The sequence below is a fragment of the Bosea sp. F3-2 genome (assembly GCF_008253865.1).
In the GTDB taxonomy this organism is placed as follows: domain Bacteria; phylum Pseudomonadota; class Alphaproteobacteria; order Rhizobiales; family Beijerinckiaceae; genus Allobosea.
The window spans coordinates 3,663,712-3,719,464 of the sequence record NZ_CP042331.1; the positions used below are offsets into that span (position 1 = coordinate 3,663,712).

Genomic DNA, 55,753 nt, shown 5'->3' on the forward strand with positions numbered 1-55,753 from the left:
TCTCGATCGCCGACCTGTTCACGGCCGGCATCGTGCCGGGCATCCTGCTCGCGGCCTCGCTGATGGCGACCGCCTGGTTCGTCGCGGCCAAGCGCGGCTATCCCGCCGGGGTCTTCCCGGGGCTTACGGGAGTGCTGCACCATTTCGTCGTTGCCATTCCCGGCCTGATGCTGATCGTCATCATCTTCGGCGGCGTGCGCTCGGGCATCTTCACCGCGACGGAGTCCTCCTGCATCGCCGTCTGCTACGCGCTGCTGATCACCGTGCTCGTCTATCGCCAGCTCGACTGGACCAATTTCGTGAACGCCTTGCTCGGCGCGGTCCGGACCACCTCGATGGTGCTGCTGATCATCGGCACCGCCGGCGCCTTCGGCTGGCTGATGGCCTTCCTGCAGGTTCCGCAGGCGACCATCAACGCGATGAAGGCGATCTCGGACAATCCGCTGATCATTCTGCTGCTGATCAACATCATCCTGCTGGTGCTCGGCACCTTCATGGACATGGCGCCGATGATCATCATCTGCACGCCGATGTTCCTACCCGTGGTGAAGGCGATCGGCATGGATCCGATCCATTTCGGCGTGGTATTGATCCTCAACGCTGGCATCGGCCTCAACACGCCGCCGGTCGGCTCGGTGCAGTTCGTCGCCTGCGCCGTCGGCAAGATCACCATCATGGAGTCGATGCGCTCAATCTGGCCCTTCTACGGTGCCAGCGTCGCCGTGCTCCTGCTCGTCACCTACATGCCCGGCCTGTCGCTCTGGCTGCCGCGCCTGTTCCACTGAAGGACCGATCATGACCATCGAGATTCGCCAGGTTTCACACCCTGAGGCCGTCAAGGGCTTCGATACGGCAGAGCTGCGGCGCCACTTCCTGATCGAGACGCTGTTCGTTCCCGGCGAGGTCAAGCTGACCTACAGCCACCTCGACCGCGTCATCGTCGGCGGCGCCATGCCGACCGGCAAACCCGTGGTGCTGCCGACGCCGAAGGCGGTCGGCACCGACGCCTTCCTGAAGCGGCGCGAGCTCGGCATCGTCAATGTCGGCGGCCCCGGCAAGGTCGCGGTCGGCGGCAAGGACCATGCGCTCGCCAAGCGCGATGCGCTCTATGTCGGCAAGGAAGCCGGCGAGGTCTCCTTCGCCAGCGACGATGCCGGCAACCCCGCCAAGTTCTACCTGCTCTCGACGCCGGCCCATGCCGTGCATCCGACCAGGCGGATCACCGCGGCCGACGCCAAGACCATCGCGCTCGGCGAGCAGGCGACCGCCAACAAGCGCGTCATCCGCCAGTACATCATCCCCGGCGTCTGCGACACCTGCCAGCTGGTGATGGGCGTGACCACGCTGGAAGAAGGCAGCATCTGGAACACCATGCCCTCCCACGTCCATGACCGGCGCTGCGAGATCTATCTCTATTTCGACCTGCCCGACGACGCCCGCGTCTTCCACCTGATGGGCGAGCCGCAGGAGACCCGCCACCTCGTCGTCGCCAATGAGCAGGCGATCCTCTCGCCCGGCTGGTCGATCCATTCCGGCGTGGGCACCCGCGCCTATTCCTTCATCTGGGGCATGGGTGGCGACAATGTCGACTACACCGACATGGACATGGTCGCGACCGGCGATCTGCGCTGATGCTTAAGGGCTTGCACTCATGATGGGCATCGTTCTGACGCAGGGCATTTTGATCGGCGGGCAGGAGCGTGGCCGCCGCAAGCCGCCCGGCTTGCAAGGCCGCGCGACACACCAGCCGATCAAAAGGCCCGCGCCCCAAAGGGGTCGGGCGAAAACGGCCGATAGCTGCGTCGGTCCCTTGCCCGATGCCAACAGGCATCGGGCGGCGGGCTCCTCCTTGCTCTCGGCCGTTTTGGCCCGATCAGAACGGTGTCCATCATGAGTGCAAGCCCTACAGCCTTCGATTTGAGCGGCCGGACCGCGATCGTCACCGGGGCCAATACGGGCCTCGGCCAGGCGATCGCGGTCGCGCTCGCCCATGCGGGCGCCGGCATCGTCGCGGTCGGCCGCTCGAGCATGGCCGAGACGAAAGCCCGCGTCGCCGAGACCGGCCGGCCCTTCCATGAGATCAGCGCCGACCTCGCCACGCTGGAGCCGATCGCACGGATCGTCGAGGAGGCCGAGGCTGCGGCGAAGACCGATGGCTCGCGCCTCGATATCCTCGTCAACAATGCCGGCATCATCCGCCGGGCCGACGCCATCGACTTCACCGAGGCCGATTGGGACGCCGTGATGGACGTCAACCTGAAGTCGACCTTCTTCCTGACGCAGGGCGTGGCGAAGCGCATGCTTGCCGACGGCAAGGGCGGCAAGGTGATCAACATCGCCTCGCTGCTCTCCTTTCAGGGCGGCATACGCATCCCCTCCTACACGGCGTCGAAGAGCGGGCTTGCGGGGCTGACGCGTCTGCTCGCCTGCGAATGGGCTCAGCATGGCATCAACGTCAACGCCATCGCGCCCGGCTATTTCGTCACCAACAACACGCAGGCCCTGCGCGCCGACCCGGAGCGCAACGCCGCGATCCTGGCCCGCATCCCGGCGGGGCATTGGGGCGAGCCGCAGGAGCTCGGCGGGGCCGCCGTGTTCCTCGCCTCGGACGCCGCCGCCTACATCCATGGCGTTGTGCTGCCGGTCGATGGTGGCTGGCTCGCGCGCTGAGGGAGACCCGACATGGATCGCAAGAACGAACCCTTCGCCCGCGACGCCGATCTCGGTTGGGAGCCGGCCGGCGAGGGCGTGACGCGCAAGATCCTGACCTATCGCGACGAGGTCATGATGGTCCGCGTGCGCTTCCAGGCCGGCGCGATCGGCCCCGCGCATAGCCATCCGCATATCCAGTGCTCGCTGGTCGAAAGCGGCGTCTTCGACATCACCATCTCCGGGCGCACCGAGCGCCTCAGGGCCGGCGACAGCTTCACCGTGCCGCCCGATGCGATCCACGGCGCCGTCAACGTGGAGGCCGGGACGCTCGTCGACGTCTTCACGCCGATGCGGCAGGACTTCGTTTCCTGACGACCACGCGCGTTCCGGAAACACAGTTCCGCTCAGGTTGACTCTTACATAACCCGTCAGTTATTGGTTTGACCTATAACTGACGGGTTATGTGTTTGATAGCGACCGATCACGACCAGCTCTTCAGGACCCTCGCCGACCCCACGCGGCGGGCGTTGTTCGAATGGTTGTGCCGGGACGGCGAGCAGACCGTGGGCGCCCTGACGATCCGCGCCGGAGTCTCGCAGCCCGCCGTCTCGAAGCACCTCGCCGTGCTGAAGCAGGCCGGGCTGGTGCGGGATCGACAGGAAGGCCGCCAGGCGCATTACAGCGCGCAGCCGAAGGCGCTGGCGCCGCTGATCGACTGGACCAGCCAAATGGGCGGGTTCTGGGAGAACCGGTTCGACGACCTCGAAGATCTGCTCAAAAGGATGGACCAGTGAACGAAGCATCCGCCGAAATCCACTCCGTCATCGTCGAGCGGGAGTTCCCGCATCCGCCGGAGAAGCTCTGGCGCGCCCTGACGCAGCCGCATCTGATCGCAGAGTGGCTGATGAAGAACGACTTCAAGCCGGTCGTCGGCCATCGCTTCGACTTCAGCGCCGAATGGGGCGCCGTCTCCTGCGAGGTGCTGGAGATCGAGCCGGCCAGAACCCTGTCCTATAGCTGGGGCGACCATGAGCTGAAGACGGTGGTGACCTGGACCTTGACCCCGGCCGGTGCGGGCACCGCGCTGCGCATGGAGCAGACGGGCTTCCGGGAGAACCAGCCACGTTATTTCCAGGGCGCCAGGGCCGGCTGGCCGCGCTTCCTCGCCGCACTGGAGGAATTGCTGGCGCGGATGGGCTGAGGAACACGCCAGAGGCGCGAACGCACAGAATATGGAGCAGGGAGAAGATGATGGCCCATACCGCAACCCACGCGGAAAAATCGCCATCCGAACTGATCGACGGGCGAATCAGGGAGCTTGGCGACTGGCGCGGCGAGATGCTTGCCCGGCTTCGTGCCCTGATCAAACAGACCGTTCCCGATGTCGTCGAGGAATGGAAATGGCGCGGCGTGCCGGTCTGGTATCGCGACGGCATGATCTGCACCGGCGAAACCTACAAGAGCGCGGTCAAGCTGACCTTCGCCAAGGGTGCGGCGCTGGAAGACCCGTCCGGCCTGTTCAATTCCAGCCTGGACGGCAATGTTCGCCGCGCCATCGATTTCCACGAGGGCGATGCGATCAACGAAAAGGCCCTGGCCGAACTGATCCGCGCCGCCGTTGCACTGAACGCGCCGAAAGCGAAACGAGCCGGCCGCTCGGGCTGAGCAGCCGGCCTTTTTTTAATTGGGTGCCTCACGGCCGAAGCCGCGGGCTCTGGCGCAGCGTCGTCTCGGCCCTTGGACTTCTTGCCCCCGGATTTGCCGCCGCCTCGCTCGAACACTCGGAATCCGGATACTATCGTCCCTTCTCGGGAGCAGCGTCATTCGCGAGCAAATCTCTGCTATTTTTAGCAAAATCATTCGAATAAACCATATAGATCCGCCTAAAATCTTCAATTCTACGTTCCCAAGGCAACCCTGAGCGCCAACACCCATCGACACGCAAAGCGAGTATTGCGACACCTCCAACAAGGCCGTAGCGCCTGCGCAAAAAAACGCTCAGTATCCGGCCTCGACCGGACGGCCGATCACGTGCAGGGCTCGTACAGTGACAAAAGACTGCGGGGGAAAGCGAATGCCTGTATTTTCGCTGCGCTCGAAGGGGCGGCTGCGCTCTGGACTTCTCTGCCTCGCAATGGCGACACTGGCCGCCGGCGCCGTCCTGAGCCCCGACAGTCGCACCTTCGCCCAGCAAGCTCAGCCGGCGAAGATTCCGGTGGGCACCGTTGCAGCCGAAAAGCGGGCCATCGAGAAGACCGCCGACTTCGTGGGTCGAATCGAAGCCGTCAATCGCGTTGATGTCCGGGCTCGCGTAACGGGCTATCTGGACGAAGTGCTGTTCCGGGACGGTGCAAACGTCAAGGAAGGCACGCCCCTCTTCCGCATCGAGCGGGCCCCGTTCGAGGCAGCCGTCGAGCAAGCCCAGGGCGCACTTGAGCGCGCACAGGGCACCCTGAAAAATGCCATCGTCCAGCGCCAGCGCGCCGAGGATCTCCTGCGCACCAGCGCCGGCTCCGAAGCCGTCCGCGATCAGCGCGTCGCCGACGAACAGGGTGCGCGGGGCGACCAGATCACCGCAGAAGCCAATCTGAAGACCGCGCAGATCAACCTCGGCTACACCGAGATCAGATCGCCGATCGCCGGCCGGATCGGCCGAACAAAGCTCACCAAAGGCAACGTCGTCGGCCCCGACAGCGGCGTGCTGGTGCAGATCGTCAGCAGCGACCCGATGTATGTCACCTTCCCCGTCAGCCAGCGCGAATTCCTCGGGCTGAAGACGAACAACGTCACGGAAGGGAAGGGCGCCCCATTCGTCAGTCTCAAATTCGCGGACGGCACGGCCTATGACCAGAAGGGCCGCGTCGACTTCGTCGACGTCTCGGTCGACCGTGCCACCGACACGGTCCTGGTGCGCGCCGAGATTCCGAACCCGGACAACAAGCTCATCGACGGCACGCTCGTGCGCGTCACCGTCCAGGCCGAGAAATCCGAAGAAAAGGTGCTGATCCCGCAATCGGCGCTGATCGCCGATCAGCAAGGCGGCTATGTCTTCGCGGTCGAGGACGGCAAGGCCGTGGTCAAGCGCGTCAAGATCGGTGCCGAAATCGGCGCCTATGTCACCGTCGAGCAGGGCCTCGTCGGCAACGAGCAGATCGTCGTCGAAGGGCTGCAGAACCTGCGGCCGGGATCTCCGGTCCTGGCTTCACCCGTCGCTCCGCCGGCCGGCCGGAGCTGAGCCATGTTCACCTCCGTCTTCGTCGACCGGCCGCGGCTGGCCATCGTCATCGCGCTTGTCACCACGATCGCAGGCCTGTTGTCGCTCTTCGCCATCCCCGTGGCGCAATACCCCGACATCGTGCCGCCGCAGGTTTCGGTGACGACCTCCTATCCCGGCGCCTCGGCGGCGGTGATCGAGCAGACCGTGGCCCAGCCGCTCGAAGCCCAGATCGTCGGCACCGACAAGATGCTCTACATGAAGAGCGTCAGCGGCAATGACGGCAGCTATTCGCTGCTCGTCTCCTTCGAGCTCGGAACGAACCCCGACATCAACAGCGTCAACGTCAACAATCGCGTGCAGGTCGCGCTGTCGAAGCTGCCCCAGGAGGTGCAGCGCAACGGCGTGACGGTGAAGAAGAAGTCCTCGGCCCTGCTCGGCGTCATCGCCGTCTACGCGCCGAAGAACGCCTACGACACGCTGTTCGTCTCGAACTACGTCACGATCAACCTGCTCGACTCGATCCGCTCGACGCCCGGCGTCGGCGACGCCGCGCTGTTCGGCGCGCAGGATTATGCGATGCGGGCCTGGGTCCGCACCGACAACCTGACCGGCCTCAATCTGACGACCGGCGACATCATCAGCGCCATCCAGTCCCAGAATACCCAGGCCGCCGTCGGGCGCATCGGCGCGCGTCCGATCTCGGACGATCAGCAATTGCAGCTCAACATCCAGACCAAGGGCCGACTGACCTCGCCGGAGGAGTTCGGCAAGATCGTGCTGCGCACCAATCCGGACGGCTCGATCCTGCGGCTATCCGATGTCGCGCGGCTTGAGCTCGGTGCCGCCAATCTCGACCGCGACACGCGGCTGAACGGCGGCCCCGCCGTGCTGATCGGCGTCTACCAATCGCCCGGCGCCAACGCGATCGCCGCGCTCGACGCCGTCAAGAAGACCGTCGGCGACCTGTCGAAATCCTTCCCGGAAGGTCTGGAATGGAAGGTCACCTACGATCCGACCGCCTTCGTCACGGCGACAATCCATGAAGTGCAGAAGACGCTGCTCGAGGCCTTCGCTCTCGTCGTCCTCGTCGTCTTCCTGTTCCTCGGGAACTTCCGCGCGACGCTGATCCCGACGGTCGCCGTTCCGGTCAGCCTGATCGGTGCCTTCATCGTCCTCAACGCCATCGGCTACTCCGCCAACACGGTGTCGCTGCTGGCCGTGGTCCTCGCGATCGGCATCGTCGTCGACGACGCGATCGTGGTGATCGAGAACGTCGAGCGCGTGATGGAGGAGCATCCAGATCTGACGCCGGCCCAGGCGACCAAGAAAGCGATGAGCGAGATCGTCGCCCCGATCATCGCGATCACGCTGGTCCTGCTCTCGGTCTTCGTGCCGGTCGCCTTCATCCCCGGCATCTCCGGCGAGCTGTTCCGACAGTTCGCGGTCACGGTCGCCGTGGCGATGGTGCTCTCCGCCATCAATGCGCTTTCGCTTTCACCGGCGCTCTGCGCCGTCCTGCTCAAGCGCCATGAGGGGCCACGGCGCGGGCTGATCGCGCGCGTCATGAACGGTATCGACTGGGTGCGTGACCGTTATGGCGTCGCCGTCGCGCGACTCGTGCGGGTCTCCGTCATCAGCCTCGTGCTGACGGCGGCCTTCGGCGCGGGCATCTACGGGATGAGCCGCATCACGCCGACGGGCTTCCTGCCCGACGACGATCAGGGCGCCTTCTTCATCGTCGCCCAGCTGCCCGACGGCGCCTCGATCGGCCGCACTTCCATCGCCATGGCCCAGGTCGAGAGCATCCTGAAGACCGAAAGCGCGATCGCGGATTATTCCACCGTCATCGGGCTCAACTTCCTCGACAACTATTCGCAGCCCAATGCCGGCTTCGTCATGGTCTCGCTGAAGCCCTTCGACCAGCGGACGAGCCGCGAGGATTCCGCCGAAGCCGTCATCGCCCGACTGTCGCAGAAACTCAGGGCGGTCCGTGAAGGCAATGTGGTGCCGATCGCCCCGCCGCCGATCATCGGCCTCGGCAATGGCGGCGGCTTCAGCTATGTCGTGATGGATATGGGGACGTCCGATCCCAAGGCGCTCGGCCGGGCGCTGCGCGGCCTCACCATCGCGGCCAACCAGGATCCGCAGCTGCGGCGCGTCTTCTCGACCTTCTCGGATTCGGCTCCGTCGATCTATCTCGACATCGACCGGGACAAGGTCCAGATCCTCGGCGTCGAGCTCAACAACGTCTTCCAGGCCCTGCAGGCATCGCTCGGCGGCTACTATGTCAACGACATGAACCTGTTCGGCCGAACCTGGCAGGTGCAGGTCCAGGCGGATGGGGCCGACCGCGCCTCGGTCGACGACATCTACCGCATCAATGTCCGCAGCCGCAGCGGCGACATGATCCCGCTGCGCAGCTTCGTCGAAGCCAGGGTCGTGGTCGGCCCGCAGGCGCTGATCCGCTACAACAACCGTCTCGCCGTGACCCTGCAGGGTTCGCCGGCACCGGGCGTCTCATCCGGCGCAGCGCTCGCCGCGATGGAGGCCGTATCCGCCAAGACCTTGCCGGCGAACTACCGCGGTGCCTGGACCGATGTGTCGTTCCAGGAGAAGCGGGCGGAGGGGCAGACCGGCATCATCCTCGCCTTCGCGCTGCTCTTCGCCTATCTCTTCCTCGTCGCGCTCTACGAGAGCTGGACGATCCCGGTCCCGGTCCTGCTCTCCGTGACGGTTGGCCTGCTCGGCGCCTTCGTCGCGATCGTGGTCGCCGGATTGACGCTCGATCTCTATGCCCAGATCGGCATCGTCGTGCTGATCGGCCTGGCGGCGAAGAACGGCATCCTGATCGTCGAGTTCGCCAAGGAGATGCGCGAGAAGGGCCACCCGTTGCTGCATGCGGCCACGGAAGGCGCGCGCCTGCGCTTCCGCCCGGTGATGATGACCTCCTTCGCCTTCATTCTCGGCCTGCTGCCGCTCGTCATCGCCGAGGGACCGGCGATGCTCGCGCGGCGCAATGTCAGCACGCCCGTCTTCGGCGGCATGCTGGCGGCGGCATGCATTGGCATCTTCGTCATCCCGGCGCTCTATGTGGTCTTCCAATCCCTGCGCGAGCGCCTGCGCCCGTCGACCCGCCCCGCGGAGAAGCCGCCGGAAGCAGCCGTATAGGGAAACGCCGGGCTGCGGCGCGAGCGAGAGGCCCGCGCTTGCTGCCAGGAGCCGCGGGCAGAAGATGGGGACGGCTGGCGGCGTGACAGGCGATCGCGATGGCCGCGCGCGACTCCCCTCCCCCTTGTGGGGAGGGGATGGGGGTGGGGGGCGGAAAGCAAGAGCGATCGATGGGAAAGTGTTTTCGGCGCTGCTGCACGGCACTGATCTGCAGCCGATCACCAAGTGGCGCCACCCCCACCCCTATCCCCTCCCCACAAGGGGGAGGGGAAGAGCCGCAATCGCCTCAACGCCAGAACGGTTGAAGCGCGATCAGCTCGCCATGAGCCTCGACGGCGGAGGCGAGCAGTTTCTGCTCCTTCGCCTCGATATCGGCCAAGGTCAGTCCCGCGGCAAACTGGACGGAACCAACAACATCCGAGCCGGCCACACGTTCAAGCAGTTGCTGCCCGGCAGCGATGTCATTGAGCGAGCCAAGGCTGCTCTGCAGTTTCGCAAGGACCAATGCAAAGGCCTTCTGGCGCTTGTGCTCCTTCTTGCCCTCATAGAGGCTGGCGAAGAATTCGGCGCCGTAGCGCAGCTTCTTGACGGCGATCCGGACCTGATGCCGCTCCTCGATGCTCAATGTCGCGAGGTCCCGGCCACGCTTCTTGACCTGCCGCCTGCGCTTGTCGAGCACCCCGGACGCAAAGGGACGCGCGGGCTGGTCGCACGCGACGCCGTCCTGCCCGGAGAGCCATCGCCCGGTGTTGATCCACGCGACCAGATCGATCAGGAACCGCCGCCACGCCTCCGAGCGTAGCGTCTCGACCACCACGCCATAGGCTTCGGCGCGCAGGCGTTGGAGATGCTTCTCCAAATTCAGAAGCTCGTCCTGATCGGGATGCCGGGAGATCTCCGCAGGCATCGTTTCCGATAGAAAGACATCGAGGTTCCGGGCCCGCCCCAGAGGCTCCGAGAGGCGCTTCAATTCCGCCTTGATGCTCTCGAACCGCTCGTCGGCCAGCAGATCCTTGAACAGGGACATGGCCGAGCGGAGCCTGCGGATCGCGACGCGCGCCTGATGCAAGGCGTCCATATCGTGGCGATCGAGCAGAACGTCCTCGTTCAACCGCAGCTGGCGCAGGCAGCCATGAGCGATGGCGCGGAATGCGTCGGCGGCCGACATGTCGTCCGACAAGTCGATCGGCTCGGCCTTGTGAACCCGGCCGCCTTCCCCATCGATCAAGTCGAACCCGCGCTCGGCCTTGCTCACGACGCCGAGACGCACGGGCACCCGCTCGCAGATTTCACGCGCAAGGGTGAAGAGGTCTTCGGCTGCTCCCTGTTTCAGCTCGAGCTCGATCTCGCTGATCGCCTCGGCGTCCGAGCCGCTCTCCGCGCAGGGATTCGTCACACGCCCTTGATCCAGCGCGATTTCGATCTGGGAACTGCCCTGGCTGATCAGGCAAGTCGCGCGTTCGACCGACACGGCGAACAACGCCGCGAACTTCGCCTTCTTGCCGACCAGCTTCGCCAGCGGTGTCTTGCGCAGAGCGTCGTGGTCTGGCTCGGGACCGCCGACCGGCTCCTCCCATTCGCGCCGCTCGATCAGGCCGTCACCACCAGCCTTCACGGTCTGGACGTAGCCGTCACCGGTTTGCCTCACCCGCAGGACGTAACCGCAGGCCTGCAGCAAGCGCTCGGAGGTGTCGAAGTAGATCGACTCCAATCGATCCGTGCGCCTCGCCTTAGCCCCAAGACGTGGCCATTCCCGCAACGCAGCCAGGTCCGAGGGATCGCAAACCAGCTTCAGCTCGATTTCCTTCGGATCGCTCATGCTTTGGCCCCGATGATCTCAGCCAAGACGAGGAAGGGAGAAGAAGCTTAGCGCGTCCGCAGGCCCGTGACGATGACGGAGGTCAAATCGTCGTAGGAGCCAAAATCTCCGACATGCTTACTCATTCGACGGCGCTGCCTCGGCAACGCCGCTATCGCCTACGGCATTTCGCATGCCCTGCCTGAGGGCCTGGACGCATCTGTTGAGCTCGATCATCTGCGGCACCTCGAAGCCGGAGTGGCGCAGCAGAGCATCCGTGAGGCATCCGGTCTGAGGATGGAGCTCCCTGCCCTTTTCGGTCAGATGCACTTCGACCAACCGCTCGTCGACGGCGCTGCGCCGGCGGCTGACGAAACCCGCCGCCTCCAGCCGCTTGACTGCCGGTGTGATCGTGCTCGGCTCCAACGCCAACCGCTCGGCGATGGCGCCGATGGTCAGCCCGTCACGCTCCCACAGCGTGCTCAGCGCCAGATACTGCGTGTAGGTCACGCCCAGCGCGTCGAGCATCGGCTTGTAGACCCGCTGGATCGCCAGCGAGGCGGAATAGATCGAAAAGCACAGCTGCGCGTCGAGCGGCAGCGTCGCAGCGTCAGCTGCCATGGGGACATCGGCATTGGGCGCGTCGGCCTTGGACGTATCGGTCATCGGGGCTCTCCGGAATCGGTGACAGGTCGATCTCGAGAAAAATGATATCGCGATAAAGAAAGTGCTTTACAAGTCCGAGGCGGGCCCGCATGAATATGCTTATCGCGATAATGAATATCGCGAACAAAACAACGAAAGGAACCCGCCATGACCAAGACCCTGATCGCCGCTGCTGCCCTCTCCCTCGCCGCCGCTGTCGCCGGCACCTCCGCCCAGGCCGCCCCCACCGTCAAGAACGTCGTTCTCGTCCATGGCGGCTTCGTCGACGGCTCCGGCTGGCAGGGCGTCTACAACGCCCTGAAGGCCAGGGGCTACACCGTTACTATCGTCCAGAACCCGACCACCTCGCTCGCCGACGACGTCGCCTTCACCAAGCGCGCCATCGCCCAGCAGGACGGGCCGGTCGTGCTCGTCGGCCACTCCTATGGCGGCGTCGTGGTCAGCGAAGCCGGCACCGATCCGAAGGTGAAGTCGGTGGTCTACATCGCCGCCTTCGCCCCTGATCAGGGCGAGTCCGTCTCCTCGCTGATCGCCAACCCGCCTCCGGGCGCCGCCGTCCCGCCGATCCTGCCCCCGGTCGACGGTTTCCTCACCCTCGACAAGGCCAAGTTCGCCGCCTCCTTCGCCGCCGATGTCGATGCGAAGACCGCTGCCTTCATGGCCGAATCCCAGGTGCCCTGGGGTGTCGCGGCGCTCACCGGCGCCGTCAGCAACCCTGCCTGGAAGGTCAAGCCGAGCTACTACCTTGTCGCAACCGACGACCGCATGATCCCGCCCCCGGCCCAGCGCAAGATGGCCCAGCGCGCCGGCGCCACCGTCGTCGAGACCAAGGGCAGCCACGCCGTCTATGTCTCCAAGCCGGCCGTCGTCGCCGAGATCATCGAAAAGGCCGCCAACGCGAAGTGAGGAAGGCCAAGCGGGGCGGAACCCAAGGTTTGCGTCTGAGCCGGCCTCCTCCCCATCCAACACGAAAGCGGGCCCGAAAGGGCCCGCCGCTTCTTTGGGGGTGCGGTTTTACACGGAACCACGCCGTCATCCCGGGCTTGACCCGGGATCCATGCCGGAGCGCTTCCCGACAAAGGTTCAGGCATGGATCCCGGCTCCCCGGCCGGGATGACCCGCGCTTCCATGAAAACGCAGCAAGCCCTAGGCCGCGTGACCGAGCCTCGGAATGAAAAACGTGACGCGCAGGCCGCCTTCCGGCCGGTTCTCCAATGCGATCGCCCCGTCATGCGACCGCGCGACGGCAAGGGCGATCGTCAGGCCGAGCCCCGAACCACCGGTCTGGCGACCGCGCGATTCCTCAAGCCGGACGAAGGGATGGAACACGCGCTCCATATCGGCCGGCGGAATGCCTGGACCTTCATCCTCGATCGCGACGACCAAAAGGCCGTCGGCTTCAGTGATCGTGACCTCGGCGGCGCCACCATATTTCAAGGCATTGCCGATGAGATTGGAGAAGGCGCGCTTCAGGGACAGGACGCGCCCCAGCACCGGGGCGGAGGCAAGTCCGGAAAAGCCGACGCGGTGCCCCTGATCGAGATGCTCGTCAATAATCGTCTCGATGACCGAGGCCAGATCGATCGGCCGCACCGCTTCGCCGGATGTGCCGCCGCGCAGATAGTCCAGTGTCGCGTCGATCATCTGCTCCATCTCGCCGAGATCGGCATCGATGAGACGGCGCGTCGCGTCGTCGTCGAGCAATTCGGAGCGGAGCCTGAGCCGGGTGATCGGAGTCCGGAGATCATGCGAGACCGCTGCCATGGCCTGCATGCGCTCTCCCACGAGGCGCTGGATGCGCTCTCGCATGGTGTTGAAGGCGTGCGCGGCGCGGCGCACCTCGACCGGGCCGCGCTCGGGAAGCGGGTGGGGCGCCTGATCGAGGCTGAAGCGCTCGGCCGCGATGGCGAGGTCCCGCAGCGGCCGCGTTGCCCAGCGCAACAGCAACAGCGCGACGACAACGATGCCGACGCCGAAGCAGATGGTCACCGCGATCACGCTCCAGTCGACATGCTGGGTCGCGCCGAGGGCGGAGGAGGAGAAGTTCACCCAGGACCCGTCATCCAGCCGCACCGACACCAGCATCATGTGCCGGTAGGCATCGGCATCGCCGGTCCCCAGGCCTCCGTCATCCGCGAAGCCGACCCTGAAGGACTCCGCCGCGAGGTCCGGTGCCAACTCCTTGAGACGGGCCTCCATCACGCGCGTCCGTTCCGTCACCGGCGCGGTTCCGAGAACGAGGCTGACCTTGCTCCAATGGACCTCAAGGCTGGCGCTCGACAGGTCATGCGCGACACGGTCCCGCTCAGGCGCGGCGGGAAGGCTCGCGATCGCCCGCTTGATGGAGACGATGTGCTCGGCGAGGCCACGGTCGCGCGCTGCGGTCGCCAGGCTCTCGACGCCAACGCGATAGGCCCAGTAGCCGAGCAGGTGGAAAGCCAGCAAGGCGGCGACCAGAATCAGGATGGCGCGGCTCGCGACCGTGTCGGGCCAGAGGCGTTCGACGAGAGCATGTCCGCGTTTCCCTGAATCGCGGACATGCTCTCGCTCGTTGTTTGGTCGCATTTTCTTCACGCGAACCGGTGTCCACTTCGCTCGAAAATACTCTAGTTTCCTCAAGCGGGCTGACCTTCCCGCCGGGCGATGCTGGAGGTGAAGATGTAGCCGGCGCCGCGGACCGTCTTGATGAGCTGTCCGCCGCTGGCGTCGGCCTCCAGCTTGCGGCGCAGGCGGCTGATCTGGACGTCGATCGTGCGATCGAAGGGGTCGTCGCTCGTCCGCGCCTTGGCAAACTGCAGCAAGGCCTCACGCGAGAGGACGCGGTTGGCGTGCTCGACGAAAGCGACGAGCAGGTCGAACTCGCCGGTCGAAAGATCAATCAGCATGCCACCGGGCGAGACCAGCTCGCGACGGCGCAGATCCATGCGCCAGCCATCGAAATTGATCGCCTCGACGCGCCGCGCCTCGACGGAGCCGCGGGCGGCACGCGAACGACGCAGCACGGCGCGCACCCGCGCCAGCAGTTCGCGCGGGCTGAAGGGCTTGGTGACATAATCGTCCGCCCCGCCCTCCAGACCCATGATGCGGTCGCTTTCCTCGTTGCGGGCCGTCAGCATCACGATCGGGATCTGGGATGTCACGCGCAGGTCGCGGCAGAGCTCGACGCCGGAACGGCCCGGCAGCATCAGGTCGAGCACGATCAGGTCGATGGCGGCGTGCGCCAGCACATCCATCATCACACGCCCGTCGGGGGCGCCGGTGACCTGATAGCCATACCGCTGGAGAAAGCGCGCGACGAGAAGCCTGATCTGCGGATCGTCATCCACCACCAGGATATGCCCGTGATCGTCGGGAGCCGGGTTCATCGCGCGCGTCGCTTCCAGTCCGCCATCCATGTCGCCCGGCCTCGCCGGAACTCATCACTGTCAATCCTGTATAGCGCGCCCGGGGCACAGCCGCGCTCGTCGGTTTGAAACAATTTGTAACGGACGCACGCAGAGCCGCGTTGCTACCCCTTCCTCAGCGAAGCAGGGAGCCGAATCGTGACGTTGGTGAAGGTGCCGTTCCTGGCGGCGATCGCATTGGCGCTCGGCGCCTGCACGATGTCCGCCGTTCCAGACCACCTGGCCAGGCCGGCCGACCCGAATGTCCGCGTTCCCGCCGTCGCATATCGCAGCGTGACCGCCGGCGCCGCCACGCTGCGCCCGGCCGACCCCAAGGACTGGCACGAGCTCAACCGTCAGGTCGGGCCGAAATCATGAGGCTGCCCGTCCACCCCCTCGCCTCCCGCTGCCACGCCGACCTCGAAAGGCCAGCCTTGACCGCCTCCCGCGCCCCGAATGTCCGCCGCCTGCTGCGCTGGGGGCTGCTTGCCGGAGCGGCCGCGATGCTCGGCGGCTGCGCGAGCTTTTCAGCCGATGGCGGCATGGGCCCGGTCCAGACGGCAGCTTACGCCGATATCGGCAAGGACGTGGTCAAGATCGGCGACGACCAGGCCGCGCTCACGGCGAAGGCGCGTGTCGATCAGCTCCTGCGCAAGCCGCTGACGGCAGACATCGCCGTGCAGGTCGCGCTGCTGAACAACCGTGGGCTCCAGGCCGCGTTCAACGAGCTCGGCATGGCCGAGGCCCAGATGGTCGCAGCCAGCCTGCCGCCCAACCCGCGGCTCGGCATCTCGAAACGCTCCGGCACCTTCGGGCTTGAGATCGAGCGGCAGATCGCCGGCAGCCTGCTGGCGCTTGCGACCCTGCCGGCCAGGGCCGAGATCGCCCGCGATCGTTTCCAGGCGGCGCAGCTCCGGACGGCTGAGGCGGTTCTCCGGCTCGCTGCCGACACGCGTCGCCAGTATTATCGCGCGGTCGCGGCCAATGCCCAGGTCGCCTTCTACCAGGAGGCGAAGGGCTCGGCCGACGCCGCGTCCGAACTGTTCAAGCGGCTCGGCGAGACCGGCGGCGTCAACAAGATCGACCAGGCGCGCGAATTCGCCTTCGAGGCCGAGCTGACCGTGCAGCTCGCCCAGGCCCGCCAGTTGCAGCGCCAGGAGCGCGAGCGGCTCGTCCGCCAGCTCGGCCTGTGGGGCGACGATCTGAAGTTCAGATTGCCGGAGACCTTGCCGCCGTTGCCGCGGCTGCAATCGGTCAAGGCGATCGAGGCCGAGGCCCTACGCAAGCGCGTCGATCTGCGGATCGCACGTACCGAGCTCGACACGCTGGCGAAGTCGCTGGGGCTCACCCAGGCGACGCGCTTCGTCAACGACGTCGATCTGCTGGGACGCCGCACCTACGATCGTGGGCGTGTCATCACGGAAGATGGCCATGTCGAGCGCGAGACCAGCCGCAGCCGGACGCTGGAACTGGAGATCGACATCCCGATCTACGATTTCGGCCAGTCGAAGGTCGCCCTCGCCGAACAGACCTACATGCAGGCTGCCAACAGGCTGGCGGAGAAGGCGGTCAATATCCGCTCGGAGGCACGCGAGGCTTACACCGCCTACCGCGCCAATTACGACATCACCCGCCAGTACCAGAACAACGTCCTGCCTTTGCGCAAGATCATCCTGGACCAGTCGCTGCTGCAGTACAGCGGCATGCTCACCGATGTGACGGATCTCATCACCGATGCCCGCAACCGCATCCTCTCGAATGTCGCGGCGATCAATGCCCGCCGCGACTTCTGGATCGCCCATACCGACTTCAAGCATGCCCTGATCGGCGGTGGCAGCGGGGGTGGCGGCCCGGCCACCGTCGCGGCGGCGAGCGGCGGCGACGCCGGCGGCGGGCACTGAAGGAGTTTCCCGACATGACATCCCTATCTCGCAGAGGCTTCATCGGTTCGTCCGGGCTCGTGCTGGCCGGGGCGGCGGCCGTCTCGGGGCGCGCCGCCTTCGCGGCTGTCCCCGAGGCGCCAACCATGAAGGAGGCGACGACGCAGGCGCCGCTCGTGCCGACCACGGGGCCGGACTACCAGCCGGTCGCGACCCTGAACGGCTGGTCCCTGCCCTGGCGGATGAACGGCGACTGGAAGGAGTTCCATCTCGTCGCCGAGCCGGTGGTGCGGGAGCTCGCGCCCGGCATGAAGGCCAATCTCTGGGGCTATAACGGCCAGTCTCCCGGCCCGACGATCGAAGCGGTCGAGGGCGACAAGGTCCGCATCTACGTCACCAACAAGCTGCCGGAGAACACCGCCGTCCACTGGCATGGCCAGCGCCTGCCCAACGGCATGGACGGCGTCGGCGGGCTGACGCAGCCGCATATCCCGCCCGGCAAGACCTTCGTCTACGAATTCCAGCTCCGGCGCTCCGGCACCTTCATGTACCACCCGCATTCGGACGAGATGGTCCAGATGGCGATGGGCATGATGGGTTTCTTCGTCGTCCATCCGAAGGACCCGGCCTTCCGCCGCGTCGACCGCGATTTCGTCTTCCTGCTCAACGCCTTCGACATCGAGGCCGGCTCCTATGTGCCGAAGGTCAACACCATGACCGATTTCAACCTGTGGTGCTGGAACAGCCGGGTGTTTCCGGGCATCGACCCCTTCGTCGTCGGCAAGAACGACAAGGTGCGGATCCGCTTCGGCAACCTGACCATGACCAACCACCCGATCCACATGCATGGCTACGAGTTCAAGGTGTCGTGCACCGATGGCGGCTGGGTCGATCCCGCAGCGGCCTGGGACGAGGTCTCGATCGACGTCGCCGTCGGTCAGATGCGCGCCTTCGATTTCGTCGCCGACGAGCCGGGCGACTGGGCGATCCATTGCCACAAATCGCACCACACCATGAATGCCATGGGGCATTCGGTGAAGACCTATATCGGCGTGAACAAGAAGGACCTCGCCAAGCGCATCGCCAAGATCGCACCCGGCTACATGCCGATGGGCTCGAACGGCATGGGCGAAATGGGCGCGATGGAAATGCCGCTACCGGACAATACCCTACCGATGATGACGGGCTTCGCCCAATTCGGCGCGGTCGAGATGGGCGGCATGTTCTCGGTGGTGAAGGTCCGCGAGGGGCTGGCGAAGAACGACTACAAGGACCCCGGCTGGTTCAAGCACCCCGAAGGCACCGTCGCCTACGAACTCAAGGGGCAGAAGCTCGGCGAGGCACCGCGGGCGACGCCGCCCGACAGCGGCGTCCAGTCGGCTGAATGGCGGGCCAAGGACCCGCGCAAGCCCAGCCTCGGACCGGACGGCAAGCCGCGCCCGGCTGCGAAGAGTTCCCATTCCAACCACTGAAATTGCGACAACCTAGAACCCACCTCTGGAGAGCTACATGAAGACAGCCACGTTCAAACTGGCCGCGATCGCGCTTCTGATGTCGGCCGGCGCCGCCCTGGCGGGTCCCGGCGGTGCCGGCCACGGCCACGGCCATGGCGACGAGACCGCCTATGGCAAGGCGGGCGACCCGAAGAAGCCCGCCCGCATCGTCCAGGTCGTGATGAGCGAGCGGGACGGCAAGATGGCCTTCATTCCGGACCGGATCGAGGTCCGGCGCGGCGAGCAGGTCCGCTTCCAGCTGCGCAACAACGGCGAGCTCGATCACGAACTGGTCCTGGCGACGTTGGAGGAGAACCTCAAGCACGCCGTCGAGATGCAGAAGAACCCCGACATGGAGCATGACGACCCGAACGCCAAGCGGCTCGCGCCGAAGAAGACCGGCGAGATCGTCTGGGCCTTCACCAAGGCGGGCGAGTTCGACTTCTCCTGCCTGATCCCCGGCCACCGCGAAGCCGGGATGACCGGCAAGATCATCGTCAAGTAAGCATCAAACTCAGCGAAAGGAGTGTTCCCATGCTGAAGACTGCCGCCACCCTGGCTTTCCTGACCGTCGCGCTGCCGGCCGCCGCGCAGTCGGTCAACGGCACCGTCACCAAGGTCGACGAGGCCCAGGGCAAGCTCACCATCAACCATGGCCCGATCAAGAACCTCGACATGGACGCCATGACCATGGTGTTCAAAGCCGGCGATGCCGCCATGCTGAAGGACCTCAAGGCGGGGACCAAGATCAAGTTCGACGCCGACCGCGTCAACGGCCAGCTCACCGTCACCAAGCTCGAGAAGGCTAAGTGACGCTTCCCGGCAAGGGCGGATCTCTCGGATCCGCCCTTCTTCGCCGGGGCTGCATTCCGGCGATCTTTATCCTGGCTGGTCCTTTCGCTGCCTCGGCCTCGGATGGAGACTTGCAACGCGTCCTGCTCGAACAGGGCTGCGTCGAGCCGCAGATCACCACCCTGCTGAAGCAAGAGGCGCTCGTGATCTATCGGGCCAACTGCCTCGGCACCTCGCATAAGGTGATCGATATCACCTGTACCGACCGGCACTGCATCGGCAGCCGCCTCTCCGGCAAGCCGGAGGGCTAGAGCATGCTGCTCTTAGGTTGAACCGCCACGCTGGCGATGCGCGCTCTTCCCCTCCCCCCTTGTGGGGAGGGGAGAGGGGTGGGGGTGGTGCCGCTTGGTGATCGGCCGGAAAATTCAGCGCCATAGCAGCACCGCCGAGCACACCTCCCGATCGATTGCTCTGCTTTCCGACCCCCACCCCTGCCCCTCCCCACAAGGGGGAGGGGTTCGCGTCGCGCTAGCCTGCGCCTCACGATTCCAGCTCAAAGCATAATGCTCCAGCTTCCCGGACGACACGCGGGTCCACGTACAAGCCTCACACCTGCTGCAACCCGCGATAGCGCGCGAACACCTGCTGCGCGCCAGCCGAAAACGCAATGACCTCATAATCCTGCGGCACCTGCCCGGGAACTTCCATGCCGGGTGAGCCGACCGGCATGCCCGCGACGGCAAGGCCTGTCACGCGCGGCCGCTCGATGAGCAGGCGCTTGATCGCCGCAGCCGGCACATGCCCCTCCACGACGTAGCCACCGATCTCCGCCGTGTGGCAGGAGGCAAGCGCATCGGGCACGCCGAGCCTGGCCTTGAGCGGGGCGACATCCGGGACCTCGACCACCTCCACAGTAAGGCCGGCGGCCCTTACATGCGCAACCCAGTTGCCGCAGCAACCGCAGTTCGGATCCCGGGTCACGATGATCTTGGGGAGCGTCTCGGCCGCGATCGAGGGACGCCACAGCGCGAGCGCAGCGGCTGCCTGCGCGGCGCCGATCACCAGCCCGCGGCGAGACGGGAAGAGTTTGCTTGCCATGATGGATCTCCTGCTCCGAATTCCGCGGCCACTGGCGATGCGAGCGCTCATCGTTCGAGTGAAACAGCGCGCAAGCGCAGCGCATTGCCGATCACACTGACCGACGACAGCGCCATCGCCGCAGCCGCGATGATCGGCGACAACAAGATCCCGAACAGCGGATAGAGCAGGCCTGCAGCCACCGGGACGCCGGCAGCGTTGTAGATAAAAGCGAAAAACAGGTTCTGCCGGATGTTGCCCATTGTCGCCCGGCTCAGTTGAAGCGCACGGACAATGCCTTGCAGATCGCCCTTGAGCAGGGTCACGCCGGCACTTTCGATCGCAACGTCGGTCCCGGGTCCCATGGCGATGCCGATATCGGCCGCCGCGAGGGCGGGCGCATCGTTCACCCCGTCGCCGGCCATGGCGACCACCTTGCCCTCAGCGCGCAGCTTGCTCACGACGGCGCTCTTGTCCTCCGGGAGCACCTCGGCCTCGACATCGTCGATGCCGAGCCGGCGCGCCACCGCCTGTGCCGTGGTCCTGTTGTCGCCGGTCAGCATGACCACGCGGATGCCGGCCTGCTTGAGAGCCTGGATCGCCGCCGGCGTGGTTTGCTTGACCGGGTCGGCGATGGCCAGCAGGCCGCCGACGCGACCATCCAGGGCGACGAAGATCACGGTTCCGCCTTCGGCCCTCAAGGCCTCCGCTTCCGCCGCCAGGGAAGAGACGTCGATGCCGGCATCGGCCATGATCCGGTGGCTGCCGATCACGATCGACCGGCCTTCGACCGTGCCGGTCACACCCTTGCCGACGGGGCTGTCGAAGTCCCGGGCCTCGGTCAAGACGAGGTCCCGCTCCTTCGCGGCATCGACGATCGCGGCGGCGAGCGGATGTTCGCTCGCGCGCTCCAGCGAGGCGGCGAGCCGCAGCAGTTCATTCTCGTCGAATCCGCTCACAGGCCGCAAGGCGATCAGCCGCGGCTTGCCTTCGGTCAGTGTGCCGGTCTTGTCGACGACCAGCGTATCGACCTTCTCGAAGCGCTCGAGCGCCTCGGCGTTCTTGATCAGGACGCCGAGACGCGCACCACGCCCGACCCCCACCATGATCGACATCGGCGTCGCCAGGCCAAGCGCGCAGGGACAGGCGATGATGAGCACCGCCACGGCCGCGACGAGCCCATGGGCGAAGCGCGGCTCCGGCCCGAACGCCATCCAGGCGCCGAAGGCGGCCAGGGCGATGACGATGACGAGCGGAACGAACCAGCCGGACACCGTGTCGGCAAGGCGTTGAATCGGCGCGCGGGAGCGCTGCGCCTGCGCGACCATGTCGACGATGCGGGCCAGCATGGTGTCGCTGCCGACCTTCCCGGCGCGCATGATGAAGCCGCCGGTGCGGTTCAGCGTGCCCCCGATCAGCGCAGCTCCAACCTCTTTGGTGACGGGCATCGATTCACCCGTCACCATCGACTCGTCGATCGAGCTGCGTCCTTCGATGAGCTCGCCGTCTACCGGCACGGTTTCGCCGGGCCTGACGCGCAGACGATCACCGACCGCGACGGCGTCGAGGCCGATATCCTCGTCGGAGCCGTCGTCCCGCACCCGCCTTGCGGTTTTTGGGACCAGGTCGAGCAGGGCGCGGATCGCGCCGCCGGTCTGCTCGCGCGCCCGCAATTCCAGGACCTGTCCGAGCAGCACCAGAACAGTGATCACCGCAGCGGCCTCGAAATAGATCGCGACCGAGCCGTCCACAGCCCGAAACACCTGCGGGAAAAGCCCCGGCGTCACCGTGGCGACCACGCTGTAGACCCAGGCGACTCCTGTTCCCATCGCGATCAAGGTGAACATGTTGAGGCTGCGATTGACGAGCGAGGCCCAGCCGCGCTGGAAAAACGGCCAGCCCGCCCAGAGAACGACAGGCGTCGCCAGCACGAGCTGAATCCAGTTCGCGGCCTGCTGGCCGATCCAGTGATGCAGATCGGCGAGATGGCCGCCCATCTCGAGCAGGAAGACCGGCACGACGAGCGCAAGCCCGATCCAGAATCTGCGGGTCATATCGACCAGCTCGGCGCTGGGACCTTGTTCCGCGCTCGCGATCTCCGGTTCCAGCGCCATGCCGCAGATCGGGCAGTTGCCCGGCGCCGGCCGGCGGATTTCGGGATGCATCGGGCAGGTATAGATCGTCCCCTTCGGCGCCTGCTTCGCCGGAAGCGCCTCGGCCTTCCCCACATAAACCGCCGGGTTCGCCTGGAACTTGTCGTGACAACCTTCGGAGCAGAAGAAGAAGGTCTGCCCGGCATGGGTGGCGCGATGCTCCGCCGTCGCTGGATCGACCGTCATTCCGCAAACCGGGTCCTTCACCTCCTGCTCCGGCACGGCCGGATGGCCACGGCCGTGGGCATGCTCATGGGAATGATGACCGGCATGGTGGTGATGGGTTGTCATGGAATGCTGTCTCGCTGTTCCGGACCCGCGAACCCCGATACCTGCGCAGCCGGCACCTTCTTGCCGGCCGCCTGTCTCTCAGCTGGCCCGTTCGGCGCCGGGTGTATAGCCCGAGGCGACCACTGCCGCCTTGATCGCCGTCAAGTCGGTACTGCCGCGCACCTCGACCAGCTTCAAAGCAGGGTCCGCGGTGACCACTGTACCGGGAATCCGGCCCCTCGATGGCTTGCTTGACCGTGCCGGCGCAATGGCCGCAGGTCATTCCTCGACGAGGAAGCTGATCGCTCCGCTCGAGGCTGTGGGCGCGACTGAGGCCGCATTCGAATGCTGGTGGCAAGAGCACATCGCTGCAATGTCCTGTGTTTGACGATTGCGGCAGACTGCGCCTTCCCACGATGGTAAGGTCAAGCGCTCTTTGATCATTCCGAAGTCGTAGCGGCGCGCCTGACAACTGCCAGGATGGCTCAGGTTGGCCGGCTCCCGAACTGGCCTGCCGACTAGCGGACAGAAGCGCGCGACGCGCTCTCCAACCGGGCCGCGACATCCAGCAGGTAGGCATCCTCATGCCAGCGGCCGACAAGCTGGAGACCGATCGGCAGCTTGTCGCGGCTGAAGCCGCACGGGAGCGACAGGGCCGGATGGCCCGTGAGGTTGAACGGGAAGGTGTAAGGATACCAAGCGCCGCGGATCGTGCCCACCGGCTTGCCTGCGATCTCGATCGGGCCGAGCGGATCGAGCCCGACCGGCAGGGCCGGCGCCGACAAGGTCGGAGAGGCGATCAGGTCGAAGCGCCCGAGGATGTCCTGCACCTTGGCGAAGCAATCTGTCCGGGCGAACTGAGCCTGGCAGAGTTCGGCGGCGCTGTAGCCGCGGCCGGACTCGATCGTGGCCAGCAGGGTCGGATCGAGCTTCTCCGGCGTCTTCTCGGCATGGCTGCCGAGGCGGGCCAGCAGCAGCGAGCGCAGGAAGACGAGGAAATGCGGCTCCAGCGAAACCAGATCGAGCTCGATCGGCTCGACGGCCCAGCCGAGCGCTTCCGCCTGCTTCATCGCGGCGACGACCGCGGCCTCCACGTCCGGATCGAGGATATTGCCGCAGCGCAGGAGGAAGCCGATGCGCGACTTTTCGCCTTCGGCGAGCCGGCGCTCCGGGAAAGCCGGCACCTGCCCATAGGGGTCGCGCCGGTCCGGGCCGTGCAGCACCTCGAACATCAGCCGGGTATCGGCGACATCCCGCGCCATCGGCCCGACGAAGGAGTTCGCGCCGAAGAGATCGGGCGCCTGCAGGTTGGGAATGGCGCCCAGCGTCGCCTTCAGGCCGACGACCCCGCAGCAGGCGGCGGGGATGCGGATCGAGCCACCGCCATCGCTGCCGAGCGCGAGCTGGCCCATGCCGGCCGCGACAGCAACCGCAGCGCCGCCCGACGAGCCGCCGCAGGTATGGGCGTGGCTGTGAGGGTTGAGCGTGCGGCCGAAGAAGGGGCCCTCGGTGAAGGGCTTGTGGCCGAATTCCGGCGTCGTGGTCTTGCCGATCAGGATGGCGCCGGCGGCGCGCGCGCGGGCGACAGCGACCGCATCGGCCTTCGGGACATTGCCGGCAAAGAGCGCCGAGCCCTGCGTGGTCGCGACGCCTTCGGTGTTGGTCAGGTCCTTGACCGAGAACGGGATGCCGTGGAGCGCGCCGAGCAGCTCGCCGCGCATCAGCTTTCCTTCGGCCTCCTTCGCCTCGGCGCGAGCCCGCTCGGCCGAGACGGCCATGAAGGCGTTGAGCTTGGCCTTCTCCGTGATGCGGGCGAGCGCGGCCTCGACCGCCTCGACGGGCGAAACGGTTCTCGCGCGGATCGCGGCAGCGAGATCGACGGCGGAGAGGTCGGCGATATCGGTCATGGCGGTCCTCAGATCATCCAGCGGCCGCCATCGATCAGCAGCGTCTGGCCGGTGACGTAGCGGGCGTCTTCGCTGGCGAGGAAGGCGACGCAGCCGGCGACGTCCTCCGGCTCGGCGATGAAGCCGGCCGGCGTCGTCGCCTTGATGCGCTCAATCACGGCCGGCGTCAGCCGGTCATGGGCGCGGGTGCGGACGGCGCCGGGCGCTACCGCATTGACGGTGACGCGATGCGGCGCGAGCTCACGCGCGAGCGAGCGTGTGAAGCCGATGATGCCCATCTTGGCGGCGGCGTAATCGGTGAGACCGGCATCGCCGACGAGGGCGGCATCGCTCGACATGTTGACGATGCGCCCGCCGCGCTCGCGCATCGCCGGCACGACGAGGCGGCTCATCCGCATCGCGGTGAAGAGCGAAACCTCCAGCACGAAGCGCCAGACTTCTTCCTGCGACTCGTGGAACTCAGCGGCGCGCTCGCGCCCGCTCTGGCCGACATTGTTGAAGAGGATGTCGACCGGGCCGAAGGCCGCGACGGTGCGGGCATGGAAATCGGCGAGCACCGCCGCATCGGTGCAGTCACCGACCATGGTCAGGAGGCGGTCGCCCGGCTGGCCAGCGAAGCTTTCCGCGAAGCCGTCGGCCTCGCGGTCGATCACGGCGACCTGCGCACCTTCGTCGAGGAAGCGGCGCGCCGTCGCTGCGCCGATGCCATGCGCCGCGCCGGTGATGGCGACAACCTTGCCGGTGAAGCGTCCGCTCGTCATGGCCGACTCCTGCTTGTCGCTAGTGGAAGGTCCGGCCGCCATCGACGGCGATGGCCGTGCCGGTGACATAGGAGGATTCCGCGCTGGTCAGCCACAGGATCGCCGCGGCGATCTCCTCCGGCGAGGCGACGCGCTGGAGCGCGTAGCGGGCGCGCACGGCCTCATAGGCCGCGACCGGATCAGGCGCGGTGTCGATGCTCGTGCGGAACAGCTCCGTCTCGACCGCGCCGGGGCAGATCGTGTTGACGCGGATGCCGAATTCCGCAGCCTCCATGGCGAGCGCCTTCGCCGCCATCTGCAAGCCGGCCTTGGAGGCGCAATAGGCGGTGCGATGCTTCAGCGGCGAGAGGCCGGCTCCGGACGAGACATTGACGATGGTACCGCCGCCCGCTGCCTTGAGATGGGGATAGGCGGCCTGCGCCACCAGCATCGGACCCGTCAGATTGACCGCGATGATGCGGTTCCAATCGGCGAGCGCCATGGCCTCGATATCGGCGATGAGGTCGATCCCCGCCGAGCTGACGACACCGTCGATCCCACCGAGCGTGGCGGCAGTGTCGGCAACGGTGGCGCTAACCGAAGCGAGGTCGGACACATCGACCTCGAAGGTGCAAAGCTTGTCCCCCTGGAAACGCCCGGCCAGCGCCGCCAGCGCCTTGGCATCGCGATCGAGCGCCGCAACCCGCGCGCCTTCCTTCACGAAGCGCTCGGCCGTGGCGAGGCCGATGCCCTTGGCCGCGCCGGTGATCAGGATGCGCCGGCCGGCGAGCGCGCCGCTCATCGCCTGGCCTCCGCGCGGGCCTTCTCGAGACCGGGGCGCATGTCGTCGACCATCTCGTCGCAGCGGCCGATCCAGACATCCGGGTGCTTCAGCGCGTGTTCGATCAGCCCTTCCAGCGCCTTGATGCGCGAGGGCTGGCCAATCATCTCGGGATGCATGCCGACCATCATCATCCGGTCCTCGGCATAGAGCACGTCGAACTCGCCCTTCCAGGCTTCGAGCAGGGCCGACGGCGCCTGCATGGTGCGGCCGGGCAGCACGATGGAGTACTGGAAGAAGGGCGCGTCATCGAGCACCCAGCGGAAGGGCAATTCGACGATCTTGGTCTCCTTGCCCTCGACGGTGTGGAGATAGGGCGAGTCGTCGTCGAAGAAGTTCGAGGAATAGTCGAAGCCGTATTCGACCAGCATCGGCATGGTGATCGGGCTGATCTCGGCCGCCGGCGAGCGCCAGCCGCGCGGCGCCCGGCCGCTGACGCGCTTGATCGACTGATAGGCCTTTTCCATCTCCTCGCGCTCTTCCTCGGGCGAGAGGTTCAGGATCCAGGTGTGGCTGTAGCTATGATGGGCGAGCTCGTGGCCGCGCTTCAGGATCTCCTCCATCAGCCACTCGCGCTGGTCGATGACGAGGCCCGGCACGAAGAAGGTCGCCTTGATGCCGTAGCGGTCGAGCAGATCGAGCACGCGGCCGGTGCCGACCTTCCAGCCATAGGCGCCCTGCGACATCAGGATCGGCCGGTTGGCATAGGCCGGGTCGCGACCGGTCCACATCGTCTCCGCGTCGAGATCGAAGGTGAGGAAGAGCGGGAAACCCTTGGAGGTCAGCGGCATGGGATCACGTCCGGTTGAAAGAAAACGTGGGCGGTCGGAGCTGCCGCGTCATTGCGAGCGCAGCGAAGCAATCCAGGAGGACTGGGTGAGGCGTCCCACCCGGTCCCCCTGGATTGCTTCTTCGGCTGCGCCTCCTCGCAATGACGGTGTGGTCGATCCATCGCCATCACACGAAGCGGTGGAAGCCGAAGCGGCGCTCGGCGATGAGGAGCACGATGCCGGTGGCGAGGATGAGCAGCGTCGAGACGGCGGCGACGCTGGGGTCGATGCCCATCTCCACCGAGGAGAAGATCAGCACCGGCAGCGTCGTCTGGCTGGCGCTGATCAGGAAGATCGTGACGGGGACGTTGTCGAGCGAGGTGATGAAGGAGAACAGCGCGCCCGCCACCAGCCCCGGCGCGATCAGCGGCAGCGTGACGAGGCGGAAGGCCTCGAAGCCGCTGGCGCCGAGCACGCGTGCCGCTTCCTCGACGGCAAGGTCGAGGCCCGACAGGTTCGCCAGCGCCGAGCGCACGACATAGGGCACGGTGATGACGACATGCGCCAACAGCAAGCCGATGAGCGAGCCGCGTAAGCCACTCATGCTATAGAACTGCAAAAGCGCGACGCCTACGACTACGGCCGGCATCACCAGTGGCGCCATCAGGAAGGAGGTGATCGCCTCCGAGCCCGGCAGCACCTTGCGGAACAGGGCATAGGCCGCGGCCACGCCGAGCCCGAGCGAGATCACCGTCGAGCCGCAGGCCAGGATCAGGCTCATGCGGATTGCGGAGAGATAGGTCGGGTCGCTCAAGACCTTGCCGAACCAGGCGAGCGTCAGCCCCTGCGGCGGAATGGTGAGGTAGGAGGTCGTCGAGAACGCCGCCAGCACGACGACGATCACCGGCAATTGCAGGAAGGCGACGACCGCGAAGGCCGTGGCCGTCAGCCCCCAGCCGGGGCGGTCTTCAGCTGCCGCGCTCATGCCATGCCCGCCCAGCGCTTGGTCAGCCGGCTCGACAGCCAGATGATCGCCACCGCCATGAAGGTCAGCGCGAAGGAGAGCGCCGAGCCGCTCGGCCAGTCGAGAAGCTGCATGTACTCGTCGTAGATCAGCGTCGCCATGACCTGATAGGTCGGGCCGCCCAGCATGCGCGGCGTCACCAGCGCGCTGATCGTCAGCACGAAGACGAGGATCGAGCCGGCGAGGATGCCGGGCGCCGAAAGCGGCAGCGTCACCGCCATGAAGACATGGGCACGGCTGGAACCGAGCGTCGCGGCGGCGGATTCGACGTCGCGTGGGACGTTGCGGATCGCGGCGACCAGCATCAGCACCATGAAGGGCAGGTAGATATGCGTGAGGCCGATGAAGAGGCCGATGAAGTTGAACAGCAGCTTCACCGGCGCTGCCGTCAGCCCGAGCTGCATCAGCAGGTTGTTGATGAGGCCGCGATTGGCGAGCAGCGCGATCCAGCCGAAGGAGCGCACCACGAGGTTGAGCAGCATCGGGAAGATGACGAGCAGGATCAGCGGCACGCGCCAGCGCTCCGGCCCGCGCGCGATGAGATAGGCAAGCGGATAGCCGAGCAGCAGGCAGATCAGAGTGACGGAGAAGCCCAAGCCCAGCGTGCGCCAGACGACCTCGCGATAATAGTCGTCGGTGACGATCTGGGTGTAGTTCGCCAGCGTCCAGGCGCCTTTGACGAGGCCGGTGCCGGGCTCGTAGACACTGACGCTCGTCGGCAACAGCATCAGCACCGGCACAAGGAAGAACCCCGCCAGCACCAGCAGCAGCGGCGAGATCAGCAGGAGCCCTTGCCGCCGCGACATCATGGCGTGGCATTCTCGGGCGACATCGCAAAGACGGAGGCCGGATCGATGGCAAGCGCGACCGGCGCGCCTATTGCGAGGGCCGCTTCCGCTCCATGCGAAGCCGCCTCGGCGACGATCTCGACGCCTTCCGCCAAGCGGACGACATATTGCACTCGCGCCCCGCTGAAGGAGCGCAGCACGACCTCGCCGGCGATCTCGCCGGGCAGCGGCGCACCGCTGCGGATCGCGACGGCCTCCTGCCGGATGACGACATCGACCTTGGCGCCGGCAGGCTGGTCGATACGTGCGGCCGGGATTTCGACACCGCCGACGGCGAGGCGCCCGCCCGCGCCCTCCCGCATCGCGACAGAGCCAGCGAGCCGGTTCGGCCTGCCGATGAAGCTCGCGACGAAGCCGGTGGCCGGGCGGTGATAGATGTCTTCGGGCGTTGCGAATTGCTGCATCACGCCCCTGGCCATCACGCCGACGCGGTCCGACATCGACAGCGCCTCGCCCTGGTCATGGGTGACGAAGAGCGTGGTGATGCCGAGACTGCGCTGCAGGCGCTTCAATTCGATCTGCATCTCATCGCGCAGTTGCGCATCGAGATTGGAGAGCGGCTCGTCGAAGAGCAGCACACGCGGATGCGGTGCCAGCGCCCGCGCAATCGCGACGCGCTGTTGCTGTCCGCCGGAAAGCTGGCGCGGATAGCGCTCGCCAAAGGCAGCGAGCCGAACCATGCCAAGCGCCTCCTTGACGCGCTTGTCGAGCTCGGTGCCGGCGACCTTGCGGCGGCGCAGGCCGAAGGCAACGTTCTCGAACACGGTCATATGCGGAAACAGCGCATAGGACTGGAAGACGAGGCCGAGCCCGCGCTTGTTCGGCGGCAAGGCCGTGACGTCGTCGCGGCCGATCAGGATGCGCCCGCGGCTCGGCTCGACCAGCCCCGCGACCATGCGCAGGATCGTGGTCTTGCCGCAGCCGGACGGGCCGAGCAGCGAGACGAATTCGCCCTCGGCGATCCTCAGGGATACGTCCCTGACGACCTCGACCTCGCCATAGGACTTGCCCAACCCTTCGAAGGTCAGCGAGCCCATTGCCCGTCCTCTCCCGCTGCCATGCGGTTTAGCGTGCGACTTCGCGCTGCCAGCGGCGCGTCCAGGTCGCGCTGTTCTTCGCGATCACTTCTGGGTCGACGAACCAGGCCTTCTCCAGGCTCTCGCCGTTCGGCACGATCTTCTTGAGCTTGTCCGAGAGCTGCACCTTGGTGTTCACCGCGCCGATATAGGCTCGCTCCGAGAAACAGCCCTGGCCCTCGGCCGAAAGCACCTGATCGAGGAACTTGTAGGCGAACTCGGTCCTGGCCGAGCCCTTCGGCAGGATCACCGCTGGCAGGATGCCGACAGCGCCTTCCTTCGGATAGGCGACGGCGAGCGAGAGCCCCTTGTCGATGGCGACGCCGGCACGGTCCGGGTACCAGGGCGCGATCGCAATCTCCTCGCGCTCGAACAGCGAGAGGAGCTGGTCGGCCTGGGTGTAGAGCACGGCCGAACCCTTCGCCAGCGGCTTGATCGCCGCAATGCCGGGATCGATATTGTCGAGGGTGCCGCCGTTGAGCTTGTTCAGGGCGAGCAGGAACTGCAGGCCGGCGGTGCCGCTGATATCGCCGATCGCGTATTTGCCGGCATAGGCCGGGTCGGCGAGGTCGAGCCAGGAGGTCGGCGGCGTCTTCACCAGCTTCGGGTTGTAGACGAGCGTGGTCGCGCTCACCATGGCGACGACGTAAGCATCGTCCTTGCCCCAGGCGGTCGGGATCACGTCGGCGGCGTTCTTCAGCTTCTTGCGATCGATCGCCTCGTTGAGCTTCTCGTTGGCGGTCTGCGCTGCCAGCGAGTTGTCGATATAGACGATATCCATGTCGGGCTTGCCGGCGGTGGCGCGCAGAGCCGCAGCGAACTGGGATGAATTGCCGAGCTTCAGCGAGACTGTCGCGCCGGTCGCCTTCTCGAAGGCGGCGACATGGCAGGCCTTGACGTTATCCGCGAAGGAGCCGCCGAAGGCGCCTACGACGAGTTCCTCGGCCTGGGCATTCGAGGCGAGTGCGACGCCGAGGACGGCGATGGCGGTCGCGTGACGAAACATCTGACGCATGGTTGCTTGTTCCCGTCTGTGGCCTGTGGCGCTGCGCACCGCTGTTGGCGCGGCTTTCCCTCGGTCGACGGAATTCCCCTCCCATCGGCCGGAGAGGAGCATGGCATGGCTCGATTTATCTTTCAAGAAAGATAAATGAAAGATATCTTGGATCGGCAGTCGCGGCGACGCATGCTTGCATCGCGCGCCCCGGCGTGGTCGGAAAGGACCGTTCTGGAGGATTTGAATGCGCAACGAGGCCGCGCGAAACCTGACTTTCGAGACGCCCGATGCGCTCTGGCAGAATGACCGCGTCGGCGCGGGCATGCAGCGCTGGCGGCGCGAATTCCCGGAGATCGACTGCTCCGGAAAGGGGATCGTCGGCCGGCTCCTGCACCTCAACGAGGTGTTTCAGACCGCGATCAACCGCAGCCTCGCGCGTCATAGGCTGAAATATCCGGCCTTCGCCGTGCTCGCGACGCTGCGCGTGCAGGGCGCACCCTATCGCATGTCGCCCAAGGCGCTGCTCGATACGCTGATCCTGACCTCGGGCGGGCTTTCGAACCTGCTTCGGCGTCTGGAGAAGACGGGCCATATCCGCCGCATGGCCGATGAGAGCGACGGCCGCGGCGTCATCGTCGAACTCACGGAACAGGGCCGGCTTCTGGTCGAGCCGGCCATGCGGGACCATGCCGAGACGGAACGACGCCTCGTCGCCATGCTACCGCCAAACGAGCAGGCGCTGGTGGCCGGCGCGCTCGGCAAGATGATGCTGGCAAATCGCTGAGCAGGGCAGCAGCAGCCAGCCCCGCTCCGCAGATGTTGTACCAGTCACCGGCCCGCCGACATCCTGAGGTGATCTTCTCTCCGACGGAGACCTCCGCAGGACGAAAACCGGCTTAGCGGATCGGCGGTGCGTATTGCAGGCCGCCATTCATCCACAGCGCGTTCTGCCCGCGCGCGATCTTCAGCTTCGACTGCTGACCGAGATTGCGCTCGAAAATCTCGCCGTAATTTCCAGCCGTTTTGATGATGCGATAGGCCCAGTCGTTCTCGAGCCCGAGCGACTGACCGAACGAGCCCTCCTTGCCGAGCAGGCGCCGGACATCGGGATTGTCGGACTTCTCGCGCATCTCGTCGATATTGGCCTGGGTGACACCCAGCTCCTCGGCCGTCACGAGAGCGTATTGAGCCCAGCTGACGATATCGAACCACTGGTCGTCGCCATGGCGCACGGCATAGCCCAGCGGCTCCTTGGAAATCGTCTCCGGCAGCACGACGTGCTCCGACGGGTCCTTGAAGCGCAGGCGCTCGGAATAGAGGCCGGACTGGTCGGTGGTGAAGGCGTCGCAACGCCCTGCCTCGTAAGCCTCCGTCGCCTCATTGTTGGTGGCGAAGGTCACCGGCTCGAACTTCATATTGTTCTTCCGGAAATAATCCGCGGTGTTCAGCTCCGTGGTGGTGCCCTGCTGGATGCAGATCGAGGCGCCGCTGAGTTCCTTCGCGGATTTGATGCCGGTCGACTTCTTCACCATGAAGCCCTGGCCGTCATAGTAGAACACGGCACGGAAGTTCAGGCCGACCTGAACGTCGCGCGACATGGTCCATGTCGTCGTCGCGGCGACGACATCGCTTTCGCCCGCCTGCAGCGCCGTGAAGCGGTCCTTCGAGGACAGGGAGACGAACTTAACTTTCGCCGGATCGCTGAAGATCGCAGCCGCCAGCGAATGGCAGAACTCGATATTGACACCGCGCCAGGTTCCGCTCGCATCGGCGAGGCCGAAGCCGGCGAGCCCGGTGCCGATGCCGCAGTTCAGCACGCCGCGCGCCTTCACCGTCTTCAGCGTCTGCGCCTGCGCTCCCGATGCCAGTGCAACAGCGACTGCGGCGAGTGCCAGCTTCAAGGCAAACTTCATGGTATCCCCCTTGGTCGACGCGCGACGGATCCAAAGACACCATGGCGGCTTCTCAGGCAATTCGGCCGGCTATCAATTTTTCGACTCTGCCATAACTTCGATGAATTGAAGATGGCGCCGCGCGGGCCCTCGCCTCTTTCGATCCCGCGACGGCAGACCGATCCAGCGACCTGTGATCGCTTTCGCTGCCGCGTATAAGCGCCCCGAATAGCGGCCGGAAATAAATCATAGCGCGCTACCGTCCCGTTCCGGAGCACGCCCGCTAAGATCGCTGCGGCGCCGATCGAAAGGGCGCCCGGCTGCCGAGCGCGACTGCCTTCCGGGCCCGCGACCTCGCCAGCCGACAAAACGGGGAACCACAATGACCGCCAAGATTTCAACCGGAGGATATCTTCCGGCAGCCGGCTTCATACTGGCACTCGGCCTTGCGGCCACAGCACCGGCCTCTGCCCAGCAAGGCAGCATCCCACTGCCCGCCGCGCTCAAATCGGCCGGGCATATCGTGGTCGGCATCGAGACCACCTATCCGCCGATGGCCTACAAGGATCCGAAGACCAACGAGCGCGCCGGCTTCAACGTCGAGCTCGTCAACGCGATCGCGAAGGAACTCGGCGTCTCCGTCAAATGGGAGGAAATGAGCTTCGAGCAGCTCATGACCTCGCTGACGACTGGTCGCATCGACATGATCGGCACCGCGATCAGCGACCTGCCCTCCCGCCGCGACAAGCTCACCTTCGTCGACTACCTCGCCACCGGCGCCCAGCCCTTCGCCCTGTCGGCCAAGGCCGGCGAACTGAAGAGCAACGCCGATCTGTGCGGGAAGACGGTCGGCGCGCCGCGCACCACGAGCTACATGCCGGTCACGGCGGCCTGGAGCGAGAAGAACTGCGCCGGCGCCGGTAAGCCGGCGATCACCGTCAACGGCACGGCCGGCGCGACCGCGACGCGGCTCGAACTCAAGCAGGGCCGGCTCGATGCCGCCGTGCTCGGCCCCGAATACGTCGCCTATCTGATGTCGGACGAGCCGAACACCTATGCCTTCGTCGGCGAGCCGCTGAACAAGACGCTGTTCGGCCTCGCCTTCGAGAAGAAGAACACCGAGATGCGCGACGCCGTCGCCAAGGCGACTGCGGCGGTCATGAAGAACGGCGGCTATCAGCAGGCGTTGAAGAAGTTCGGCCTCGAGCGGCAGAGCCTTCCCGAGCCCACGATCGACGCCGGCCAGTGATGGCAGCCCTCGGGGATCGGCCCATGAGGCCGTCACGCTCGAGCGGTTCGAGGTGCCGGCCGCCGCGCATGGCTACATGGAAAGCGGCAATCATGTCGGAAAAAATCCGACTGATCGCGCCTGAAACGGCCGCCTGAGACGGCGACGAGCCTGCGTCTACCCATCGCCTTCCTCCGACGACCTCAAACCATCGAGGCCAGATGATCGCTGAATCCGAAAACCTCATCATTGTTCCCCGCCGGCATTTCGGGCGGATCGTCGGCGCCGCCGTCGTCTGCCTCGCGCTGGCGGCGATCGTGCGCGCCTTCGCGGTCGGCCAGATCGAGTGGAACTACGTCGCCGAATTCCTGACCGTCGATGCCATCATGACCGGCCTCGTCAACACGATCGTCATGGCGATCCTGGCGATGCTGCTCGGCATCACGCTGGGCGTCATCTTCGCGGTGATGCGGCTCTCGGCCAATCCCGTGCTCTCGATGACCGCTGTCAGCTATATCTGGTTCTTCCGGGCCGTCCCCGCGCTTCTGCAATTGCTGCTCTGGTTCAACCTCGCGCTGGTCTTTCCAACCATCGGCATACCCGGCCTGTTCTCGTTCAAGACGGTCGACGTGATGACGCCCTTCGTCGCGGCGCTGCTGGGCCTCGGCATCCAACAGGGCGCCTTCACGGCCGAGGTGGTGCGCGCCGGACTGCTCTCGGTCGACAGCGGCCAGTACGAGGCGGCGCAGACGCTCGGCATGACGCGCCTGAAGCTGCTGCGCCGGATCATCATGCCCCAGGCCATGCGCGTGATCGTGCCGCCGATCGGTAACGAGTTCATCGGCATGGTGAAGCTGACCTCGCTCGCCAGCGTGATCCAGTTCGCCGAGATCCTGCACAGCGCGCAGAACATCTACTACGCCAATTCGCGCGTCATCGAGCTGCTGATCGTGGCCGCGATCTGGTACGTGGTCGTCGTCACCATCCTCAGCCTGATCCAGGGACGGATCGAGGCCTATTACGCCCGCGGCGTCGCCGCACCGGCGCGGCGCTGAGGAGCGGGCGATGAACGATACCCTCCCCCAAACGGCCCTCCCCAAGATCCGGACGACCGATCCCGACCATCTCGCCGCCGGCGCGCCGCTCGTCCTCGCCCAGAAGGTCGAGAAGCATTTCGGGCAACTCAAGGTGCTCAAGGGCATCGACCTCGCCATCTCCAAGGGCGAAGTGCTGTGCATCATCGGCCCCTCCGGCTCGGGCAAGAGCACTTTCCTGCGCTGCATCAACCAGCTCGAACGTATCGATGGCGGCGCGCTCTGGGTCTCCGGCGAGCGCGTCGGCTATCACCGCGTCGGCAACAAGCTCTACGAGCTCGACGATGCCGCGATCGCCCGCCAGCGCCGCTCGATCGGCATGGTGTTCCAGCGCTTCAATCTGTTTCCGCATCTGACCGCCCTCCAGAACATCATCGAGGGACCGGTGCAGGTGCTGGGCGAGCCGGCCGCCGCTGCAACGGCCCGGGCGCTTGCGCTCCTGGAACGCGTCGGGCTCGCCGAGAAGCGCGACGCCTACCCCTCCCAGCTCTCCGGCGGCCAGCAGCAGCGCATCGCCATCGCCCGCTCGCTCGCCATGCGTCCCGAGCTCCTGCTCTTCGACGAGCCGACCTCGGCGCTGGACCCCGAGTTGGTCTCCGAGGTGCTCAAGGTGATGCGCGACCTCGCCGACACCGGCATGACCATGATCTGCGTCACCCACGAACTCGGCTTCGCGCGCGATGTCGGCCACCGCGTCGCCTTCATGGACCAGGGCCAGATCGTGGAGCTCGGCGATCCCCGCACAGTGCTGGTCGAACCCAGAGAGGCGCGCACCCGCGCCTTCATCAACGCCGTCCGCCACTGATCACAACAGGGGAAAGACCATGAAGACATCGATCCTGCTCGGCCTCTCGGCTGCTGCGCTCTGCGCCGCCTCCGGCTTCGCCCAGGCCCAGAGCCTGCCCGCTCGCATCACAGAGAAGAAGACGCTCGTCGTCGCCAATGTGCCGAACTATCCGCCGCTCGAGTTCAAGGACCCGAAGACCTCCAAGCTGACCGGCCTCGACATCGATCTCGGCGAGGCGCTCGGCAAGAAGCTCGGCGTCACCATCAAGTGGGAGGAGATCAGTTTCGAGCAGATGATCTCGGCGCTGACGACGGGGCGCGTCGACATGATCCTGTCGGGCATGAGCGACCTGCCGGGACGGCGCGAGAGCCTGGATTTCCTCGACTATCTCGCCTCGGGCGCGCAGTTCTACACCAATGCCGACCGCAAGGACGAGTTCAAGGACCTCGCCGCGCTTTGCGGCAAGAAGGTCGGCGCCAGCCGCCGCACCTCCTTCCCAAAGGAGATGGAAGCTTGGAGCAAGGAGAATTGCGAGGCCAAGGGCAAGCCGGCGCTGCAGATCATCGGCACGGAAGGCTCGGCCGATGCCCGCACGCAGCTCAGGCAGAAGCGCCTCGACGCCGCCGTGCAGGGCAGCGAGACCCTGCCCTATCTGATGAATCAGGAGCCCGGCAACTACGCCATCCTCGGGACGCCCTTCACCACCGTCTATCAGGGCCTGGCCTTCGCCAAGAAGGATACCGAGCTGCGCGACGCCGTCGCCAAGGCCTTCACCCAGATGCTGGCCGACGGCAGCTATGCCGCCGTGCTGCAGAAGTGGGAACTCGCAGACGCCAAGGTCGATAAGCTGATGATCAACGGCGAAACCAAGAACTGACCCCCCGCACCAACCGCTTCCGTCGCGCCCCGGCCATCAGGCGGGGCGCTCTTTCGCGAAAGACGCTCTCCATGCTTACTGACTTCCCTCACCGCATCGCCAACCCCTCCGACCCGGCCCCGGACTATCCCTGGCCGGCAGGATACCGATGCGCGGTGTTCCCGGCCTTTGACGTCGATGCCGAGACCGCCTGGCTGCAATACGACGCCAAGAACACCGACCGGCTGGTGACGCTCTCCTTCGGTGGCTACGAAGAGCGCGTCGGCGTCCCGAAGATCCTCGACTATCTCCGCTCGGTCGAGATCAAGGCGACCTTCTTCATCCCTGGCTGGGTCGTCGAGGTGCATCCCGGGATGTGCGAGGCCATCGTCAGGGACGGGCACGAGGTCGGCCATCACGGCTATTCCCACAAGCGGCCGGAGCCCGGTGACTTCGCCGCCGACAAGGAGGAGATCGACAAGACGCTCGACATCTTCAAGCGCATCCTCGGGGTGACGCCGGTCGGCTACCGGGCGCCCTCGGGCGAGAACTACGACGAGCTGCTCGGCTATCTCCGCGAGAAGGGCATCGTCTATTCCTCCTCCTTCCGCGACGACATCCGCCCCTATCGCCACAAGCTCCGCGACGGCTCGAAGGGGCCCGTCGAGCTGCCGGTCAACATGTCGTTCGACGACTGGCTCTACGGCCTGTCGCAGCGCTTCAGCCCACGCCCGATGTTCCCGAAGGAGCACGTGCTCTCGATCTGGAACGACGAGCTCGACCAGACGCGCGAATGGGGCGGGCTCGTCTCGATGGTGATGCACCCGCAGGTCTCGGGGCGGCCGATGCGGATCGGCATCATGCGCGACTTCCTGGCGCGCGCGCGCGGCTATGGCGATGTCTGGATCGCCACCGGCAAGGAGATCGCCGAGCATTTCCTCGCGCAGGAAAAGAAGGCGGGGGCCTAAGTCACACGCGGCACCGTCATCCCGGCCGCAGCGAAGCGGAGCGCCGGGATCCATCGTAGAGCTCCGGAGCCTTACGATGGATCCCGGATCTGCGCTGCTCCGCAGCTTGTCCGGGATGACGGCACCCCTTCGAAAAAGCCGAGCGCAAACGAGACCGCATCATGACCACCCGCATCCGCAACGCCGACATCGTCATCGCCTATGACCTGGCCTCCGACGATCATGTCTACCGCCGCAATCTCGATGTCATCTTCGACGAGAGCGGCATCCTGCATCTCGGCGAGGGCTTTTCGGGCGAGGTCACGCGCGAGATCGATGGCAAGGGCTTCATGGTCATGCCGGGCCTGGTCGACATCCACTCCCACCCGTCGAGCGAGCCGGGAAACAAGGGCATGACCGACGAGGTCGGCACGCCAAAACTCTACAACTCCTCGCTCTACGAGTTCCTGTGGCTGTTCCGCGCCGACGCGGAGGGCATCCCGCATCTCAACCACGTCGCCTGGTCCGAGCTGCTGATGTCGGGCGTCACCACGCTGGTCGACCTCTCCTTCCCAAGCGAGGGCTGGCTCGACCGCGCGATGGCGAGCGGGCTGCGCATGGTCATGGCGCCGATGTACCGCAACGGCCGCTGGTTCACCCGCAACGGCTACACGGTCGAATACGAGCTCGACGATGCCGCCGGCCGCAAGGCGATGGAGGAGGCGTTCAGGGTCATCGACGCCGCCCTGGCCCATGAGTCCGGCCGGCTCTCCGGCCTCGCCTGCCCGGCCCAGATCGACACCTGCACAGAGGAACTCTTCCGGGCCTCGATCGCGGCCGCCGCCGACCGGAAGATCCCGATCCAGACCCATGCGGGCCAGTCGATCAGCGAGTTCCACGAGATGGTCCGCCGCAGCGGGCTCTCGCCGATCCAATGGCTGGACAGCGTCGGCTTCCTCGCGCCGAACGCCTCGATCGCCCACGCCATCTTCCTCGACGACCACCCCTGGGTGCGCTGGCCGACCCGCACGGATCTTGCGCGCCTCGCCGAGACCGGCACGTCGGTGGCGCATTGTCCGACCGTCTTCGGCCGGCGCGGCTTCACGCTGCGTGACCTCGGCCGCTATCTGAAGGCCGGCGTCAACATTGGCATCGGCACCGACACTTTCCCGCATAACATGCTGGAGGAACTGCGCCATGCCGGCGTCTATGCGCGCATTACCGGCGAGAGCCATGCGGTTGTGACGACCGGGCAGGTCTTCCGCGCCGCGACGCTGGGCGGGGCGAAGCTGCTCGGCCGCGACGACATCGGCCGGCTGGCCAAGGGCGCCCAGGCCGATCTCGTCATGATCGACCTGACGCATCCGATGATGCGCCCGACCCGCGACCCGCTGAAGAGCCTCGTCAACGCCGCCGCCGATCGCGCCGTTTCCCATGTCTTCGTGCAGGGCAAGCAAGTGGTCGCCGACGGCAAGGTCCTGACCATGGACTATCAGACCGCGTCCGACGGGCTGGAGCAGGCGCAGCGGCGCGCACTCGCAAAAGCGTCCTCGCTCGATTGGGCCGGACGCTCCGTCGACGAGCTCTCGCCGCCGAGCCTGCGCTGGGCCTGACCCGGCACCGCCGAAAGGCTGGCATATGATTTGCTGACCAAATACAGTGGGAACACTCTATTTGGGGCGATCATATGAACCTTCGCCAGATCGAGCTTCTGCGAGCCGTCGTCCGCTGCGAGACGACGGTTCGCGCTGCGCAGGAGCTCGGGCTGTCGCAGCCGGCGGTCAGCAACGCGATCAAGCATCTCGAAAGCCAGGTCGGCTTCCCGCTGTTCGAGCGCGTCAACAACCGCCTGTTCCCGACCGCCGAGGCACGTGCGCTCTACAAGGATTCCGAGCCGATCTTCACCCTGCACGCCGCCTTCGAGGCCAGGGTGCAGGATATCAAGGAGAACCGGGCCGGTCATATCCGCATCATCGCGACGCCGCCATTGGGCTATGGCGTCCTGCCGGCGGCGTTGCGCAACTACCTCGCCAAGCGCCCGAAGGTGCGGGTGTCCTTCGACGTCCGGCGCTTCGAGCATGTCGTGGAGAGCGTCGAGAACGGAACCGCGGAGCTCGGCTTCGTCATGGGGCTGGACGACGACCGCGGACTCGATGCCGAAACGTTCTTCACCGGCAACATGGTCTGCGTCATGCGCCCCGACCATCCCTTGGCCTCGAAACCGATGATCACGCCGGACGATCTGCGCTCGGTGCCGTACATCGCTCTCGAACAGGGAACCCGCATGGGCACCATCGTCCGCCGGGCCTTTGCCCAGGCCGACGTGCCGTTCCGGTTTTCCGTCGAGGTCCGCTACTGCAACACAGCCTGCGTGCTCGCGGAAAATGGTGTCGGCGTCGCCGTGGTCGATCCCCTCTCCCCGGTTTTCAGCGGCCATTACGATCTGGCCATCCGCCCCTTCGCCCCCGCTTCCAAGGTGACGGCCTCGGTCGTGCGCTCGCGCAAGCGCCCGATCTCGCGCGCCGCCGACGCCTTCCTGCGCGAGGTCAGGTTGATCGCCGCCGAAACGGCTGCCAAGCTCGGCTCGGGCTGAGCGCAGGCCGTGCTATTCAGCGCACAAATGTCACCCCGGAATTCCGCATAGGCGGCGCCATTGTGTGGCCGCGCAGGCTGGCCCAAGGTTTCCCAGCTGCCTCCCGGCGGCGAACATCATGAGACAAAGCGCGTGCCTGATCATCGCCGCTTCATGGCTGGCGTGTGATGGGCACCGCGACCCGCATCGACCGGACAGACATGACTGCAGCCGCCAAGACATCCCACGCTGACATGGCGATCGCCCAGGCCGTCGCCGCCCAGCGCGGCTGGGTGGAGAATCTGTTCGACCAGTTGGCGGCCGGCAGCCGCGACTCGCCCGGCATCACCCGCGACACCTATGGCGCGGGCGAGGATTTCGGCCACCACCTGCTGGCCGAGCACGGCAAGGCGCGGGAGCTCGCCGTCGCGCATGACTTCGCCGCAAACACCTATGTCACCCTGACCGGCCGCGATGCCGCGGCTCCCCGCATCCTGATGGGCTCGCATCTCGACAGCGTGCCGCATGGCGGCAATTTCGACGGCGCGGCCGGCGTCATCGCCGGGCTCGTCGTCATCGAGACCTTGCGCGCGCTCGGGATTCAGCCGCGCTGCGACGTCACGGCGATGGGCGTGCGGGCCGAGGAGAGCGTCTGGTTCCAGGTCTCCTATATCGGCAGCCGCTCGGCGCTCGGAACCCTGCCGGACGGGACGCTGGAGGCCAGGCGCATCGATGATGGCCGCGTGCTCGCCGCAAGCATCGACGCCTGCGGCGGCAACTCCGCGGCCATCCGCCAGCGCGAGCGCCATCTCGACCCGGCCACGATCCGCGCCTTCCTCGAAGTCCATATCGAGCAGGCGCCCAGCCTCGTCGAATCCGGATTGCCGGTCGCGATCTGCACCGGCGTGCCCGGCAATTTCCGTTACCCGGACGCCCGCATCGTCGGGCGGCACGACCATGTCGGCACGCCCCGACGCTTCCGCCGCGACGCTGCCATGGCCGGCGCCGAATTCGCCGTGATGGTCGACCGGCTCTGGCAGGAGGAGGAAGCCGCCGGCTTCCCGATGGCGGTCACGCTCGGCCGCTTCCACACCGATCCGGCCGTGCACGGCCTGACCACGGTTCCCGGAAGCTTCGCCTTCAGCCTCGACGTGCGCGCCTATGATCCCGCCGTGCTGGAGCGCGTCGAGGCGAAGATGCTGGCCGCGATCCGGGAGATCGAGACGCACCGGCGCGTGAGCTTCGAACTCGGCATGCGCGCCAGCGCCGCTGTCGGGCCGGTCGATCGCGACATCGTCGCCGGGCTCGAAGCCGCAGCGGCGCAGCAGGGCATCGCGACGATGCCGCTCGGCAGCCCGGCCTCCCATGATTCCGCCGCCTTCGCCGCCGCTGGCGTGCCCATCGCCATGCTGTTCGTGCGCAACGAGCACGGCAGCCACAACCCGCAGGAGGCGATGGAGATCGACGACTTCCTTGCCGCCTGCACCATCCTGGCCGATTGGGTGGCGCGAGAAGTCGCCTGAGCCATGCTGAAACGCGGATCGTTCTACTTTTTGTTGGAAACGCGCGTCATCCCGGCCCAGCCCTCGGGTCCGGCCTTTGGCCGGCCCAAGGATAAACTCCGCGGAGAGCCGGGATCCATGCCTGATTCTCAATCGGAAGCGCTCCGGCATGGATCCCGGGTCAAGCCCGGGATGACGGCGTGGTTTGGTGTAGAACCAGTGCATTCCAAGCTCTTTCCTCCGGAACCTCGCCGATGAGTCGCCGCCCCCGTATCCTCGTCATCAATCCCAACTCGAATGAAGCGGTCACCGAAGGGCTGCGGCAGGCGCTGGTGCCTCTCGCCTTTGCCGAAGGACCGGAGTTGATCTGCGAGACGCTGAATGAGGGTCCGATCGGCATCGAGACGCAGGAGCATGTCGAGAGCGTCACGCTCCCCCTCCGCCGCCGGATCGAGGCCGCCAACGATGTCGATGCCTTCGTCATCGCCTGTTATTCAGACCCTGGCCTCCACGTCGCCCGCGAGGGCACGGCGAGCCCGGTCTTCGGCATCGCCGAATGCGGCGTGCTGACGGCGCTGACGCGGGCGGACCGCTTCGGCGTCATCGCGATCAAGTCGCGCTCGATCCCGCGCCATATCCGCTATCTCCGCCAGATGGGGCAAATGGACCGGCTCGCCGGCGAACGGCCGCTCGAAATGTCGGTGGCGGAGAGCGCCTCGGGCGAAGGCACGCTGCAGCGCATGATCACGGTCGGGCGCGAGCTCAGGGACGAGGACGGCGCCGGCGCCATCATCATGGGCTGCGCCGGCATGGCGCGTCACCGCAGGCCGCTGGAGGATGCCCTCGGCATCCCGGTGATCGACCCGACACAAGCCGCTGTCGCCATGGCGATCGGCACGGTCATGGTGCGCTGAGAAGGACGAAAACAGATGACGGCGAACTACGATCTGGTCATTCGCGGCGGCACGGTCGGCTCCGCGACGGGCAACTTCCGCGCCGATGTCGCGGTCAAGGACGGCAAGGTCGCCGCGCTGGGCCAGGATCTCGCCGCAGGCACCCGCGAGATCGACGCCGGCGGCAAGCTCGTCCTGCCGGGCGGCATCGACACCCATGCCCATGTCGAGCAGGTCTCGGCCGGCGGGCTGCTCAATGCCGACAGCTTCGAGAGCGCCACGGCTTCGGCCGCCTTCGGCGGCAACACGACGCTGATCTCCTTCGCCGCGCAGCATCGCGGCCTCGATCTCAGGAAGGTCGTCGACGACTACGCCGCGCTGGCGCGGCGCGGCGCCATGATCGACTATGCCTTCCACCTCATTGTCGCCAATCCCGACAGCAAGACGATCGAACAGGATCTGCCGGCGCTGATCGGCGAAGGCCATGCCTCGATCAAGGTCTTCATGACCTATGACCTGATCAAGGTCGACGACGAGCCGCTGCTCGACCTGCTGCTGACCGCCCGGCAGAGCCGCGCCCTGGTCTGCGTCCATGCCGAGAACCACGGCATGATCTCCTGGATGGGCAAGAAGCTCGTCGAGAAGGGCTATGTCGCGCCGAAATACCACGCGATCAGCCATCCGCGCGGCTCGGAGGCCGAGGCCTTCAACCGGCTGATCACCGCGGCAGAACTGCTCGACCAGCCGATCATGATCTTCCACGTCTCGACCACTGAGGGGGCGCAGGTGATCCGCGATGCGCGCGGGCGCGGCCTCAAGGTCTTCGCCGAGACCTGCCCGCAATATCTCTTCCTGACCCGGCACGACCTCGATAAGCCGGGGCTGGAAGGCGCCAAATGGATGTGCTCGCCGCCGCCGCGCGAGCAGGCGGATCAGGACGCGCTCTGGCAGGCGCTGGCGCTTGGCGACATCCAGACGGTCTCATCGGACCACGCGCCCTATCGCTTCGACGAAACCGGCAAGCTAGCGGCCGGCCCGAACCCGAGCTTCAAGCAGATCGCCAACGGCCTGCCGGGCCTCGAAACGCGTCTGCCCCTGCTCTTCGACGCGCTGGTCTCGAAAGGCCGGCCGGAATTCGCCGGGCGTGGGCTCGAGGCCTTCGTCAACCTGACGGCAACCGCACCCGCCGCGATCTACAACCTGCCCGGCAAGGGCACCTTGCTACCCGGCTACGACGCCGACATCGCGATCTGGGACCCGCGCAGGGCGGTCACGATCACCGACGACGCGATGCATGATCGCACCGGCTTCACGCCCTTCGCCGGCCGCAGCGTCACCGGCTGGCCGGAGCGCGTTCTCGTCAGGGGCGAGGAGATCGTGGCCGACGGAGCCCTTCTCGCCAAACCCGGCTGCGGTCGCTGGCTCAGCCGCGAGGGCGGCTGGGCAACGGAGCCGACCGGGCGCCTTGTCGCCGACATGGATCCAAGCTCGAATTTCGGCGCCGTCATGCTCGACTGAAGCGCGGCATGTCGGCCGCTATTTTTGAACGGCCGGCAGTTCGAGCGGGAATGCGCGCGTCGGAATGCATGGCTCGGAGCGCGCCGGTTCAACCAGGGCACCGGCCGCATCCGTGTGCCGCGCACCCAGGCGGCGCAAGCGCGCGAGGCGTTCAATCGTTGACGCGCGTATCTCTTCGGCAGAACTGGACGACGTTTGAAGTCGCTCGAGCGCCATCAGCATAAACCGCCGCATCCAAAACGAGCTCGATGGCCTTTCGCAGACGCTCGTCTTCAGGATTTTTCGCGGAAACGCAAAGCAATGCGCATTTGAGAAAAATGACGCACTGGTCGTGATTTGGTTTGATGTGCTGCGTCATGTTCATGGCCTGCTCGAATGGCAGCGCTTCATGAGAGGCAGACGATTGAGCTTTGACCTCATAATGGCACCACGCGGTACACACTGTTTCAATTTGGGCCGGCATCGTCGTAGCAGACGATAGAAGCGCAAGGCTGGGGCCAACGCGTCGTGCAATTGGGGGAGGCGTGACATTCGCGCGGCCTCTCGCCGGGTCCGGCAAGCCGTTCAATGCATCAGCCGTTGAAGCATTGCCCTCAGGGACAATAGCGCGCCGCTCCGGTTTGGGCGCCATCTGACAATCCCCGATCGGCTGGTGCAGAAGCGCCGAGCCGGCTGGCGCGCTTCGCCAGGGTTTGCCTGAGTGAAAACTTGGTTGATGGAGGGGAAGATGAAGCTCCCGATCATGCTGGCGGCGATTGTTGCCGGGTTGACCGTAGCGGACACCAGCGAGGTTAGCGCGGTGGTCTACTGTCAATACGTCAATTACCCGGTCGGCTGCGTCGCAAGGCCCGGAGTCGTCTTGCGTCCTCGGCCGGTCGCGCGTGCCGTGGTGACGCCGGGCGTCGGTGCGCCGGGTGTCGGAGTCCGCCCGGGAACGCCGATGAATCGTGGCGGACCCGTCAACCGGGCGGGCCGGCGCTGAGATTCCCTGCCCATTGGAGGGCGTGCCGATGTGGGTGCTGATGTACGTCTTTTCCTATTCCGTCAGCCCGATCGCCACCAACGACCGGGCCGAATGGCGGCTCCTGCCGACAGTGGTCTTTCAGGAGTTCACGACTGAAGACCGTTGCCGGTCGGCAAAGTCGAAACTGGAAGACAGCTTGAAGGAAGCCGGCACCAAGCTGAAAAGCGCTCTCGATGAACTCCAGTTCGTGGGCAAGGTCGGCCCCAAGGACATCATCGTCGCCTACAATGTGGAGTGCCTTCCGAAGTAGAGCTTGCCGGCTGCTTGGCCATCAGTGTTGCGGCTCGGGAGAAAAGGAATGCTGCAGATCGATCTGCTCGGCAACGAGGGTATCGTCACCCTGGCGCCTCACGGACCTCTCGAGAAGGCGGACTTCGAACGGCTGTCCGGTATCGTCGATCCCTACATCGCCTCCAACGGCTCGCTTAAGGGCCTGATGGTCGATGCTGCTTCATTTCCGGGTTGGGAAAGCATCGGCGCCCTCTTCTCCCATCTGGAGTTTGTGATGGGCCACCATCGCAAGATCGAACGCGTTGCGGTCGTTTCAGACAGCGAACTTTTGAAGCTCGCTCCCCAAGTCGCCAAGCATTTTGTGGCGGCCGAGATCCAACAGTTTCCAGCAAATGAGAAAGCGCGCGCACTGGCTTGGCTGAAGGGAAGCTCGACCTCGGATCTTTAGCAAGCGATCGGTAATTTTCGACGACGATGTGGTTTGGCAGCACATTTCCCAAAGCAAGCTGTCCCTAAGGACAATACGCCGATGCCGCCCTTTGTGCTGGTGTGGGCGCACCTCGCAGTGGGGATGCGCGACCAAAACCGCAACCACACAGTGATGGGACATGCGCGCTGGGATACGAATCTGCGTCGATCTCTGCCGATCGTGTCTGGATCCCAGGATCTAACCCGGCTGTGTCGAACGCCCATTCGAAATTGAAGAAGCTTTGGAGTGCGCCATGGTCAAAGGCCCCGCGGATACCTTCGCTGACGCGCTCTCCTATGCAACGGATGCCGGGCAGCGTTTGGTATTGTTCCTCGACGCCCTCAGGCAACGGGGCCTCCAGTATGAGGAGCATCTGTCGCAGCTCGCTCCCCATGTCCTCGACTATGACGCCGAACTGATTTGCGACGGACGTCATCTCGCCCGACCGGTCAATTACGTCCTGGCGCGAATTGCACCGCCCCAGGGCCTGGTCATCGACGAGACGAAGCGCCCCTTTGTCATCGTCGATCCGCGTGCGGGCCACGGGCCGGGCATCGGCGGGTTCAAGGCGGATAGCGAGATCGGGGTGGCCATGAAGGCTGGGCATCCCTGCTACTTCGTCGGCTTCCTGCCCGACGCTGTCCCGGGGCAGACCATCGGGGATGTCGCGCTCGCCGAGGCCGTCTTTCTCGAAGCGGTCATCGCGCGCCATCCCGAGGCCGACGGCAAGCCATGCGTGATCGGGAATTGCCAGGCTGGCTGGGCCGTCATGATCCTCGCCGCGTTGAGGCCGGAGCTGTTCGGTCCGATCATCCTGGCAGGCTCGCCCCTGTCCTACTGGGCGGGTGTGAAAGGCCAGAACCCGATGCGATATTCCGGCGGCCTGCTGGGCGGGAGTTGGCTGACGGCCCTCACCAGCGACCTCGGCGCAGGGACCTTCGACGGCGCCTGGCTGGTCCAGAACTTCGAGAACCAGAACCCGGCCAACACGCTCTGGACCAAGCAGTACAACCTCTATTCGAAGATCGACACGGAGGTGGAGCGCTATCTCGGCTTCGAAAAATGGTGGGGCGGCCACGTCACGCTGAATGCCGAGGAGATTCAATTCATCGTCGATGAGCTCTTCATCGGCAACCGACTGGCCTGCGGCGAGGTCCGAACCTCCGATGGCACGGCAATCGATCTGCGCAACATTCGCTCGCCGATCGTCGTCTTCTGCTCGAAGGGCGACAACATCACCCCGCCTCAGCAAGCGCTCGACTGGATCCTCGATCTCTACAGCAGCGTCGACGAGATCCGCTCCTATGGGCAGACGATCGTCTACGCCATTCACGACAAGATCGGGCATCTCGGCATCTTCGTATCGGCCCGGGTGGCTCGTAAGGAGCACGACGAGTTCGCCTCCAACATCGACTTCATCGATGTCCTGCCGCCCGGCCTTTACGAAGCGGTCTTCGAACCGAAAACCGGAGCCGAGGCCAACCCGGATCTGGTGACCGGCGAATGGGTCATGCGCTGCGAGGCGCGGACCCTCGACGACATCCGCGCGCTGGGCGGGAACGACCTCGACGATGAGCGCCGCTTTGCCACCGCCGCCCGCGTATCGGAGATCAACCTGTCGCTCTACCGCGCGCTGGTTCAACCGTGGGTCAAGGCGACCGCCAACCCTGCCCTGGCGCAGGCGCTGCGGGCACTGCATCCGCTGCGCTTGCAATATGAGATGTTCGGCTCGCGGAATCCGTTTCTGTCCTGGCTTGAACTGGCGGTGCCCCAGGCCCGCCTGGAGCGCCAGCCAGTTGCCGACGACAACATCTTCCTCAAGGCGCAGGAAGCGGTCTCGACTCAAATCGTCAGCGCTCTCGATAACTGGCGCCAGATGGTCGAGCGAGTGTCCGAGCAGACGTTCCGCACCGTCTATGGCTCGCCATTGCTGCAATCGGCCGTGGGCATCGACGCGAGCTCGCAACGCCGGCCTCGAAGCGCCCCCAAGAGCAAACTGCACGCCGAGCTCCTGGCGAAGCGGATCGCGGAACTGCGCGGCGGCATGGCATCCGGCGAGTTGCTTCACGCCTGCGTGCGGGCGCTTCTCTATATCGGCATGGCGCGGGAAAGCGCCGACGAGCGCAGTTTCGAAGCGATCCGACGGTTGCGCAGGCAGGGCGAGCATGCCCGCCGCCTGACACTGAGCGAATTCAAGTCTCTGACCCGCGAACAGTTCTTCATGCTGCTGATCGATCAGGCCGAGGCGTTGCGGGCGCTTCCCGTCCTGTTGCCACCTGATCGCGAGGAGCGAACCGCTGCATTCAAGCTCATTGAGCAGGTGGCGACGGCGCGAGGTCCGCTTTCAGGGGAGGCCGCGGATCGGCTCGACGAGATCCGACGCCTCTTCGAGGTCGCTTCACCGGTGGGTTCGACCCCGCCCGGCAAGCTGCATATCGCCACGCGACGGAGGGCTTAAGGATGCGCTCCGCCAACGACAGCACCTTGGATGCAGGCCCTGTGCAAGCGGGCTCCAAATACGACAGGCTGATCGCGGCCGCCCGCAGCGATACGCCGGCGCTGACGGTCGTCGCTCACCCCTGCGACGCCACCTCCCTTCGAGGCGCACTCGAAGCGCGCGACGAGAGCCTGATCACGCCCATTCTCGTGGGGCCGCAGCACAGAATCCGTGAGGTCGCCAAGGCCGAGGGACTGGATCTCGAGGGCATCGAGGTCGTCGACGCGCCGCACAGCCACGCTTCCGCGGCCGAAGCCGTAAAGCTCATCCGGGAAGGGCGTGGCGAATTGCTGATGAAGGGCAGCCTCCATACCGACGAGCTAATGCGCGAGGTCACTGCTTCCGCTACGGGGTTGCGCACGGAGCGGCGCATCAGCCACGTCTTCATCATGGACGTACCAGGCCATGCCGAGACGCTCTTCATCACCGACGCCGCGATCAACATCTTCCCCGATGTCGACGCGAAGCGGGATATCATTCAGAACGCCGTCGATCTCTGGGCCGGAATTGGTCTCGGCGTTCCGCGCGTCGCGATCCTCTCGGCCGTCGAGACCGTGACGACCAAGATTCCCTCGACGATGGAGGCAGCGGCGCTGTGCAAGATGGCCGATCGTGGCCAGATCACCGGCGCGCTGGTCGACGGCCCACTCGCCTTCGACAACGCCATTTCGCCGGAAGCCGCTGCGATCAAAGGCATTGTCTCACCCGTCGCCGGGCATGCGCAGATCCTCGTCGTGCCCGATCTCGAGGCGGGCAACATGCTCGCCAAGAACCTGACCTTCCTCTCCCGCGCCGACGCGGCGGGCATCGTCCTGGGCGCGCGCGTGCCGATTATCCTGACATCGCGGGCCGATTCAGTCCGGACACGCTTGGCATCATGCGCGGTGGCCGCGCTCTATGCCGCCGCCCGGCGAGGAACCGCCTCCGTGGCGGCGGTCTAGGCCATGGATGCGATCCTTGTGGTGAACGCCGGCTCGTCGAGCCTCAAGTTTCAGATCTTCACCGTCTCCCAATCGAAATTGACGCGCCAGGTGCGGGGGCAGCTCGACGGCATCGGGCAGCGGCCGCGCCTGCGCGCCTCCGATGCCAAAGGCATGTCGCTGATCGATCAGACCTTCCAGCGCGAGGAGGTGCCGGACCTCCCCGCGGCGATCGACAGGACTCGAACCTGGCTGCGCAGCCTGGAGGGGTTCAGCCTGCTGGCGATCGGTCACCGCGTCGTGCATGGCGGACCCGACTATGCCGCTCCAACCATCATCGATCACGCGCTTCTCGACAGGCTGGCGACCTATGCCGAGCTGGCGCCGCTGCATCAGCCCAATAATCTGCTGCCGATCCGGCTCGCGATGGAGATCAATCCGGACGTGCCGCAGATCGCCTGCTTCGACACCGCCTTCCATCGCGACCACCCGGCGCTGGCCGATTGCTATGCCCTGCCTCTGGCGCTGCATCGCGAGGGCGTGAGGCGCTACGGCTTCCATGGGCTGTCCTATGAATATGTCGCCGGGCGCCTTCGCGAGATCGTTCCGCAGCTTGCCGCCGGGCGGGTGATCATCGCCCATCTCGGCAGCGGCGCCTCGATGTGCGCCCTGCTGAACGGACACAGCGTCGAGAGCACGATGGGGTTCACGGCGCTCGATGGGCTGCCGATGGGGACGCGCCCCGGGCAGCTCGACCCCGGGGTCGTCCTGCACCTGATCATGCAAAAGGGAATGTCGGCCGAGGCCGTTTCAAAGCTGCTCTATCACGAGGCCGGGCTCAAGGGATTGTCGGGCATCTCCAACGACATGCGTGATCTGCTCGCGAGCGACGACCCGCGCGCCGCCTTCGCGATCGATCACTTCGTCTATCGCTGCGCCCTCAATATCGGCGCGCTGACGGCGGCGCTCGGCGGGCTCGACGCCTTCGTCTTCACGGCGGGCATCGGAGAAAACGCCCCCGAGCTGCGGGAGCGCATCATTCACCGCATGGCGTGGCTGGGAGCGGAGCTCGATCCGGAGGCCAACGCAGCCGGTTCACCGCTGATCTCGACGCCTGCCAGCCGCGTCGGCCTCTACGTCGTTCCGACCGACGAGGAGCTGATGATAGCCGGCCACACCTTGAGACTGATCACTGCCACTCATTGAGCCGAGGCTGTCATGACCATTCCGACCGTGAAAGCAAAACTGCTGGAGGGCAAAAAGGGCCTGATCGTTGGCATCGCCAACGAGAATTCCATCGCGTGGGGCTGCGCCCGGGCTTTCCGCGCCTTCGGAGCCGAGCTGGCCGTGACCTACCTCAACGAGAAGGCGCGCCCCTATGTCGAGCCGCTCGCCCGGCAGCTGGAAGCCCCGATCGTCCTGCCGCTGGACGTCGCCGTGCCCGGGCAGATCGAGACAGTCTTCGCGCAGATCGCGGAGAGCTGGGGCGAACTCGACTTCGTCGTCCACTCCATCGCCTTCGCACCGCGCGACACGCTGGCCGGGCGCGTCGTCGATGCTCCGCTCGACGGCTTCCTGAAGACGATGGAGATCTCGTGCTGGTCGTTCATCCGCATGGCGCAGCTGGCGGAGCCGCTGATGAAGAACGGCGGCACGCTCTTCACCATGACCTATTACGGCTCGCAGATGGTGGTGGAGAACTACAACATCATGGGGGTGGCGAAGGCGGCCCTCGAATCCGCCGTCCGCTACATGGCCGCCGAACTGGGTCCGAAGGGAATCCGCGTGCACGCGATTTCGCCCGGCCCGCTGGCGACACGCGCCGCTTCGGGCATCCCCGAATTCGATTCCCTGCTAGAGAAGGCCAAGAGAAAGGCGCCTGCTCGCGAACTCGTCTCCATCGACGATGTCGGCGCCGCGACCGCCTTTCTCGCGCATGACGCGGCTCGGCTCATGACCGGCCAGGTCCTCTACATCGACGGGGGATATCACATCATCGACTGAGCTGGCGCTGGGCACGCCCGCGCCATGGCGAATACCGGCGGAGATGCCGTGGTGCAGCTCGCGCTAGCCCCGCATCGGTGACGAGGGCTTCGACCGCCTCGCGGCCTTAGATCGCCGCGCGTCCGATCGGACGCGATAACGGTGATCTATGTATTTGTTATCGCATCGGATCTTTCCGAAAAGTGGAATCCACTTTTCGGTCCGATGCTATAGCGCGAGGTGGAAAGCTGGGCCACCCTCCCGGTCTAATCTCAGCGGAAGCCCGGCGGCGATATCCCATGCCCGAACCACTCGACGAAGCCGATGATGTCGAAGACCGGCCGCCCCGTGGCGGCAGCAACCGCCGCCGAATGCGGCGGGAGATTCGTGCATTCGCACAGGATCGCGCCGACATTCGGGTGGCGGTCGACCAGCGCTCGGGCCGCGGCCACGACTTCCGCCTCGAGCTGCGCGACGTCGGACTCCCCGCCGCGATTGCCATAGACCTGGCGGAACAGGCTGTCCGGCGGCAGCCCCTCGATGGGAGTGTCGGGGCGCACCCCGACGGCGGCCAGATGGCGTGCCGTCAAGGCCTCCGCAGCGAAGGTGAGGATGCCGACCTGCTGCCCGGCAGGCAGCATCGCCTCGATCAGCGGCGCCTGCAGCAGGCTGCTCGTCGCGACAGGAACCGGCAAGGCGGCGGCCAGCTCCTTCTGAAGCAAGGCCAGAAAGCCGCAGCTCGTGGTGATGCCACGCACGCCGCAACCGACAAGATCGAGGGCGGCTGCAATGAAGGGCTTGAGGAACTCCTCCGGGCGACCGTGGACGATCGCTGCCGGATCGGCGCCGCGCACGACCCGGAACTGGACGGGGAACGACCAGGTTCGGCCGTTGCCGATATCGCCGGGCAGACGGCGAAAATGGGTGTCGAGCATCAGGACCCCGATGCTCAGGTCGGTCACGACCGCGCCCGTCCGTATCGAGCCAGAACCGTTCATGGAAGCGCTCCCTGCAAAACGCGCCCGGAGGCAGGTGCCGGCGTCTCGAAGAACCAGGCGAGGAACCGGTTTTCGCGCAGGAGGCTTAGCGGGATGTCCTCCTGCGCAAGGAGTCCTCTGCGGCCGATCTGCCCGAGGCGCAGCAGATCGAGCACCGCAGCGACGTGGGAGGCGGCGGTGCGCCGCATCGCCCCGATCGAGACATCGTCGATCCGCGTCGGCTCGACCTCGCGCAGGAAATGCTCGTGGCGCGCGCCTTCCGCGCCGCGAGACGCTGCGGTGATCGAGATCAGCAGGCGATCATCCGTGATCTCCGGCAGCGCGTTGAGGAAGAGATTGCGCAGCAGATAGACGCGTTCGCGCAGCTTGAGCTCGTCCAGCAGAAACGCCATCTGGTCGGCGTGCCCGGGGTAGCGGATCGTGTGCGAGATCAGGTTTCCGACCTTGCCAGCCAGGCACGCGCGAAGCGTCGTCGGGATGGCGCCGGAGACGAAGACCTCGTAGTCGCGCTCTCCGAGGTGCAAGGGGCTGCAGCGCGACAGCGGCGCCAGCTCGGCTTCGCGACCGTCGATGAGAGCAAGCGAGGCGCGCGTGTACTCGCGCAGCGTGGCGTCGACATCCCAGACCAGCCCGTAGCCGAGGCGGCCGGCGAGCGTTTGCGGCAAAGCGCCAATGCGAACGTCGATATCCGGCAGGCCAGGGCAGCGCGCGGCGAGATCGAGCACGAGGCCCGAGACGAGCCCCGGCGAGATGCCGCATTGCGCGATGAAGCAGCCGGCCGCGGCGCTGGCCTCACGCTGGACCGCTTCGAGCGCGGCCCCGTCATCGCCCAGGTCGAGGTAGTGGCTGCCGCTGCGCCGGGCCGCCGCGGCCACCATGGGCGTGGCCGATGACGGCAAGGCCGCGACGACGGCGTCTGCTCCAGCCAGCACCCGGTCGAGCTCCGCCACATTGCCCGGATCAGCCTCCGTCAACGGCAGCGCGAGGTCCTTGGCCCTTCTGCGGCCGGGCTCGGTCGGGTCGGCGAGCAGGAACGTGAACTCCGGCTTCTCGCGCAGGAGCAGCGCCAGGGCGATGCCGATCCGGCCGGCGCCGACGATGACGACCCTGAAGGGCCGAGCGTTGTTTCCCTGCCGATCAGCCATGGAAGCGCGCGAGGAAGGTTTTGAGACGCTCGTTGTCCGGGTTGTGCAGGATGCGGTCCGGGCTGCCCTGCTCGGCGATGCGCCCGCCTTCCATGAAGACGACCCGATCGGAGACACCGGCGGCAAACGAGATCTCATGCGTGACGAGGACCATCGTCATGCCCTGTTCCGCGAGGTTGCGCACCACGCCCAGGACCTCTCCGACGAGCTCCGGATCGAGCGCGCTGGTGATCTCGTCGAGCAACAGCGCGTCCGGCTGCATGGCGAGCGCCCTGGCGATGGCCACGCGCTGCTTCTGTCCGCCCGAGAGCTGATCCGGCCGCGCGTCGCGCTTCTCGGCCAGGCCGACCTTCGCGATGTAGTCCATCGCGATATCGACGGCCTCGGCCCGCGGCTTGCGCTGGACGGTCACGGGCCCTTCGATCACGTTCTCCAGCACGCTCATGTGCGGGAACAGATTGAAGTGCTGGAACACCATGCCGACATGGCGCCGCAATTCACCGAGGCCGAGAAGCTGGTCCGTGCCGCGGAACTTCGGGCCGACGCGGCGGCCGCGGAAAACGATCTCCCCGCCGTCCGGCACTTCGAGCATGTTCATGCAGCGAATGAAGGTCGATTTGCCGGAGCCCGAGGGCCCGATGATCGAGACGACTTCACCGCTCGTCAGGGAGAGATCGATGCCGTGAAGGACGGGAAGCGTGCCGAAGCGCTTGGTGATGCCGCGAGCTTCGAGAACGGTGTCGCGGGCGCCGGATGGGGAAACGGACGTCATGGAATGGCCCTCGCTCAATAGCTGCCGCGCGTCCGGCTCTCGACGATGTCGGCGAACTTCGTGATCGGGAACAGGATGGCGAAGTAGAGCACCGCGAGGACGGTGTAGGATTCCAGCGGGCGGTAGGTCTGCCCGTTGACGATGCTGGCCATGTAGGTGAGCTCGGCCACGGAGATCACCGAGATCAGCGAGGTGTTCTTGAACTGCGTCACCGACTGGTTGATGAAGGCCGGCATCATCCGGCGGATCGCCTGCGGCAGCACGATGCGCCGCATCACCTGCCAACCGGACATGCCGATGGCGGCGCCGGCCTCGGACTGCCCCTTGTCGATCGAGACGATGCCGCCGCGAAAGACTTCGGCATAGAAGGCGGCGGCATAGAGCGAAAGCGTGATCAGCGCCGCCGCCCAGTTGGCGAGATCAAAGCCGAGCAGCAGCGGCAGGGCGTAGTAGATCCACAAGAGCTGCACGAGCAGCGGCGTGCAGCGGAACAGCTCCTGGAAGCCCTGCGCCAGCCAGCTCAGCGGCCCGATACCGGAAAGCCGCGCGAAGCACAGGAGCAGCCCGAGGACCAGCCCGATGGCGATGGAGGCCACCGTGTAGACGATGGTGATCCACGCGCCCCAGAGAAACAGGTCGCTCGCCTGGAGGATCGGGGCGAAGCTCCACGTGTACATGTCATGCCAGCCTTTCGTGAAAGCGGCCCTTGAGCAGGATGCGAAAAGGCGGGAGCCAGTTTTCGCGAATGTCCTGCTCCAGGGCTGCTCCTGCCTTAACCACCGAAGCCGAAGCCCTCGGGCATGTCGTCGAGCGTGATGCCGAAGGGCGCCAGGCTCTTCACGATCCAGGTCTGGTTGTTGCCGATGCGGCGGTTGTATTCGGCCCAGGCCGAGATGAAGGCGCGCGACTTCTCGTCGGCCTTCCAGTTCATCGCGACCACGGACGGCGTGGATAGAACCGGGGACGGGACCATCACCTTGCCGACACCGCTCGCCTTCTTGCTCATGACGAGGCCGTTCAGCATGGTGTTGACGAGACCGTCGGCCTTGCCGCTGACCACCGCCACGATCGCCTCGTCGCGGGACTTGAAGCGCAGCATCTTGGCCTTGGGTAGATATTGTTGGGCGATCAGGTCCTGCGACGAGCCGAGATCGACCGCGAAGGTGTATTTCGGGTCGTTGAGCTCGGCCCAGCTCAGCTTCGAGAGCTCCGCCTTGGGCGAGACGATGACGAAGCTGTTGAAATAGGTCGGGTTCGAGAAGGCGACCGAAAGGGAGCGCTGCGGCGTCGCCGTGACGCCGAGCGCGAGATCGACCTTGCCGCTCTGCACGTCGAGGATGGCGTTCGGCCAGCTCGACTCGACAACCTCCAGCTTGACACCGAGGGTGCTGGCGATGTCGCGGGCCATCTCGATGGCGAAGCCGCGCCATTCGCCGGAGCGCGGGTCCTTGTTGAAGTAGGGGTCCTCGTTGATGATCCCCGGGATGCGCAAGACGCCGCGCGAGCGGATGGTGTCGATGGTGTCCTCGGCCCGGGCCGAGGCTTGAAGCGCCAGCAATCCCAGGCCGGCTGCGCAGATGGCGCGAATGATCGATTTCATGAGCTTTCCACTCCGTTCCCTTGCCGATGTTTTTCGGTCTTGCGCTGGTGGTTAGGACAACCAGAGCCTAGGC

General features: G+C 65.9%; 55 protein-coding genes (1 of these 55 cut by a window edge). 34 read left to right on the plus strand and 21 right to left on the minus strand.

The window, feature by feature from the left end; translation table 11 throughout:
- From FQV39_RS16900 to FQV39_RS16940, 9 genes are all read left to right on the plus strand, one after another.
- Nucleotides 1–785, plus strand: the 3' portion of a protein-coding gene (locus FQV39_RS16900) for a TRAP transporter large permease (RefSeq protein ID WP_149131347.1). It extends 496 nt beyond the left edge of the window; 785 of the gene's 1,281 nt are visible here — the last part of the coding sequence; its start codon lies beyond the left edge, outside the window; the stop codon is at nucleotides 783–785.
- A gap of 10 nt (nucleotides 786–795) precedes the next feature.
- Nucleotides 796–1,632, plus strand: coding sequence for a 5-dehydro-4-deoxy-D-glucuronate isomerase (kduI, locus tag FQV39_RS16905; protein ID WP_149131348.1), 837 nt, complete (start codon nucleotides 796–798; stop codon nucleotides 1,630–1,632).
- A 258-nt stretch (nucleotides 1,633–1,890) separates the two neighbouring features.
- On the plus strand, nucleotides 1,891–2,670 hold the full coding sequence (gene kduD, locus FQV39_RS16910) for a 2-dehydro-3-deoxy-D-gluconate 5-dehydrogenase KduD (RefSeq protein ID WP_149131349.1): 780 nt from the start codon (nucleotides 1,891–1,893) through the stop codon (nucleotides 2,668–2,670).
- A gap of 12 nt (nucleotides 2,671–2,682) precedes the next feature.
- The gene (locus tag FQV39_RS16915) at nucleotides 2,683–3,024 is read left to right on the plus strand and encodes a cupin domain-containing protein (protein WP_149131350.1); all 342 of its coding nucleotides are present in this window, start codon (nucleotides 2,683–2,685) and stop codon (nucleotides 3,022–3,024) included.
- An 89-nt stretch (nucleotides 3,025–3,113) separates the two neighbouring features.
- Entirely contained in the window at nucleotides 3,114–3,446 is a 333-nt protein-coding gene (locus FQV39_RS16920) for an ArsR/SmtB family transcription factor (RefSeq protein ID WP_210251111.1), read from the plus strand.
- Nucleotides 3,443–3,853 (plus strand): SRPBCC family protein, encoded by a 411-nt coding sequence (locus FQV39_RS16925; protein ID WP_149131351.1) that lies wholly within the window; start codon nucleotides 3,443–3,445, stop codon nucleotides 3,851–3,853. Before FQV39_RS16920 ends, FQV39_RS16925 begins: the two co-directional genes overlap by 4 nt.
- Before the next feature lie 47 nt (nucleotides 3,854–3,900).
- Nucleotides 3,901–4,317, plus strand: coding sequence for a DUF1801 domain-containing protein (locus FQV39_RS16930; protein WP_149131352.1), 417 nt, complete (start codon nucleotides 3,901–3,903; stop codon nucleotides 4,315–4,317).
- 409 nt (nucleotides 4,318–4,726) lie between these two features.
- A complete protein-coding gene (locus tag FQV39_RS16935; protein WP_248313043.1) occupies nucleotides 4,727–5,887 on the plus strand; it encodes an efflux RND transporter periplasmic adaptor subunit in 1,161 nt (386 codons plus the stop codon).
- A 3-nt stretch (nucleotides 5,888–5,890) separates the two neighbouring features.
- Nucleotides 5,891–9,037, plus strand: coding sequence for an efflux RND transporter permease subunit (locus tag FQV39_RS16940; RefSeq protein WP_149131353.1), 3,147 nt, complete (start codon nucleotides 5,891–5,893; stop codon nucleotides 9,035–9,037).
- 286 nt (nucleotides 9,038–9,323) lie between these two features.
- Here the strand turns inward: FQV39_RS16940 and FQV39_RS16945 are convergent, their stop codons facing one another.
- Nucleotides 9,324–10,856 carry a CYTH and CHAD domain-containing protein gene (locus tag FQV39_RS16945; RefSeq protein ID WP_149131354.1) on the minus strand — a complete coding sequence of 511 codons (1,533 nt, stop codon included), beginning with the start codon at nucleotides 10,854–10,856 and terminating at the stop codon, nucleotides 9,324–9,326.
- A gap of 117 nt (nucleotides 10,857–10,973) precedes the next feature.
- A complete protein-coding gene (locus tag FQV39_RS16950) occupies nucleotides 10,974–11,456 on the minus strand; it encodes a MarR family winged helix-turn-helix transcriptional regulator (protein WP_149133891.1) in 483 nt (160 codons plus the stop codon).
- A gap of 192 nt (nucleotides 11,457–11,648) precedes the next feature.
- Here FQV39_RS16950 and FQV39_RS16955 point away from each other — a divergent pair, with 192 nt between their 5' ends.
- On the plus strand, nucleotides 11,649–12,407 hold the full coding sequence (locus tag FQV39_RS16955) for an alpha/beta hydrolase (protein ID WP_149131355.1): 759 nt from the start codon (nucleotides 11,649–11,651) through the stop codon (nucleotides 12,405–12,407).
- Nucleotides 12,408–12,647: 240 nt separating this feature from the next.
- On the opposite strand, the gene FQV39_RS16960 is transcribed toward FQV39_RS16955, so the two are convergent.
- Nucleotides 12,648–14,066 (minus strand): ATP-binding protein, encoded by a 1,419-nt coding sequence (locus tag FQV39_RS16960; protein ID WP_149131356.1) that lies wholly within the window; start codon nucleotides 14,064–14,066, stop codon nucleotides 12,648–12,650.
- A gap of 50 nt (nucleotides 14,067–14,116) precedes the next feature.
- Complete coding sequence (locus FQV39_RS16965; protein WP_248313044.1) at nucleotides 14,117–14,896, minus strand: response regulator; 780 nt, start codon at nucleotides 14,894–14,896, stop codon at nucleotides 14,117–14,119.
- A 147-nt stretch (nucleotides 14,897–15,043) separates the two neighbouring features.
- On the opposite strand from FQV39_RS16965, the gene FQV39_RS16970 reads away from it, so the two are divergent.
- The 6 genes from FQV39_RS16970 (at nucleotide 15,044) to FQV39_RS16995 (ending at nucleotide 19,360) form a co-directional block, all read left to right on the plus strand.
- The gene (locus tag FQV39_RS16970; RefSeq protein WP_149131357.1) at nucleotides 15,044–15,262 is read left to right on the plus strand and encodes a hypothetical protein; all 219 of its coding nucleotides are present in this window, start codon (nucleotides 15,044–15,046) and stop codon (nucleotides 15,260–15,262) included.
- Between the two features lie 56 nt (nucleotides 15,263–15,318).
- Complete coding sequence (locus FQV39_RS16975; protein ID WP_248313045.1) at nucleotides 15,319–16,785, plus strand: TolC family protein; 1,467 nt, start codon at nucleotides 15,319–15,321, stop codon at nucleotides 16,783–16,785.
- A gap of 14 nt (nucleotides 16,786–16,799) precedes the next feature.
- Nucleotides 16,800–18,236, plus strand: a complete 1,437-nt coding sequence (locus FQV39_RS16980) for a multicopper oxidase family protein (RefSeq protein WP_149131359.1) — start codon at nucleotides 16,800–16,802, stop codon at nucleotides 18,234–18,236.
- Between the two features lie 37 nt (nucleotides 18,237–18,273).
- Nucleotides 18,274–18,762, plus strand: coding sequence for a cupredoxin domain-containing protein (locus tag FQV39_RS16985; RefSeq protein ID WP_149131360.1), 489 nt, complete (start codon nucleotides 18,274–18,276; stop codon nucleotides 18,760–18,762).
- Nucleotides 18,763–18,791: 29 nt separating this feature from the next.
- Nucleotides 18,792–19,070: a copper-binding protein gene (locus tag FQV39_RS16990; protein ID WP_149131361.1), complete on the plus strand. Its 279-nt coding sequence runs from the start codon at nucleotides 18,792–18,794 to the stop codon at nucleotides 19,068–19,070.
- Nucleotides 19,071–19,180: 110 nt separating this feature from the next.
- Complete coding sequence (locus FQV39_RS16995; protein ID WP_149131362.1) at nucleotides 19,181–19,360, plus strand: hypothetical protein; 180 nt, start codon at nucleotides 19,181–19,183, stop codon at nucleotides 19,358–19,360.
- A gap of 295 nt (nucleotides 19,361–19,655) precedes the next feature.
- Here the strand turns inward: FQV39_RS16995 and FQV39_RS17000 are convergent, their stop codons facing one another.
- From FQV39_RS17000 to FQV39_RS17045, 10 genes are all read right to left on the minus strand, one after another.
- Complete coding sequence (locus FQV39_RS17000; protein WP_149131363.1) at nucleotides 19,656–20,147, minus strand: DUF411 domain-containing protein; 492 nt, start codon at nucleotides 20,145–20,147, stop codon at nucleotides 19,656–19,658.
- A 47-nt stretch (nucleotides 20,148–20,194) separates the two neighbouring features.
- Entirely contained in the window at nucleotides 20,195–22,570 is a 2,376-nt protein-coding gene (locus FQV39_RS17005) for a heavy metal translocating P-type ATPase (protein ID WP_149131364.1), read from the minus strand.
- Nucleotides 22,571–23,067: 497 nt separating this feature from the next.
- The gene (locus FQV39_RS17010) at nucleotides 23,068–24,456 is read right to left on the minus strand and encodes an amidase (protein ID WP_149131365.1); all 1,389 of its coding nucleotides are present in this window, start codon (nucleotides 24,454–24,456) and stop codon (nucleotides 23,068–23,070) included.
- An 8-nt stretch (nucleotides 24,457–24,464) separates the two neighbouring features.
- Entirely contained in the window at nucleotides 24,465–25,217 is a 753-nt protein-coding gene (locus FQV39_RS17015; protein WP_149131366.1) for an SDR family NAD(P)-dependent oxidoreductase, read from the minus strand.
- Nucleotides 25,218–25,236: 19 nt separating this feature from the next.
- A complete protein-coding gene (locus FQV39_RS17020) occupies nucleotides 25,237–25,998 on the minus strand; it encodes an SDR family NAD(P)-dependent oxidoreductase (protein WP_149131367.1) in 762 nt (253 codons plus the stop codon).
- Entirely contained in the window at nucleotides 25,995–26,828 is an 834-nt protein-coding gene (locus tag FQV39_RS17025) for a polysaccharide deacetylase family protein (RefSeq protein WP_149131368.1), read from the minus strand. Before FQV39_RS17025 ends, FQV39_RS17020 begins: the two co-directional genes overlap by 4 nt.
- A 166-nt stretch (nucleotides 26,829–26,994) precedes the next feature.
- The gene (locus tag FQV39_RS17030) at nucleotides 26,995–27,792 is read right to left on the minus strand and encodes an ABC transporter permease (RefSeq protein WP_149131369.1); all 798 of its coding nucleotides are present in this window, start codon (nucleotides 27,790–27,792) and stop codon (nucleotides 26,995–26,997) included.
- Nucleotides 27,789–28,640, minus strand: coding sequence for an ABC transporter permease (locus FQV39_RS17035; RefSeq protein WP_149131370.1), 852 nt, complete (start codon nucleotides 28,638–28,640; stop codon nucleotides 27,789–27,791). Before FQV39_RS17035 ends, FQV39_RS17030 begins: the two co-directional genes overlap by 4 nt.
- Entirely contained in the window at nucleotides 28,637–29,716 is a 1,080-nt protein-coding gene (locus FQV39_RS17040; protein ID WP_149131371.1) for an ABC transporter ATP-binding protein, read from the minus strand. Before FQV39_RS17040 ends, FQV39_RS17035 begins: the two co-directional genes overlap by 4 nt.
- Before the next feature lie 28 nt (nucleotides 29,717–29,744).
- A complete protein-coding gene (locus tag FQV39_RS17045) occupies nucleotides 29,745–30,770 on the minus strand; it encodes an ABC transporter substrate-binding protein (RefSeq protein ID WP_149131372.1) in 1,026 nt (341 codons plus the stop codon).
- A 226-nt stretch (nucleotides 30,771–30,996) separates the two neighbouring features.
- Here FQV39_RS17045 and FQV39_RS17050 point away from each other — a divergent pair, with 226 nt between their 5' ends.
- Entirely contained in the window at nucleotides 30,997–31,536 is a 540-nt protein-coding gene (locus FQV39_RS17050; protein WP_149131373.1) for a MarR family winged helix-turn-helix transcriptional regulator, read from the plus strand.
- 112 nt (nucleotides 31,537–31,648) lie between these two features.
- On the opposite strand, the gene FQV39_RS17055 is transcribed toward FQV39_RS17050, so the two are convergent.
- The gene (locus FQV39_RS17055) at nucleotides 31,649–32,665 is read right to left on the minus strand and encodes an amino acid ABC transporter substrate-binding protein (protein WP_149131374.1); all 1,017 of its coding nucleotides are present in this window, start codon (nucleotides 32,663–32,665) and stop codon (nucleotides 31,649–31,651) included.
- Between the two features lie 361 nt (nucleotides 32,666–33,026).
- Between FQV39_RS17055 and FQV39_RS17060 the strand changes: the two genes are divergently transcribed.
- The 10 genes from FQV39_RS17060 to hydA all read left to right on the plus strand — a co-directional run bounded on the left by FQV39_RS17060 (nucleotide 33,027) and on the right by hydA (nucleotide 44,041).
- Nucleotides 33,027–33,893 (plus strand): ABC transporter substrate-binding protein, encoded by an 867-nt coding sequence (locus FQV39_RS17060; protein WP_149131375.1) that lies wholly within the window; start codon nucleotides 33,027–33,029, stop codon nucleotides 33,891–33,893.
- A 200-nt stretch (nucleotides 33,894–34,093) separates the two neighbouring features.
- Complete coding sequence (locus tag FQV39_RS17065; protein ID WP_149131376.1) at nucleotides 34,094–34,927, plus strand: amino acid ABC transporter permease; 834 nt, start codon at nucleotides 34,094–34,096, stop codon at nucleotides 34,925–34,927.
- 10 nt (nucleotides 34,928–34,937) lie between these two features.
- A complete protein-coding gene (locus FQV39_RS17070) occupies nucleotides 34,938–35,771 on the plus strand; it encodes an amino acid ABC transporter ATP-binding protein (RefSeq protein WP_149131377.1) in 834 nt (277 codons plus the stop codon).
- A 19-nt stretch (nucleotides 35,772–35,790) separates the two neighbouring features.
- On the plus strand, nucleotides 35,791–36,630 hold the full coding sequence (locus FQV39_RS17075) for an ABC transporter substrate-binding protein (RefSeq protein WP_149131378.1): 840 nt from the start codon (nucleotides 35,791–35,793) through the stop codon (nucleotides 36,628–36,630).
- A gap of 71 nt (nucleotides 36,631–36,701) precedes the next feature.
- The gene (locus tag FQV39_RS17080; protein ID WP_149131379.1) at nucleotides 36,702–37,577 is read left to right on the plus strand and encodes a polysaccharide deacetylase family protein; all 876 of its coding nucleotides are present in this window, start codon (nucleotides 36,702–36,704) and stop codon (nucleotides 37,575–37,577) included.
- A 161-nt stretch (nucleotides 37,578–37,738) separates the two neighbouring features.
- Complete coding sequence (locus tag FQV39_RS17085) at nucleotides 37,739–39,169, plus strand: amidohydrolase family protein (RefSeq protein ID WP_187639959.1); 1,431 nt, start codon at nucleotides 37,739–37,741, stop codon at nucleotides 39,167–39,169.
- Nucleotides 39,170–39,243: 74 nt separating this feature from the next.
- Entirely contained in the window at nucleotides 39,244–40,149 is a 906-nt protein-coding gene (locus FQV39_RS17090) for a LysR family transcriptional regulator (protein WP_149131381.1), read from the plus strand.
- Nucleotides 40,150–40,316: 167 nt separating this feature from the next.
- Complete coding sequence (locus FQV39_RS17095; RefSeq protein ID WP_248313046.1) at nucleotides 40,317–41,651, plus strand: Zn-dependent hydrolase; 1,335 nt, start codon at nucleotides 40,317–40,319, stop codon at nucleotides 41,649–41,651.
- A gap of 233 nt (nucleotides 41,652–41,884) precedes the next feature.
- Nucleotides 41,885–42,544, plus strand: coding sequence for an aspartate/glutamate racemase family protein (locus FQV39_RS17100; protein WP_149131382.1), 660 nt, complete (start codon nucleotides 41,885–41,887; stop codon nucleotides 42,542–42,544).
- A gap of 15 nt (nucleotides 42,545–42,559) precedes the next feature.
- Nucleotides 42,560–44,041, plus strand: coding sequence for a dihydropyrimidinase (hydA, locus tag FQV39_RS17105; RefSeq protein WP_149131383.1), 1,482 nt, complete (start codon nucleotides 42,560–42,562; stop codon nucleotides 44,039–44,041).
- Nucleotides 44,042–44,192: 151 nt separating this feature from the next.
- On the opposite strand, the gene FQV39_RS17110 is transcribed toward hydA, so the two are convergent.
- Complete coding sequence (locus FQV39_RS17110) at nucleotides 44,193–44,672, minus strand: hypothetical protein (protein WP_149131384.1); 480 nt, start codon at nucleotides 44,670–44,672, stop codon at nucleotides 44,193–44,195.
- A gap of 96 nt (nucleotides 44,673–44,768) precedes the next feature.
- On the opposite strand from FQV39_RS17110, the gene FQV39_RS17115 reads away from it, so the two are divergent.
- The 7 genes from FQV39_RS17115 (at nucleotide 44,769) to fabI (ending at nucleotide 51,186) form a co-directional block, all read left to right on the plus strand.
- The gene (locus tag FQV39_RS17115) at nucleotides 44,769–45,023 is read left to right on the plus strand and encodes a hypothetical protein (RefSeq protein WP_149131385.1); all 255 of its coding nucleotides are present in this window, start codon (nucleotides 44,769–44,771) and stop codon (nucleotides 45,021–45,023) included.
- A 28-nt stretch (nucleotides 45,024–45,051) separates the two neighbouring features.
- The gene (locus FQV39_RS17120; protein ID WP_149131386.1) at nucleotides 45,052–45,315 is read left to right on the plus strand and encodes a hypothetical protein; all 264 of its coding nucleotides are present in this window, start codon (nucleotides 45,052–45,054) and stop codon (nucleotides 45,313–45,315) included.
- Nucleotides 45,316–45,363: 48 nt separating this feature from the next.
- Nucleotides 45,364–45,744, plus strand: coding sequence for a SpoIIAA family protein (locus FQV39_RS17125; protein WP_149131387.1), 381 nt, complete (start codon nucleotides 45,364–45,366; stop codon nucleotides 45,742–45,744).
- 274 nt (nucleotides 45,745–46,018) lie between these two features.
- Nucleotides 46,019–48,223 (plus strand): DUF3141 domain-containing protein, encoded by a 2,205-nt coding sequence (locus FQV39_RS17130; protein WP_149131388.1) that lies wholly within the window; start codon nucleotides 46,019–46,021, stop codon nucleotides 48,221–48,223.
- A 2-nt stretch (nucleotides 48,224–48,225) separates the two neighbouring features.
- A complete protein-coding gene (locus tag FQV39_RS17135) occupies nucleotides 48,226–49,203 on the plus strand; it encodes a phosphate acetyltransferase (protein WP_149131389.1) in 978 nt (325 codons plus the stop codon).
- A 3-nt stretch (nucleotides 49,204–49,206) separates the two neighbouring features.
- On the plus strand, nucleotides 49,207–50,388 hold the full coding sequence (locus tag FQV39_RS17140; protein WP_149131390.1) for an acetate/propionate family kinase: 1,182 nt from the start codon (nucleotides 49,207–49,209) through the stop codon (nucleotides 50,386–50,388).
- A gap of 12 nt (nucleotides 50,389–50,400) precedes the next feature.
- Nucleotides 50,401–51,186, plus strand: a complete 786-nt coding sequence (fabI, locus tag FQV39_RS17145) for an enoyl-ACP reductase FabI (RefSeq protein ID WP_149131391.1) — start codon at nucleotides 50,401–50,403, stop codon at nucleotides 51,184–51,186.
- A 251-nt stretch (nucleotides 51,187–51,437) separates the two neighbouring features.
- On the opposite strand, the gene FQV39_RS17150 is transcribed toward fabI, so the two are convergent.
- The 5 genes from FQV39_RS17150 to FQV39_RS17170 form a co-directional block, all read right to left on the minus strand.
- Nucleotides 51,438–52,163, minus strand: a complete 726-nt coding sequence (locus FQV39_RS17150) for an aspartate/glutamate racemase family protein (RefSeq protein WP_248313047.1) — start codon at nucleotides 52,161–52,163, stop codon at nucleotides 51,438–51,440.
- Nucleotides 52,160–53,308 (minus strand): saccharopine dehydrogenase family protein, encoded by a 1,149-nt coding sequence (locus tag FQV39_RS17155; RefSeq protein ID WP_149131392.1) that lies wholly within the window; start codon nucleotides 53,306–53,308, stop codon nucleotides 52,160–52,162. Before FQV39_RS17155 ends, FQV39_RS17150 begins: the two co-directional genes overlap by 4 nt.
- Nucleotides 53,301–54,080, minus strand: a complete 780-nt coding sequence (locus FQV39_RS17160; RefSeq protein ID WP_149131393.1) for an amino acid ABC transporter ATP-binding protein — start codon at nucleotides 54,078–54,080, stop codon at nucleotides 53,301–53,303. The genes FQV39_RS17155 and FQV39_RS17160 overlap by 8 nt, the downstream gene beginning before the upstream one ends.
- A 14-nt stretch (nucleotides 54,081–54,094) precedes the next feature.
- On the minus strand, nucleotides 54,095–54,757 hold the full coding sequence (locus FQV39_RS17165) for an amino acid ABC transporter permease (RefSeq protein WP_149131394.1): 663 nt from the start codon (nucleotides 54,755–54,757) through the stop codon (nucleotides 54,095–54,097).
- A 95-nt stretch (nucleotides 54,758–54,852) separates the two neighbouring features.
- Nucleotides 54,853–55,680, minus strand: a complete 828-nt coding sequence (locus FQV39_RS17170) for a transporter substrate-binding domain-containing protein (protein WP_149131395.1) — start codon at nucleotides 55,678–55,680, stop codon at nucleotides 54,853–54,855.
- Between the last annotated feature and the right edge of the window lie 73 nt (nucleotides 55,681–55,753).

What these genes read in the sequence shown, in the direction of transcription:
- FQV39_RS16920 (WP_210251111.1), top strand. Translation starts at nt 3,114, where the DNA reads ATGTGTTTGATAGCGACCGATCACGACCAGCTCTTCAGGACCCTCGCC.
- FQV39_RS16930 (WP_149131352.1), top strand. Translation starts at nt 3,901, where the DNA reads ATGATGGCCCATACCGCAACCCACGCGGAAAAATCGCCATCCGAACTG.
- FQV39_RS17000 (WP_149131363.1), bottom strand. Translation starts at nt 20,147, where the DNA reads ATGGCAAGCAAACTCTTCCCGTCTCGCCGCGGGCTGGTGATCGGCGCC.
- FQV39_RS17040 (WP_149131371.1), bottom strand. Translation starts at nt 29,716, where the DNA reads ATGGGCTCGCTGACCTTCGAAGGGTTGGGCAAGTCCTATGGCGAGGTC.
- FQV39_RS17140 (WP_149131390.1), top strand. Translation starts at nt 49,207, where the DNA reads ATGGATGCGATCCTTGTGGTGAACGCCGGCTCGTCGAGCCTCAAGTTT.
- FQV39_RS17055 (WP_149131374.1), bottom strand. Translation starts at nt 32,665, where the DNA reads ATGAAGTTTGCCTTGAAGCTGGCACTCGCCGCAGTCGCTGTTGCACTG.
- FQV39_RS17135 (WP_149131389.1), top strand. Translation starts at nt 48,226, where the DNA reads ATGCGCTCCGCCAACGACAGCACCTTGGATGCAGGCCCTGTGCAAGCG.
- FQV39_RS16950 (WP_149133891.1), bottom strand. Translation starts at nt 11,456, where the DNA reads ATGGCAGCTGACGCTGCGACGCTGCCGCTCGACGCGCAGCTGTGCTTT.
- kduI (WP_149131348.1), top strand. Translation starts at nt 796, where the DNA reads ATGACCATCGAGATTCGCCAGGTTTCACACCCTGAGGCCGTCAAGGGC.
- FQV39_RS17050 (WP_149131373.1), top strand. Translation starts at nt 30,997, where the DNA reads ATGCGCAACGAGGCCGCGCGAAACCTGACTTTCGAGACGCCCGATGCG.
- FQV39_RS17045 (WP_149131372.1), bottom strand. Translation starts at nt 30,770, where the DNA reads ATGCGTCAGATGTTTCGTCACGCGACCGCCATCGCCGTCCTCGGCGTC.
- FQV39_RS16945 (WP_149131354.1), bottom strand. Translation starts at nt 10,856, where the DNA reads ATGAGCGATCCGAAGGAAATCGAGCTGAAGCTGGTTTGCGATCCCTCG.
- FQV39_RS17150 (WP_248313047.1), bottom strand. Translation starts at nt 52,163, where the DNA reads ATGAACGGTTCTGGCTCGATACGGACGGGCGCGGTCGTGACCGACCTG.
- FQV39_RS16955 (WP_149131355.1), top strand. Translation starts at nt 11,649, where the DNA reads ATGACCAAGACCCTGATCGCCGCTGCTGCCCTCTCCCTCGCCGCCGCT.
- FQV39_RS17065 (WP_149131376.1), top strand. Translation starts at nt 34,094, where the DNA reads ATGATCGCTGAATCCGAAAACCTCATCATTGTTCCCCGCCGGCATTTC.
- FQV39_RS17080 (WP_149131379.1), top strand. Translation starts at nt 36,702, where the DNA reads ATGCTTACTGACTTCCCTCACCGCATCGCCAACCCCTCCGACCCGGCC.
- FQV39_RS17025 (WP_149131368.1), bottom strand. Translation starts at nt 26,828, where the DNA reads ATGCCGCTGACCTCCAAGGGTTTCCCGCTCTTCCTCACCTTCGATCTC.
- kduD (WP_149131349.1), top strand. Translation starts at nt 1,891, where the DNA reads ATGAGTGCAAGCCCTACAGCCTTCGATTTGAGCGGCCGGACCGCGATC.
- FQV39_RS17160 (WP_149131393.1), bottom strand. Translation starts at nt 54,080, where the DNA reads ATGACGTCCGTTTCCCCATCCGGCGCCCGCGACACCGTTCTCGAAGCT.
- FQV39_RS16960 (WP_149131356.1), bottom strand. Translation starts at nt 14,066, where the DNA reads ATGCGACCAAACAACGAGCGAGAGCATGTCCGCGATTCAGGGAAACGC.
- FQV39_RS16980 (WP_149131359.1), top strand. Translation starts at nt 16,800, where the DNA reads ATGACATCCCTATCTCGCAGAGGCTTCATCGGTTCGTCCGGGCTCGTG.
- FQV39_RS17075 (WP_149131378.1), top strand. Translation starts at nt 35,791, where the DNA reads ATGAAGACATCGATCCTGCTCGGCCTCTCGGCTGCTGCGCTCTGCGCC.
- FQV39_RS17115 (WP_149131385.1), top strand. Translation starts at nt 44,769, where the DNA reads ATGAAGCTCCCGATCATGCTGGCGGCGATTGTTGCCGGGTTGACCGTA.
- FQV39_RS16990 (WP_149131361.1), top strand. Translation starts at nt 18,792, where the DNA reads ATGCTGAAGACTGCCGCCACCCTGGCTTTCCTGACCGTCGCGCTGCCG.
- FQV39_RS17070 (WP_149131377.1), top strand. Translation starts at nt 34,938, where the DNA reads ATGAACGATACCCTCCCCCAAACGGCCCTCCCCAAGATCCGGACGACC.
- FQV39_RS16965 (WP_248313044.1), bottom strand. Translation starts at nt 14,896, where the DNA reads ATGGATGGCGGACTGGAAGCGACGCGCGCGATGAACCCGGCTCCCGAC.
- FQV39_RS17090 (WP_149131381.1), top strand. Translation starts at nt 39,244, where the DNA reads ATGAACCTTCGCCAGATCGAGCTTCTGCGAGCCGTCGTCCGCTGCGAG.
- FQV39_RS17095 (WP_248313046.1), top strand. Translation starts at nt 40,317, where the DNA reads ATGGGCACCGCGACCCGCATCGACCGGACAGACATGACTGCAGCCGCC.
- FQV39_RS17015 (WP_149131366.1), bottom strand. Translation starts at nt 25,217, where the DNA reads ATGACGAGCGGACGCTTCACCGGCAAGGTTGTCGCCATCACCGGCGCG.
- fabI (WP_149131391.1), top strand. Translation starts at nt 50,401, where the DNA reads ATGACCATTCCGACCGTGAAAGCAAAACTGCTGGAGGGCAAAAAGGGC.
- FQV39_RS17030 (WP_149131369.1), bottom strand. Translation starts at nt 27,792, where the DNA reads ATGAGCGCGGCAGCTGAAGACCGCCCCGGCTGGGGGCTGACGGCCACG.
- FQV39_RS17130 (WP_149131388.1), top strand. Translation starts at nt 46,019, where the DNA reads ATGGTCAAAGGCCCCGCGGATACCTTCGCTGACGCGCTCTCCTATGCA.
- FQV39_RS17100 (WP_149131382.1), top strand. Translation starts at nt 41,885, where the DNA reads ATGAGTCGCCGCCCCCGTATCCTCGTCATCAATCCCAACTCGAATGAA.
- hydA (WP_149131383.1), top strand. Translation starts at nt 42,560, where the DNA reads ATGACGGCGAACTACGATCTGGTCATTCGCGGCGGCACGGTCGGCTCC.
- FQV39_RS16940 (WP_149131353.1), top strand. Translation starts at nt 5,891, where the DNA reads ATGTTCACCTCCGTCTTCGTCGACCGGCCGCGGCTGGCCATCGTCATC.
- FQV39_RS17035 (WP_149131370.1), bottom strand. Translation starts at nt 28,640, where the DNA reads ATGATGTCGCGGCGGCAAGGGCTCCTGCTGATCTCGCCGCTGCTGCTG.
- FQV39_RS17020 (WP_149131367.1), bottom strand. Translation starts at nt 25,998, where the DNA reads ATGAGCGGCGCGCTCGCCGGCCGGCGCATCCTGATCACCGGCGCGGCC.
- FQV39_RS16985 (WP_149131360.1), top strand. Translation starts at nt 18,274, where the DNA reads ATGAAGACAGCCACGTTCAAACTGGCCGCGATCGCGCTTCTGATGTCG.
- FQV39_RS17005 (WP_149131364.1), bottom strand. Translation starts at nt 22,570, where the DNA reads ATGACAACCCATCACCACCATGCCGGTCATCATTCCCATGAGCATGCC.
- FQV39_RS17060 (WP_149131375.1), top strand. Translation starts at nt 33,027, where the DNA reads ATGACCGCCAAGATTTCAACCGGAGGATATCTTCCGGCAGCCGGCTTC.
- FQV39_RS17170 (WP_149131395.1), bottom strand. Translation starts at nt 55,680, where the DNA reads ATGAAATCGATCATTCGCGCCATCTGCGCAGCCGGCCTGGGATTGCTG.
- FQV39_RS17165 (WP_149131394.1), bottom strand. Translation starts at nt 54,757, where the DNA reads ATGTACACGTGGAGCTTCGCCCCGATCCTCCAGGCGAGCGACCTGTTT.
- FQV39_RS17120 (WP_149131386.1), top strand. Translation starts at nt 45,052, where the DNA reads ATGTGGGTGCTGATGTACGTCTTTTCCTATTCCGTCAGCCCGATCGCC.
- FQV39_RS17110 (WP_149131384.1), bottom strand. Translation starts at nt 44,672, where the DNA reads ATGGCGCCCAAACCGGAGCGGCGCGCTATTGTCCCTGAGGGCAATGCT.
- FQV39_RS17085 (WP_187639959.1), top strand. Translation starts at nt 37,739, where the DNA reads ATGACCACCCGCATCCGCAACGCCGACATCGTCATCGCCTATGACCTG.
- FQV39_RS16935 (WP_248313043.1), top strand. Translation starts at nt 4,727, where the DNA reads ATGCCTGTATTTTCGCTGCGCTCGAAGGGGCGGCTGCGCTCTGGACTT.
- FQV39_RS17125 (WP_149131387.1), top strand. Translation starts at nt 45,364, where the DNA reads ATGCTGCAGATCGATCTGCTCGGCAACGAGGGTATCGTCACCCTGGCG.
- FQV39_RS16915 (WP_149131350.1), top strand. Translation starts at nt 2,683, where the DNA reads ATGGATCGCAAGAACGAACCCTTCGCCCGCGACGCCGATCTCGGTTGG.
- FQV39_RS17155 (WP_149131392.1), bottom strand. Translation starts at nt 53,308, where the DNA reads ATGGCTGATCGGCAGGGAAACAACGCTCGGCCCTTCAGGGTCGTCATC.
- FQV39_RS17010 (WP_149131365.1), bottom strand. Translation starts at nt 24,456, where the DNA reads ATGACCGATATCGCCGACCTCTCCGCCGTCGATCTCGCTGCCGCGATC.